Consider the following 57,671-nt stretch of genomic DNA (forward strand, 5'->3'; position numbering starts at 1 on the left):
ATGAGTCGTCCCTTCGAGCGCGTGCCGTGGTACCGGACGCGGACGACTCTGCACTCTCCCGTTAAGGCATGTACATGACTTTACTAACTCGTCATGCCCTACTTGTCGGTTGACTCCTGGCGCCCCTCGGACTCCTCGGACCCTTCGCCCCCGGTGACCTCGGTCGCCGCTGCCGGCTCGGCCTTCGTGAGCTTGCCGGGCTCGGCGACGGCGGCCGGCTCGGTCGGCTCGGGAGCCTCCTCGCCGACCTCGGCGGCCTTGGTGACCTCGACGGCCTTCGGAGCTTCCGCGGCCTTCGCAGCCTCGGCGGCCTTCGGAGCCTCCGCGGCCTTCGCAGCCTCGGCGGCCTTCGGAGCCTCCGCGGCCTCGGCCGCCAGCGCCGCCGACGTCTCCGCCGACTCCGCCAGCACCTCGTCGGCCACCAGCTCCGCCGCCTCCTTCGCGGCGGTCAGCAGAACGGTGTCCTGCGGAGCCTGGTCCTCGAAGTTCTCCGGGTGGTGGCAGGCGACCTGCTGACCGGTCCGCAGCTCGACGAGCTTCGGCTCGGTGGTCTTGCAGATCTCCGTCGCCTTCCAGCACCGGGTGTGGAACCGGCAGCCGCTCGGCGGGGAGATCGGCGAGGGCACGTCGCCCTTGAGCAGGATCCGCTCGCTCTTGGCGTTCTTGCGCCGCGGGTCCGGGATCGGCACCGCGGACATCAGCGCCTTGGTGTACGGGTGCATCGGCGACTTGTAGAGCAGGTCGCGGTCGGCCAGCTCCACGATCTTGCCGAGGTACATCACCGCGATGCGGTCCGAGACGTGCCGGACGACCGAGAGGTCGTGCGCGATGATCACGTACGTGAGGCCCAGCTCCTGCTGGAGGTCGTCGAGCAGGTTGACGACCTGGGCCTGGATCGACACGTCCAGGGCCGAGACCGGCTCGTCGGCCACGACCAGCTTCGGGTTCAGCGCGAGCGCGCGGGCGATGCCGATGCGCTGGCGCTGACCGCCGGAGAATTCGTGCGGGTAGCGGTTGTAGTGCTCGGGGTTGAGCCCCACGACCGACAGCAGCCGCTGCACTTCCTTCTTGATGCCGCCCTCGGGCTCGACGCCCTGGAGCTTGAAGGGAGCGCCGACGATCGTGCCGATGGTGTGCCGGGGGTTCAGCGACGAGTACGGGTCCTGGAAGATCATCTGCACGTCGCGGCGCAGCGGACGCATGCCGCTGACGCCGAGGTGCGTGATGTCCTTGCCCTCGAACTCGACCTTGCCGCCGGTCGGTTCGAGCAGCCGGGTGATCAGCCGGCCCATGGTGGACTTGCCGCAGCCGGACTCGCCCACGACGCCGAGCGTCTCACCGGAGCGGACCTCGAAGTCGATGCCGTCGACCGCGTGCACCGCCCCGACCTGCCGCTGGAGCAGGCCCTTCTTGATGGGGAAGTGCTTTTGCAGCCCGGTCACCTTGAGCAGGACCTCGCCGGGGGCGGCGTCCTTGGTGAGGGTGGCTCCCGGTTCGGTCCGGCCGTCGGCCTGCGCGGGAATCGTCACCGCTTTCTCTTCGTCGCTCACAGCTTCGGCGCAATCTCTTCGGTCCAGATACGCTCCCGCTGCTCCTCGCCCAGGTGGCAGGCGGCCCAGTGCCGGCTCCCGACCTCGGACAGCTCGGGCCGGACGGTGCGGGTGACGTTGTCCTTGGGCAGATCCGCGTACGGGCAGCGCGGGTTGAAGGCGCAGCCGGACGGGATGTTGATCAGCGAGGGCGGCGAGCCCTTGACCGGGATCAGCCGCTCCTGCTGGTCGCGGTCCAGACGCGGCATCGAGCCGAGCAGACCCCAGGTGTAGGGGTGCCGGGGCTCGTAGAACACCTTGTCGGCCGGGCCCCGCTCGACGCAGCGGCCGCCGTACATCACCAGGATGTCGTCGGCGAGTTCGGCGACGACGCCCAGATCGTGGGTGATGACGATGACCGCGGAGCCGAACTCCTTCTGCAGGTCGCGGATGAGGTCGAGGATCTGCGCCTGGACCGTCACGTCCAGGGCGGTCGTCGGCTCGTCCGCGATGAGCAGCTCGGGGTTGTTGACCAGCGACATCGCGATCATCGCGCGCTGGCGCATACCGCCGGAGAACTCGTGCGGGTAGCTCTCCACCCGCTTGTCCGGCTGCGGGATGCCCACCCGGTCGAGCATCTCGACCGCACGGCGCTTGGCGGTCTTCTTGTCGACGTCGTGGTGGATGCGGTACGCCTCCACGATCTGCTGGCCGATCGTGTAGTACGGGTGCAGCGCGGACAGCGGATCCTGGAAGATCATCGCCATCTCGCGGCCCCGCAGCTTGCGCACGTGGTCGGGGTCGGCGGACAGCAGCTCGGTGCCGTCCAGCCAGATCTCACCGGAGATCTGCGCCTTGCGCTTGCCGTACTGGCCGGCGGTGTGCAGGCCCATGATGCCCAGCGAGGTCACCGACTTGCCGGAGCCGGACTCGCCCACGATGCCGAGGGTCTTGCCCTTCTCCAGCTGGAAGCTGAGTCCGTCGACGGACTTGACCAGGCCGTCGTCGGTGGGGAAGTGCACCTTGAGGTCGCGCACTTCGAGGAAGGCGGTCGGCGCGGGCGAAGGGGGGGTGGGCTCGCCCACGGCCGCTCCGCTCTTGCTGAGTTCGGTCATGCCAGCCTCACTCGGGGGTCGATCACGGCGTACATAATGTCCACCACGAGGTTGGCGACGAGCACCGCCAGAGAAGTGATCAGGGTGACGCCCAGGATGATGGGCAGGTCCTGGTTCTTGATGGCGTTGAGCACCGCCTGGCCGAGGCCGGGCAGGTTGAACGCCGTCTCGGTCAGGATCGCACCGCCGATGAGGGCGCCGAGGTCCATGCCGAGCATGGTCAGCAGCGGGGTCATCGTGGAGCGCATGGCGTGCTTGCCGATGACGGTCCGCTCCTTGAGGCCCTTGGCGCGGGCCGTGCGGATGTAGTCCTCACCGAGGATCTCGAGCATGGTGGCCCGGGTGATGCGGGCGTACATCGCCGCGTACAGGAACGCGAGGGTGACCCACGGCAGGATCATGCCGCCGAACCAGCCGCTGAAACTCTCGTCCAGCGGGACGAACTGCCCGTCGAACAGGTCGAGTCCGTACACGAAGATCGACAGGGCGACCATGCCGGTGAAGTAGATCGGCAGGGAGACGCCCGAGAGCGCGATGACCATCGCGCCGCGGTCCCACATGCTGCCCCGCTTGAGCGCGGAGAGCACGCCCGCCGAGACGCCGAAGATCAGCCACAGCACGGCGGCGCCGAGCGCGAGCGCCAGCGTCACCGGGAAGCGGTCGGTCAGCACCGGCCAGACGGCCTGCTCGCTGCGGAAGGAGTAGCCGAAGCACGGGGCGGCGCAGTGGATGGAGTCGCCACCGCCCGTGTAGGTGCGACCGGCGAAGATGCCCTTGAAGAACTCCCAGACCTGGGCGTAGATCGGGTCGCCCAGGCCCAGCTTCTCGCGCACACCCTCGACGGCGGCAGGGTCGGCCTGCTTGCCCACGAAGCTCAAGGCGATGTCTACGCCAGCCCACTTGGGGATGAGGAAGAAGATGCCGAAGACCACCATGACGATGACCACGAGCATCACTACGGCGGCGAACAGCCGCCTGATGAGGTAAGCGAGCACAGCTCTCGGCCCGCCGCGGACCGCGGGCCACCGGATTGTGTCCAGTGACCCGCGGGTCCGCCGCGCCGGCCTTCACCTGCCTTTCGTGCCGTTCGGCGGGTGTGCCGGGACTACTTCTTCGGGTTCTTCAGACCGAGGTTCACGAAGTCGTACTGACCGCTGTAACCGTCGGTGGTGTAGACGTTCGCCAGGTTGTCCGAGCGCCAGTTGATGAACCGCTCGAAGACGAAGGGCAGGTAGTACGCGCCCTCCATCACCTTGTGGTTGATCTCCGTGGCGATCTTGGTCTTGCCGGCGTCGTCCAGCGTGGTGACGTACGACGAGAACAGGCCGTCGATCGTCTTGTCGTTGATCAGCGCGTAGTTGTTGTTACCGCTCTGCGCGATGTACTTGCTGTTCCACAGCGGGAGACCGAAGCCCTGGACGGACGGGAAGTCCGGACCCCAGCCCATGATGATGATGCCGTAGCCCTTCTTCTTCACGTTCGAAGGGCTGCCGATGATGCCGGCGGTCTGCGAGCCGTCGTACTGGTCGATCTCGGCGGTGATGCCGACCTTCTTCAGCGACGCCTGGAGCGACTGGGCGGTGGCCACCTCGACCGGCTTGTTGTTGCGCACCGCGATGGTGGTCTTGAAGCCGTTCGGCTGACCGCAGGCCTTCAGGGCCGCCTTGGCCTCGGCCACGTTGCCGTTCTTGTTGTCGCCCGCGAGCTTGTACGGGTCGTACTTCTGGCCCTCGGCGCCCGGGACGGACGGCGGGAGCATGTTGGTGCCGATGTCGCCGCCGGCGACCGGGCCGCCACGGGCGGTCTGGAGCGACACGTGGTCGGCGCCGAGGATGACGGCCTTGCGGCACTCGATGTTGTTGAACGGCGCGACGCTCTGCGGGAAGACCGCGTAGCGGACGTAGCCGGAGACCGGGTTGTCCAGGTTGGCCTTGTGCTGCTTCAGGGCGGTGGTGCGGCCCTGCGGCGACATGCCGGTCTGGTTCAGGTCGAGGTCCAGGTCACCGCTGAGCAGACGCTGGTCGAGCTGGTTGGCGTCCGAGAAGAACTTGATGGTGATCTCGTCCGGGTAGGCCTTGCGGACCGGGTCCGAGGCCTGCTTCCAGCTGGTGTTGCGGACCAGCTTGAGGTCCTTGCCGGGGGCGTACGAGGCGAACTTGTACGGGCCCGAGGAGAACGGCTTGAGGCCGTACTTGGACTTGGTGTCCATGTCCTGGCGGACCGGCGACGCCGACACCAGGGCCAGCATCTCCTCGAAGTCCGAGTTGGCCTCGGGCAGGTGGAAGACGATGGTCTTGTCGTCGGGCGTGTCGATCGCCTTCAGACCCAGCTTGTCGGCCGACGTGTCCTTGTAGGGGCCCTTGTACGCGCCCTTGGGGTCGAGGACGTCCTTCAGGTACGTCGGACCGCCGGACAGCACGTCCTGCGCCCACACGCGCTCGATGCCGTACTTCACGTCCTTGGACGTGATCGGCTTGCCGTCCTCCCAGGTGACGCCGTCACGCAGGGTGTACGTGTAGGTCTTGCCGTCGTCCGTGACCTTCGCGGTCGCGGTGGCGAGGTCCGGAGTGATCTCGGCGCCCGCGGCGCCCGGCTCGGTCTTGTTGGTGACGAGCTGGCGGCTGTAGTAGCGCGCGAAGTTCCACATCATGCCGTAGTAGCCACGCGTGGTGTCCCACGAGTCGGCGTCCTGCGCGGCACCGAACTTCAGCGTGCCGCCCTTCTTGGCGGCGGAGGCCTGGGCGACCTTGTTGTTCGCGGCGTCGAAGCCGGCGGCGCCGGTCTTCGAGCCCTTGTCGTCGTCTCCGCCACCGCCGCACGCTGCCGTGGTCAGCAGCGCGGCGACCGCGGCAGTAGCGGCGAGCGCCTGCTTCCGCCGCCCTGAGGTGCGTTGGGTAGTCACGATCTCGGATCCTCCGGATAGATGAGAGATATCCCGTGTAAAGACCACGGAACGGTTGGGGCGCCGTGTTCCCGGCGGTTCTGCGGCTCGCTGTGGTCGCGGATCCCCTGCGGGGCGGATCAGCGCGAGGCCTTGGGGTCGAGCGCGTCCCGGATGCCGTCACCGAAGAGGTTGAACGCCAGCACGGTGATGAAGATCGCCAGACCGGGGACCACCATGTACATGGGGTCCGACTCGTAGTAGTCGATCGCGCTCGAGAGCATCTGTCCCCACGAGGCGGTGGGCGGCTTGACGCCGACGCCCAGGAAGCTCAGCGCCGCCTCGGTGAGGATGTTGGTGGGGATCATCATCGTGGTGTAGACGACGATCGGGGCGACCAGGTTGGGCAGCAGCTCCTTGAACAGGATGTACATCCGTCCGGCGCCGAGCGAGCGGGCGGCCTCGACGTACTCGCGCTCACGCAGCGAGAGCGTCTGGCCGCGCACCACGCGTCCGATGTAGGGCCATCCGAAGAAGCCGATGACCAGGATCATCACGAAGACGCGCACGCTCGAACCGGTGAGGCCCAGCATGTGGTTCGGCATGACGGAGACCAGCGCGATGATGAACAGCAGCTGCGGGAAGGCGAGCAGACCGTCCATCACCCGGCTGATCAGGGAGTCGACCCAGCCGCCGAAGAAGCCGGCGAGGATGCCCAGCACCGTTCCGAGGATCACGGCCACCACGGCGGACAGGAAGCCGACCAGGAGGGAGATCCGGGCCCCGTAGAGGATGCGGGCGAAGATGTCGCGGCCGTTGACCGGCTCGACGCCGAGCAGGTGGTCGCCGCTCAGACCGCCCAACGACCCCGTGGGGGTGCCGAAGAGCGGGTCGATGAGGCTCTCGTGGTACTCGTTCGGGTCCTGCCCGAGGAGGCTCGTGATGACGGGCGCGAGCAGCGCGACCACCACGAGGAGGAGCACCACGATTCCGCCCGTGAGGGCGAGCTTGTCCCGCTTGAGGCGCTCCCAGGCGATCCGGCCCAGGGAACGGCCCTGAACGGCCTTGGCGTCGCTGCTGGCGACCGCCGCTTCCTCGGCCGCACTCGGGGCCGCTTCCGCGGTCGGCTCGTGCAATGGTGCCGTCATCTGGCAGGGACCCCTCTCAACCGGCGGTAGCCGGCCCGCACTTGCCGCTGTAGCGGCGTGATCAGTCCGTAATACGCAGGGGATAAGTCCCCTGGAGCGGGAGTCTTCAACGCTTTGGCGATCTGTTGCCAGACTTGGCAGTGAATGGATGCGTAAACGTGATGCGGGTAGAGGGGTTCCGTTATCCGGACGGCGGGTAACGCCCCCCGGACAGTGACAAATTCGGGCACATTGGGCGCGTCCACCTCATATCGCCGTTATCTACGCGCGAAGAAGTCCGACTCCTGCCACGGGGTCGGGAGCGGCGAAGGGGTCAGTAACGTCCGGCGGGCGGAAAGCCGTAGCCGCCCGCGGGAGCCTGGGCGGGAGCGGCGGCGTGCGCCTCGCGGTCGTAGAACGGCCGCGCGTTGGCGCGCATCCACATGACGACGGGGTCGTACTCGTCGGTCATGGAGACCGTCGAGACCGGCAGCCCGTCCGGCACCGCTGCGATGGACTGCTGCATCATCGCCCGGACGGCGTCCACGGCCGGCGGGGAGGACTCGTAGACGTCGAGACCGAGGGCCAGGTAGGGCGCGCCCAGCGCGGGCTGCACCCAGGCCCGGCGCAACGCGCGGACCACGGGGGTGCGGTGGGCGTTCTGCGCGAGCAGGGCGTAGAACTGCGGGATCTCGATGCCGGGCTCGGACAGCCGCAGCGGGCCGGCGGGCTGGCGCTCCAGACCGGTGGCGATGCGGCGCAGGTCCAGCCAGGGGATGCCGATGCCGCCGCCGGGGGCGTGCGGGTTCAGCCAGAGGCCGTAGTGGTCGGGGTAGAGCGTGCGGGCCGCGTCCAGCCCGTCGATCACCTCGTACGACCTGTTCCAGCCGCTGGCGCTCAGCTCCTGCGCGGAGGTCACGCAGGGCGCGTAGCCGTGGCCCTCGACCTCCATGTTCCCGTACTGCGCGTCCGGGGAGCCGGCCTGGCCGTGCCACAGCAGCATCCAGACCTGGCCGGAGGAAGGGGTCGCGAGCGCGCGCAGGAGCGCCTCGTAGGCGTCGTAGCGCCCGGGCGTGACCTGGCGCAGCATGTGCTCGACCTGACCGGTCGCGATGCCGCTGGCGCTCACCTGTACCGCCCCTTCTTCCGTGTCGTCCCGCGTCGGAGTCCAGCTTAAGCGCCCAAGGGGTCAGGAGGACCGGCACGTTGGCGGGTGCGGTCCGTTTGTGACCCGGCGCCTTCGCGCGGGAGCCGCCGCGGGCCGCGGCCTAGGGCCGCGTGTAGAAGGGGCGGACCCGTTCCCGCAGCCACTCCCCCACCGGGTCCTGGGCGACGTCCAGCAGCACCAGGTTGACGGCCCAGGGCGACGCCGTCGCGCCCAGCGCCCTGCCGAGGGCCTCCAGCGGCAGGGCGCGCAGGTCGCCCTCCCACTGGGAGAGTTCCACGCCGACGAACATCACCGGGTCCGCCGTCTCGATGGCGGCCAGGCAGCGGCGGGCGGTGCGGACCACGCCGATGGCCTCGAACTCCGCGGAGGCCGCGGCCAGGAAGTCGACGGGGTCGTCCTGCCAGTCGGGCTCGTAGAGGCGGACCCGGCCGCCGCTCGCCGGGCCGTCCAGCGGGGTGCGGCCCGCCCGGCACAGTTCGGCCACGGCCGGCGGCGGCAGCGGGACGCCGACCACGCCGTCGGGGTTGACCAGGATGCCGGCCTGCGGGGGCAGCCCGCGGGCGAACTCCACGGCCGGGGCGACCGTGAACGACATGTGCGCGCCGGCGACCCGGCGCAGCTGCTCCTCGGAGCTGAAGACCGGCACGTACACCTGGCCGTCCAGCTCCAGCGTGGGCAGGTCGAGGGGGCCGCTGTGCGGGCCGCCGCCGCTGGGCAGCGGCACCCATACGAAGCTGCGGCCGAGCACCTCCACGATCCGGGCGCCGGCCTCGGGCACGCCGAGGGAGGCGGAGAGCACCTCCTCCAGCTCGTTGCCGGGCCATCCGCCGTGCGAATGGGGGTGTGCCTGCGCCGGGAAATCCGTCGGGAAGTCCGCCGGTGGGAAGTCCATCTGCCTACCGCCTGCCGAGAACCGCTCTCACTGCTGTGACCGAAAGGCTAACGGGTGCCGGGATGCCCGGTTCAGCCCGTGAAGCCGATGCGCCGCAGGACGTCGGCCGCGGGCCGGTCGAGCAGGACCGCCGCCCCGCAGCCCGCGGGCAGCCGTCCCTTCTCCGCCGCGCGCAGCAGCCGGGCGGCCGCGCGGCGGTGCCGCAGGAAGGCGTAGCGCGAGACGCCCCGGCCGCGCTCGCGCTGGCCCGCCAGCGCCGTGTCCGCGCCGACGTCGAGGACGATCAGGTGGAGCGTGCCGCCGCGGCGGCGGGCCGCGCGGCCCAGCCAGCCGCGGACCCAGGCCTGTGCGCCGCAGTCGTGCACGACGACGCCCCCGCCGCCGCGCAGGGCCCGGCGCAGCCCGGCGTAGTGGGAGAGACGGACGAGGGGGCGGTAGAGGGCGTAGGGCAGGAAGCCGGGCATGCGCGCGTCCCAGCGGTCGCGGGTGTCCTGGGAGTCGACCCGGACGCCGCCCGCGGTCCGCCGCATCAGCGTGGACTTTCCGCTGCCGGGCAGGCCGGTCACCACGACCAGGTCCCGGGGTCCGAAGAGCAGGCCGTGCGGGCTGCGGCCGGCCCGGTCGCGCAGGTCGCGGACCACGGGCGCGGGCCGCGCGGCGCGCGCCTCCCGGGCCGCCGGGCCCGGCCGGGCGGGCAGCGCGATCCCCGCGCCGGTGGCGAACGCCGTGGTCCTCGCCGTGCGCGTCGTCCTGTTCACCGTGATCGTCCTCCCCTGGGGTCAGGTTGGCCTCATCCCCGTCAAGCGTAAAGAGAAGGTAATGGGCGGCGTCTCGCGTTTTCGTGCGCGTACCGACACAGGCCGGTTACAGATCCGGCCTGCCGTGATCGGGGCGGGCCGTGCGATGATGGCCGCGCCAACTGCATACCGGCCGTTTGAATCCGCGCGGGAGAGTCCTCAGCAGCAGCTTCGCTGGGGCGCCGAAGGAGCAAGTCCCTCCCTTGAATCTCTCAGGCACCGTTACCGCGCGGGCGAGGCACATCTGAAAAGCGGGTCGCCCACGGGCGGCTCCACCCAAGGTGCAAGTCACGATCTTCGCGATCATGGCGAACCTCTCAGGTTCCGATGACAGATGGGGAGGAACGACCTCGCCATCCCCCACGCCCGGATCCGCTCGCGCGGGGGACCCCATTGCCCCTGGGAGACGACCGATGAGCAGTACCGAATCCACGGCCGTGCGCCGCACCGCGCTCGACGCCCTGCATCGCTCGCTGGGCGCGACGATGACCGACTTCGCCGGCTGGGACATGCCCCTGCGCTACGGCTCCGAGCGCGACGAGCACACCGCCGTGCGCACCCGGGCCGGGCTCTTCGACCTCTCGCACATGGGCGAGATCACCGTGAGCGGCCCGCAGGCGGCCGCACTCCTGAACTTCGCCCTGGTGGGCGACCTCGCGGCCGTGGGCACGGGCCGCGCCCGCTACACCATGATCTGCCGGGCCGACGGCGGCATTCTGGACGACCTGATCGTGTACCGGCTCGCCGAGAGCGAGTACATGGTCGTCGCGAACGCCTCCAACGCCCAGGTCGTGCTGGACGCCCTCGTGGAGCGCTCGGCGGGCTTCGACGCCGAGGTCCGCGACGACCGGGACGCCTACGCGCTGATCGCCGTCCAGGGCCCGCGGTCCCCCGGCATCCTGAAGTCGCTGACCGACGCCGACCTCGACGGCCTGAAGTACTACGCCGGTCTGCCCGGCACGGTCGCCGGCGTCCCCGCGCTCATCGCGCGCACCGGCTACACCGGTGAGGACGGCTTCGAGCTGTTCGTGAAGCCGGAGCACGCCATCGAACTGTGGCAGGCGCTCACCGAGGCCGGCGAGGGCGCCGGCCTGGTCCCCTGCGGTCTGTCCTGCCGGGACACGCTGCGCCTGGAGGCGGGCATGCCGCTGTACGGGCACGAGCTGAGCACCTCCCTCACCCCGTTCGACGCCGGTCTCGGCCGGGTGGTGAAGTTCCAGAAGGAGGGCGACTTCGTGGGGCGCGAGGCGCTCGCCGCGGCCGCCGCCCGGGCCGAGGAGAAGCCGCCGCGCGTGCTGGTCGGCCTGGTCGCCGAGGGGCGCCGCGTCCCGCGCGCCGGGTACGCGGTCGTCGCCGGCGGCGAGGTGATCGGCGAGGTCACCTCCGGCGCCCCCTCCCCCACCCTCGGCAAGCCGATCGCGATGGCGTACGTCGACGCGGCCCACGCGGCGCCGGGCGCCCCGGGCGTCGGCGTCGACATCCGCGGCGCGCACGAGCCGTACGAGGTCGTGGCGCTGCCGTTCTACCGGCGCCAGAAGTAGACACTGGGCGCGTCCCCGCGCCCACGTGTGCGACCGGACCGCGTGAGACTGCGCACATTTTCGCTGCTCACGCGCGCCCGCAGCCGTCCCCCTTCATCAGCACTCCCCCGCGTACAGGAGAATTCAGGCCATGAGCAACCCCCAGCAGCTGCGCTACAGCAAGGAGCACGAGTGGCTGTCGGTCGTCGAGGACGGCGTCTCGACGGTCGGCATCACGGAGCACGCGGCCAACGCGCTCGGCGACGTGGTCTTCGTCCAGCTCCCGGAGGTCGGCGACGCGGTGACCGCGGGCGAGTCCTGCGGCGAACTGGAGTCGACGAAGTCGGTCAGCGAGCTGTACGCCCCCGTCTCCGGTGAGATCGCCGAGGTCAACCAGGACGTCGTCGACGACCCGTCGCTGGTGAACTCCGCCCCCTTCGAGGGCGGGTGGCTGTTCAAGGTACGCGTCACGGACGAGCCGGGCGACCTGCTCTCCGCCGACGAGTACACCGCCTACACCGCCGGCTGAGGAGTCGCAGACGCATGTCCGTCCTGAACACGCCCCTGCACGAGCTCGACCCGGAGATCGCCGCCGCGGTCGACGCCGAGCTGAACCGCCAGCAGTCCACGCTCGAGATGATCGCCTCGGAGAACTTCGCTCCGCTCGCGGTCATGGAGGCGCAGGGCTCGGTGCTGACCAACAAGTACGCCGAGGGCTACCCGGGCCGCCGCTACTACGGCGGCTGCGAGCACGTGGACGTCGCCGAGCAGATCGCGATCGACCGGATCAAGGAGCTGTTCGGCGCCGAGTACGCCAACGTGCAGCCCCACTCCGGCGCGTCCGCCAACCAGGCCGCCCTGTTCGCGCTGGCCCAGCCCGGCGACACCATCCTCGGGCTCGACCTGGCGCACGGCGGCCACCTGACCCACGGGATGCGGCTGAACTTCTCCGGCAAGCAGTTCGACGTGGTCGCCTACCACGTGGACGAGGCGACCGGCCTGGTCGACATGGCCGAGGTGGAGAAGCTCGCCAAGGAGCACCGCCCCAAGGTGATCATCGCGGGCTGGTCGGCGTACCCGAGGCAGCTGGACTTCGCCGAGTTCCGCCGGATCGCCGACGAGGTCGAGGCGTACCTGTGGGTGGACATGGCGCACTTCGCCGGTCTGGTCGCGGCGGGCCTGCACCCGAACCCGGTCCCGTACGCCGACGTCGTCACCTCCACCACCCACAAGACGCTGGGCGGGCCCCGGGGCGGTGTCATCCTCGCGAAGAAGGCGTTCGCGAAGAAGCTGAACTCGTCCGTCTTCCCGGGCTTCCAGGGCGGCCCCCTGGAGCACGTGATCGCCGCCAAGGCGGTCTCCTTCAAGGTCGCGGCCTCGGAGGACTTCAAGGAGCGCCAGCGCCGTACAGTGGACGGTGCGCGCATCCTCGCCGAGCGTCTGACGGCCGAGGACACGCGCAAGGCGGGTGTGAACGTCCTGTCCGGCGGTACGGACGTCCATCTGATCCTGGTCGACCTGCGCGAGTCGGAGCTCGACGGGCAGCAGGCCGAGGACCGTCTCCACGAGGTCGGCATCACGGTCAACCGCAACGCGGTCCCGAACGACCCCCGGCCGCCGATGGTCACCTCGGGCCTGCGGATCGGCACGCCGGCCCTCGCGACCCGCGGCTTCACCGCCGAGGACTTCGCGGAGGTCGCCGACGTGATCGCGCGGACGCTGACGGCGCCCTCGCCCTTCGCGGAGGCCGACCGGGCGGAGCTGAAGGCCCGGGTCACCGCCCTGGCCGACAAGCACCCGCTGTACCCCGGCCTGAACAAGTAGTTCCACGGCGGGGGCGCCCGACGACGTGCGCCCCCGCCCTTTTTGAAGGAGTACCCGTGGCCATCTCGGTCTTCGACCTGTTCTCGATCGGCATCGGCCCGTCCAGCTCCCACACTGTCGGCCCGATGCGCGCGGCGCGCATGTTCGCGCGGCGGCTGCGCAACGAGGGCCTGCTGGAGTCCACCGCGTCGGTCCGCTGCGAGCTGTACGGCTCGCTGGGCGCGACCGGCCACGGCCACGGCACCCCCAAGGCGGTGCTGCTCGGACTGGAGGGCGCCTCGCCGCGCACCGTCGACGTCGCGGGCGCGGACGACCGGGTGGCGCGGATCAAAGAGTCCTCACGGCTGCGGCTGCTCGGCAGCCACGAGATCGCGTTCTCCTTCGACGACGACCTGGTGCTGCACCGCCGCAAGGCCCTGCCCTACCACGCCAACGGCATGACGGTGTGGGCCCACGACGCCTCGGGCGCGGAACTGCTGTCCAAGACGTATTACTCGGTCGGCGGCGGCTTCGTCGTCGACGAGGACGCGGTCGGCGAGGACCGCATCAAGCTCGACGACACGGTGCTGAAGTACCCCTTCCGCACGGGTGACGAGCTGCTGCGCCTGACCCGTGAGACCGGCCTGTCGATCTCCTCCCTGATGCTGGAGAACGAGCGGGCCTGGCGCACGGAGGACGAGATCCGGGCCGGGCTGCTGGAGATCTGGCGCGTGATGCAGGCCTGTGTGTCCCGGGGCATGTCCCAGGAGGGCATCCTGCCGGGCGGTCTGCGGGTGCGCCGCCGCGCCGCCATGACGGCCCGTCAACTGCGGGCGGAGGGCGACGCGTTGGCCCACTCCATGGAGTGGATCACGCTGTACGCGATGGCGGTCAACGAGGAGAACGCGGCCGGCGGCCGGGTGGTGACGGCCCCGACCAACGGCGCGGCCGGCATCATCCCCGCGGTCCTGCACTACTACATGAACTTCGTTCCCGGCGCGGACGAGGACGGTGTGGTCCGCTTCCTCCTCGCGGCCGGCGCGATCGGCATGCTGTTCAAGGAGAACGCCTCCATCTCCGGCGCCGAGGTCGGCTGCCAGGGCGAGGTCGGCTCCGCCTGCTCGATGGCGGCGGGCGCCCTGGCCGAGGTGATGGGCGGCTCCCCCGAGCAGGTCGAGAACGCGGCCGAGATCGGCATGGAGCACAACCTCGGCCTCACCTGCGACCCCGTCGGCGGTCTGGTGCAGATCCCCTGCATCGAGCGCAACGGCATGGCCGCGGTGAAGGCGGTCACGGCGGCCCGCATGGCGATGCGCGGCGACGGCTCGCACAAGGTGTCCCTGGACAAGGTCATCAAGACCATGAAGGACACCGGCGCCGACATGAGCGTCAAGTACAAGGAGACGGCCCGCGGCGGGCTGGCCGTGAACATCATCGAGTGCTAGAGCAGCGCCTCGACGTTCTCAGGCGTGTCGGCCGACTCGCCGTCTGCCGAAGGCCACCCGGGCACCTCGCCGGGTGGCCTTCGGCATTTCTCCGTGCCGCACGGCGACCGAAACAACCGATCGCCCGCACGACGCCCGATTCCGCCGGGAATTGTTCTCCGATTTCCCTCGCGCCCCTCCCTCGCATTGACCGATGCCATATATTCGACGGGCCGTACGAACGCACGCCCGAACAACGGGCCGGCTCCACGGGGGATTGACGGTGCGTTGTCTGCCTCCGCACGAGGGAGGATTACTGTGACGGAACAGGGATCCGGAGCATCCGAGGACATTTCCGGGGAAAGTCCGGGGCTTTCCCGGCGTTCTCTGCTGCACCGTTCGGGCGCCGTCGGGCTGGGGGCGCTCTGGCTCGGCGCGGGCGGCGTCGCGTACGCCGACGACGCGGCCGGCGGGGCGGCCGGAAACGGCCTCGTCCGCGTCGACACCCATGAGAGCGCCAATCTGTGCGTCGCGCTGTCGCCGGACGGCACGACGCTCGCGATGGACGCGCTCAACGCGATCTGGCTGTTACCGCTCAAGGGCGGCACGGCCCGCCGGCTCACCGACGACGTGCTGGACGCGACGCAGCCGCACTGGGCGCCCGACGGACGCAGCCTGGTGTTCCAGTCGTTCCGCGACGGGACGTACGACCTGTGGCGCATCGGCGTCGACGGGTCCGGGGCGCGCCGGCTGACCAGCGGCGACGGGTACGACCAGGAGCCCAAGGTCTCGCCGGACGGCCGTTCGGTCGCGTTCGCCTCGGACCGGGACAACGCCGGGCGGATCGAGGTCCTCGACCTCTCGACGGGCGTGCGCCGCGCGATCACCCGGCAGGACCGCGACCTCGCCATGCCGACGTGGTCCCCGGACGGGCGGGAGGTGGCCTACGTCGCCGAGTACGGCTCGATCGAGGCCGTCGACCTCGCGACGGGAGCGGCGCGGACCCTGCTCACCGGCCCCGCGGACGCCGCGCTGTACGCGCCGTCGTTCGCCCCCGACGGCCGCCGGGTGGCGTACGTCCGGGTCACCGGCGCGCGCGCCGAACTCATGGTGGACGACCGGGTCGTCTCCGAGGACGAGGACGTCTTCCCGCTGGCGCCGGTCTGGCTGTCGGCCGACGAGCTGCTCTACACGGCCGACGGCCGGATATGCAGGCGCCGGCTCGACGGTGGCGGCGGGCGCGCCATGGTCCCGTTCACCGCCTCGGTCGAGGTGCGGCGGGTGGACCACGACAAGCGCAGGGGACCGGACCTGACCGGCGACGGTCCCCAGGACGTCCTGGGCATCGCCGACCCCGCGCTCTCCCCCGACGGCCGCAAGGTCGCCTTCCGGGCGCTGAACGCGCTGTGGCTGCGCACCGGCGCCGAGCGGCCCGTCAGGATCGTCTCGGACGGCTACTTCAACTCCTCCCCCGACTGGTCGCCCGACGGCCGCTCCCTCGTCTACGTCAGCGACCGGGCCGGCACCGCGAACCTGTGGCGCCACGACGTCGCCTCGGGCGTCGCCGAGCGGCTCACCGACCTGCCGAACGCCCAGCTCTCGCCCCGCTGGTCCCCGGACGGCTCCCGGATCGCCTATCAGGACGAGAGCGGCGCCACCTGGGTGCTGACCCTGGCCGACGGCTCGGTCACGAAGGTCGTCCCCGCCCTGTACCAGCCGGGTCCGCCCGCCTGGTCGCCGAACGGCAGGATCCTCGCCCTGGCCGCGGCCGCCCCCTACTCGCGGCGCAGCGTCAACGGCGTGAACCAGATCCTCACCGTCGACCTGACCACGCACGAACTGCGCTACCAGAGCGTGGCGCCCGGGCGTTCGGTCTCCACCCGCAGCGGCGACGGCCCGCTGTGGACGCCCGACGGCACGCATCTCGTCGTCGGCATCGAGAGCCAGGCGTGGAAGGTCCCGGTCGACGCGGCGGGGACGATCACCGGCGAGCCGGTGCGGATCGCCGACGACGTCGCCGACTCGCTCTCCGTGGGGGCGCGCTGCGGCGCGCTGCTCTATCTCTCGCTGGGGCGGCTGCGCACGGTCGGCCTCGACGGCGGCTCGCCGCGCACCCTGCCGACCCGGCTGACCTGGACCCGCCGCCCCGCCCCCGCCGGACGGACCGTGGTGCGCGCGGGAGCGGTGTGGGACGGCACGGCCGGCTCGCTGCGCCACGACGTGGACGTCGTGCTGCGCGGCGACCGTGTCGAGGAGGTCGTGCGCCGGGGAGGCGCGCGCGGCGAACGGGTCGTCGACGCCTCCGGCCTCACCGTCATGCCGGGGCTGATCGACACCCACAACCACTGGCACTGGCGCGGCCCGCAGTGGGGGGACCGGCAGGGCCGGGCCTGGCTCGCGTACGGCGTCACCACCAGCCGCAGCCCCGGCGATCCCGCCTACCAGATGGTCGAGACGCGCGAGGCGCTGGCGGCCGGGACCAAGGTCGGGCCGCGCTACTTCGGGTCCGGCGAGGGCCTGGAGGGGACCCGCGGGCGGCACCGCGTGATGCGGCCGGTCTTCTCCCGCGACCAGCTGGACCGGGACCTGCGGCGCGCCCTCGCCCTGCGCTACGACCTGCTGAAGTCGTACATCCGCCTGCCGGTGGAGTACCAGCGGGAGGTGGTGGCGCGCGGGCACGCGGCCGGCATCCCGGTGACCTCGCACTACCTCTACCCGGCGGCCCGCGAGGGCCTGGACGGCATGGAGCACACCGGCGGCGGCAACCGCCTCGGCTACTCGCGGACGCTGAGCTTCGCCGCCGGGCGGACCTTCCAGGACTCGGTGGACCTGCTGGCGGCGAGCGGCATGTGGATCTCCACGACGACGCTGTTCGCGAGCGAGCTGTTCGTGGAGGACCGCTCCCTGGTCGAGGACGAGCGGACCCGGGTGCTGTACCCCGACTGGGAGTACGCCCGGCTGGTGCAGAAGGCGGACGGCGCGGCGTCGGACAGCGCGGACACCCGGCTCAACCACGCCTGGACCGTCGGCGACTGCGACATGCTGCTGCGGGTGCACCGGGCCGGCGGGCTGGTCGTCGCCGGCACGGACTCGGCCCTGGACGACATCGGCATCAGCCTCCACCAGAACCTGCGGATCCTGGTGAAGTACGGGTTCACCCCGCGTGAGGCGCTCCAGACGGCCACCGGGAACGCCGCCCGGGCGCTCGGCCTGGGCGACCGGCTGGGCAGGGTGGCGCCGGGCCGGCTGGCCGACCTGGTGGGCGTCGAGGGCGACCCGCTCACCGACATCCGCGCGGCGGCGGCGGTGCGCACGGTCATGGTGGGCGGCCACCCGTACGAGGTGCCCGAGCTGCTCGCGCCGTTCCGGCCGGCCGCGGCCGCCGCCCGTGGCGCCGCACCGGGCGGCGCCGTGCGCAACCGGGTCCGGGCCGCGGCGCCCAGCGCCCGCGACGACGCCGCGTACTACTGGCACGAGGCGGAGTGGCGGCACCTCGGCTGCTGCCGCTCCCGCTGACGCCCGCGGACTCCCGCGCGCAGCAGGGTCCGGGACCGGCTTCGGCCGGTCCCGGACCCTTGTCCGCGGAGTTCCGCGGGAAGTGCCCGTGATTCCCGCGGATCGCCTCGGGGACGCCCACGGACGCGTCGCGAACGACCGAGGAACGCCCGGACGGCACCCTGGGAATGCCCGGAGGATACATGCGGGAACGCATGCGGAATTCCCTGCGGGGGTTTTCCGCAGCAATTCTTCGGCGTTCCTTCTCCGCTTCCCTTGCTTCTTGGGCTTCCGCCCCCGAGCCGTCAGTTCACCTGGCGCTCGCGGTCGGCCCAGAATTCCTTGCGGAGTTCCCTTCTGAGGATCTTTCCACTGGGATTGCGGGGCACGCGCTCGATGAACTCGTAGCCGCTCGGGGACTTGAAGTCGGCGAGCCGCCCCTGGAGGTGGAGCTTCAGCTCCCGCGGGCTCGCCGACATCCCCGGTCTCAGCACGACGAAGGCGCGCACGACCTCGCCCCAGCGGTCGTCGGGCACCCCGATGACGGCGGCCTCGGCCACCGCCGGGTGGGTGGCCAGCGCGTTCTCCACCTCGGCCGGGTAGACGTTCTCGCCGGCGACGATGACGGTGTCCTTGAGGCGGTCGCAGACGTAGACGTAGCCGTCCTCGTCGAGGTAGCCGGCGTCCCCGGTGTGCAGCCAGCCGTCGGCGAGGGTCTCCTGGGTCGCCTCCTTCATGCCCCAGTACTCCACCATCACCGCGGGCGTGCGCAGACAGATCTCCCCGATGGCGCCGGACGGGAGGGAGTCGCCCTCGTCGCTGACCACCTTCACCTCGACACCGGGGTACGGGCGGCCCGCGGCGCGCAGCCGGGGGCTGCCGGGGCGGTGCTCCGAGGGCGGCAGGCACAGCGCGGTGTTGCCGCTCTCGGTGAGCCCGTACAGCTGGCCGAGGTCGCAGCCCAGGATCTCCATGCACCGGAGCATCAGCGTCTCGGAGATCGGGGAGCCGCCGTAGGTGACCTTGCGCAGCGAGGCGAAGTGGGCGGGCCCGACGCCGGGTTCGGACACCATCATCTGAAGCATCGCCGGCACGGCGCAGGTGGTGGTGACGCCGTGTTCGCGGATCAGCCGCACGGCGTCGTGCGCGGCGAACATGCGCATGGCCACGTTGGTCACGCCGGCGTTGAAGGCCTGCATGGCCCACCAGATGCCGGCCACGTGGAAGCCGGGGATGCAGATGAGGCTGACGTCCTGCGGGTACCAGTCGATCCAGTCGAGGCCGTGGTCGGCGAGCAGGTCGCGGACCGCGAAGAAGCTGCGGTGGGCGAGGACGACGCCCTTGGGCAGGCCGGTGGTGCCGCTGGTGTAGATCTGGGTGACCGGGTCGTCGGGCTGGGCCCGCGCCGCGAGGTCGTCGTCGCTCCGGTCCGCCTTCCACTCCCGCAGGCCCTCGCCCCGGTCGTCGCCGCCGTCGATCACGACGAGCGCGGGGCGGGCCGGCAGCTCCTCGCGGATGCGGGCGGCGGTGCCGGCGTACTCGTCCTCCACGAAGAGGACTTCGGCGCCGGAGTCGCGGAGGATGTGCTCCACCTCGGCGGGGGTGAGCCGCCAGTTGATCGGGACGAGCACCGCTCCCGTCTTGGCGCAGGCGAAGAAGATCTCGTAGTAGTGCTCGGACTCCTTGCCCAGGAAGGCGACCCGGGTGCCCCGCCCGGCGCCGGCCGCCAGCAGGGCCCGGGCCGTGCGGTTGCTCTCCCGGTGCAGCTGCTCGTAGGTGACGCTGCGGCCCTCGCAGCTCAGGGCGGTGCGCCGCGGGTGGTGCATGGCGTGAAACGCCACCGTGTCGACGGCGGTCCTGAGGTTCGGGTAGTGCATGAAGGGGTGTCCTGTCCGTAGAGGGCTGGGGCTCAGATCCAGTTGTGGTGGTCGGGCCAGTGGCGCCGCCCGACCGGCGCGGGGCCGGGGAGGTGGAGCAGTTCGGGGCGCAGGCGGCCGGCCGGCCACCACTCGTCGGTGGCGGGGGCCTCCCCGGCGAGGTGGCGCCGGGCGTGCCGGGCCGCCTCGGCGTGCGCGGTCGCTCCGGGGGCGTCGGAGTCCGTGCCGCCGCCGGCCGTCGCGGCCCGTTCCAGGGCGGCGAGGAGGCCGTCGCGGTCGTGGACGACGGTCGCGTACCGGACGGCGGGGTGGTCGCGGCCTTCGGCGAGGGTCCGGCAGACGGCGGCGGGGGTCCAGCCCGCCCGGCGCCGCAGATGCCGGTGCAGCCGGGCGGCCGTGCCGGCCAGCGCCTCGGCGCTGTGCGCCGACAGCAGCAGCGGCCACGGGCCCCCGTCCCCGTCGGCCCCGTCGGCCCCGGCGGTCCCGGGGGGTGTGGCGTCGGTGGCGGGCGGGCGCTCGGGGACGCTCTCCAGGACGACGTGGGCCAGGGTGCCGCAGAACCCGAAGCCGCTGACGGCCGCCCGCCTCCTGCCCCGCGTGGGCCAGGGCTGCGGCTTCGCGGCGAGCCGCAGCGCGGTCCGGCCCCACGGGATGTCCGGGTCCGCCTCGTCCTCGCCGGGCTGCGGCGGGATCTCGGCGTGGGCGAGCGCCAGCACCGTCTTCATCAGCCCCGGTGCGCCGGAGGCGGTTTCGAGGTAGCCGAGGTTCGCCTTGCAGGAGCCGATGTACAGCGGCGGCGCGTCCGGCGAGCGCCGCGCGTACGCGTCGGCCAGGGTCTCGGCCTCGATCTGGCCGCCGATCCGCGAGCCGTTGGCCTGCGCCTCGACGTACTGCACGTCCTCGGGGGCGACGTCCGCGTCCTGGAGGGCGCGCTGGATCACGGTCTTCTGACCGCGGGCCGGGGCGACCGAGATGCCGGGCCGGTCGCCCTGGGCGTGGACGGCGCTGCCCCGCACGAGCGCGTACGGCCGGTCCCCGTCGGCGGCCGCGTCCGCGTACCGCTTCAGGACGACGACCCCGCAGCCCTCGCCGCGGACGTGTCCGTCGGCGTGCCGGGTGAAGGGCCTGCTGCGGCCGGTCGGCGACAGCATCCCGGCCCGGTCGAGGATGCCGGTGCTGAACGGGGAGAGCAGCAGGTTGCAGGTGCCGACGAGGGCGATGTCGCACTCGCGGGCGCGCAGCGCCCGCACCGCCAGGTGCACGGCCGTCAGCATGGACGAGGACGCGGTGTCGACGGTGACGGCCGGGCCGTCGAGTCCCAGCGACAGCGCGATGCGGCCGCTGAAGGCGCTGGGCGAGGAGCCCGTGCTCATGTGCCCGGTCAGCGCGTCGGCGGGGATCCCGCCGCGCAGCCAGGCGTACGGGTACTCGACCGGCCCGGCCACCGCGTACACGCCGACGGTCCGGCCCCGCAGCCGCCCCCGGGACAGGTTGGCGTCGGCGAGGGCCTGGGCGGCGACCTCCAGCAGCAGGCGCTGCTGCGGGTCCATGTGGCGGGCCTCCTCGTGTCCGATGCCGAACCGGTCGGCGTCGAAGAGGTCCACGTCCGTCAGGTAGGCGCCCTGGCGCAGCCGGGGGGCCAGCGGCGCGAGGTCGGGCGCGGCGAGGTTCCAGCGCGGGCGGCCGAGGCTGTCGACGGGCACGCCGGCCGTGTCGGTGGGCAGGACCCGCCCCTCGCGGAGCGCGGCCCAGAACTCCTCGGGGTCGTCGAGCCCGCCGGGGAGCCGGCAGCCCATGCCGATGACGGCGACCGGCTGGGTCCGCTCGTGGTGCTGCCTGGCCAGCATCACCATGAGCTGTTTCCTCGACAGGGTCTCCAGGTGGTCGATGTAGCTCGTCACGTTCGGGCCGCCCGTCACCGGAACATCTCGCGCAGCGCGTCGAGTTCGTCGTCGGCCTCGGCGTCGGTCAGTTCGCGCACGTCCTCGCCGGGGTTCTCCCGCGGCGGTGCGGCCGGTGCTTCCCCGGCCCCGTCGGGCACGAGCTGCTCGTCGAGGAAGACGGCCAGCGAGCGCACCTCGGGGTGGTCGAAGAGGGCGGAGGCGGGCAGTGGGACGCCGAGCACGGTCTCCAGGGCGTTCTTCAGTTCCACCGAGCCGAGCGAGTCGAGGCCTAGGTCGACGAAGCGGGCGTCGAGGTCGATCTCGTCGGGCGAGTCGTAGCGCAGCACGTCCGCGATGCGGGCGCGCAGCAGGGAGCGCAGCGCGGCCTCGCGGTCGGGCTTGGGCCGGGCGAGCAGTTCGTCGACGTCCAGTTCGGCCCGGTCCGGCGCGCCGTCGCGGCCCGAGCCCAGCTCGGCGAGGAGGGCGTCCGGGGCGGGCAGGGCGCTCGTGTAGGCGTCCCAGTCGAACTCGCCGACGACGGTCTGCGCGTACGGCCGGGCGAGCGCGGCGAACAGCGCGTTCAGCGCGGCGTCGGGTTTGACGAACTTCAGGCCGCGGGCCTCGATGCCGGCGATCTGGCGGTCGGTGAGGGAGGCGGCCATGCCGATCTGTGCCCACGGGCCCCAGTTGACGCTGAGTCCGGGCAGTCCGGCGGCGGCCCGGACCTGCATGAGGGCGTCCAGATAGGCGTTGCCTGCGGCGTAGTTGGCCTGGCCGGCGGAGCCGAGCACCGAGGCGATCGACGAGTAGCCGACGAAGAAGCGGACGGTGGGCACCTCCGCCAGCGCGCGGTGCAGCAGCCAGGAGCCGTACAGCTTGGCGCGCAGGACGGCGGTCATGCTTTCCGGGGTCTGGGCCGTGAGCGGGGCGTCGGCGAGGACGCCCGCGGCGTGCAGGACGCCGCCGAGCGGGGCCTCGCCGCCGGCGAGATCGTCGACGATCCGCCGGACGTCGGCCGCATCGGCGATGTCGCCCTGGAGGATGCGCACCTCGACGCCCTCGCCGAGTCCGGCGGCGATCTCGGCCCGCCGGTCCTCGTCGACGGCCCGGCGGCTGACGAGCGCGATGCGGCGGGCGCCCTGGCGCACCAGCTTGCGCGCGGAGGCCAGGCCGAGCGCGCCGAGGCCTCCGGTGACGAGGTAGGTCTCCCCCGCGTCGATCCGCACGGGCTGTGCGGGCAGGTCGCGTTCGTCGCGGAACTCCAGCACGACCTTGCCGACGTTGGCGCCCCGGCTGAGGACGCCGAACGCCTCTTCGACCTCGTCGAGGGAGTAACCGACGACGGGCAGGGCGGTGAGCCGGCCGGCCTCGACGTGGTCGGCGACCGTGCGCAGGATGTCGTGGTTGAGGCGGTCCAGCTCGTCGGCGGACAGCTCGCTGAGGTCGAAGTTGTGGTAGGCGACGTCGGGCCGGCGGGCGCTCATCTCCTCGGGCGTCCACACGCCGATCTTGCCGAGTTCGACGAACCGGCCGCCGTCGGCGAGGCAGCGCAGGCCTGCCGGGATGTAGTCCTTGTTGAGGCTGTTGAGGACGACGTCGACGCCCCGGCCGCCGGTGGCCGCGAGGACCTCGTCGGCGAAGTCGAGGGTGCGGGAGTTCATGACGTGCTGCACGCCCTGGGAGCGCAGCAGGGGCCACTTGCGGGGGCTGGCGGTGGCGTACACCTCGGCGCCGGCGAGCCGGGCGAGCCGCACGGCCGCCTGGCCGACGCCGCCGGCCGCCGCGTGGATCAGGACGCGGTCGCCCGCCTTGAGCCCGGCGAGGCCGTGCAGCGCGTGGTGGGCCGTGACGTAGGCGGCGGGCAGTCCGGCGGCCTCGGTGAAGCTGAGGCCGGCGGGCTTGCGCACGACGACGGTGGAGGGGACGGTGACCCGCCGTCGCATGCAGCCGATGCGGCTGAGCACGACGTCGTCGCCGGGCCGGAACGCGGCGTCGGGTCCCGCCTCGACGACGGTGCCGGACGCCTCGAAGCCGAGCGGGAGGGGCTCGTGCGGGAGGCCGTGGTCCAGCGCGTACTGGCGGAGCATGCCGAGCGCGTTGAGGACGTCCTTGAAGTTGAGGCCGGCCGCGTGGACCTGGACGGTGACCTCGTCGCCGGTGGGCGGGCGGTCCTCGACGGGCACCGGCCGGACGGCGGAGAACTGGCCGTACTCGGTGATCGTGAGTTCCGTGTTGACGTCGTCGCGGACGGCGGCGGGCGGCGGGGAGAGCCGCTTCACGTGGCGCACGCCGGACCGGTAGGCGATCCGGTGCTCGCCGCCGGAGGCGTCCGCGGCGAGCAGTTCGTCGGCGAGGGGCCGCAGGTCGGTCCCGTCGAGGTCGAGCAGCACGGGCCGCAGCGCCGGGTGCTCGTGGGCGAGGACCGCTCCGAAGCCCCACAGGGAGGCGGCGGCGAGGGCGTCGCCGTCGCGGGCCGCGCCGTCCGCGACGTCGCCGGGCAGCCACTGGGCGCGTTCGGTCACGAGCAGGACCCGCGGGCCCTGGCCGGCCGTCGGGCCGTCGGCCAGGGCCGCCACCAGGGCGAGCAGGTCGCGGTAGTTGCGCTCGGTCTCGGCGCGCAGCCGTTCCTCGCCCCGCAGGGCGGGCTCCGGCGTCCAGAACCAGCACAGGTCCGTGACGGCGGGGTCCGCGGCGAGCAGCGCGGCGGCGGCCGCCGCGTCGGGGGCGTGCACGGTGCCCACGCCCGTGCCGGCGAGGAGGTCGTCCAGGTCGCCGGGGAGGCCGTCGCCGGGGTGGACGACCAGGACGCGGCGGTCCTGTCCGCCGGTCCGGGCGGCGGGCAGGGAGCGCTTGAGCCAGCGGGGGCGCAGCAGCAGGCGCTCGGCCGGGTCGGCCGGGGCGTCGGCGACGCGCTTGAGGCGGACGCCCTTGACGGCGAACACCGTCCGGGCGCCCTCCAGGGCGACGATGTCGGCGGTGAGTTCGCCGGGGCCGAGGTCGACCTGGACGAGGACGCGCAGGCCGGCCTTGGGGCGCTTGAGGAGTTCGACGGCGTCGAAGCCGACGGGCAGATAGGTGCCGTCCAGGTCGACGGCGGCGCCGAGGGTCTGCATCGCGCAGTCGAGGACCGAGGCCCGCAGATGCTCCCCGACGGGGGTGTCGAGGGCGCGCAGCTCGCCGGTCGCGAAGCCGTCGGCGTGCCGGTCGACGTGCAGGACGCGCCGGAACTCGGGGCCGTAGGGCAGCCCCAGTTCGGCGTACCGCTCGTACAGGTCCTCACCGGACCGGTGGTCCCGCGGCTCGTCCAGGGCCGCGGCCGTCTTGCGCAGGCGGTCCACGACGTCGCCGAGGGCGGCCGGGCCGGTGGGCGCGCCGTCGAGGACGGCGGTGGCGTGGACGCGTTCGATCACGCCGTCCCGGCCGTCGACGCGGCTGACGATCTCGACGTCGGCGGGCCCGTCGGCGTCCGCGTGCGGGCGCAGCCGGGTGCGGATCTCGGTGGGTTCGCCGTCGCGGAGGAAGAGGGGTTCGTGGATGCGCAGGTCGCGCACCGGCCGGCCGGTCTCGCCGTGCACCGCGTCCTGGAGGGCCAGCACGATCTCGACGTATCCGGCGCCGGGGAAGACGGCCTGCCCCATGACGACGTGGTCGGCGAGGTAGCCCGGGGAGTCGGGGGACAGCGGTGCGCCGAACTCGCGCTCGCCCGCCGCGCGGCGGTCCTCGGCGGTGACGTCGACGCCGAGCAGCGGGTGGCGGGCCGGTCCGCCGTTGCGGCCGGCGGGGGCGGCGCCGGCGCGGGCGGAGGGCAGCGGGTGGCGTTTCTTCGCGAAGACGTAGCCGGGCAGCGGCACGTTCCGTCCGTCGCGCTCGGCGTGGTAACCCGTCCAGGAGACGGGGAGTCCGGCCCGGTAGCAGCGGGCGACGGCGGCGGCGACGGTGGCGGCGCCGTCGTCGGACCTGGCCATGCTGGACACCCACACGTGGGCGTCGGGGTCGCCGTTCTGCCGGCCCAGAGCGGTGAGCGCGCCGGACGGGCCGACCTCGACGAGGACGTGCGGGCCGCGGGCCTGGACCCGGCGCATGCCGGCGGCGAAGTCGACGGGCTCCAGGATGTGGCGGACCCAGTAGTCGGGCGTGCCGACGTCGGCGAGCGCGGCGACCTCTCCGGTGAGGTTGGAGACGAAGCTCAGCCGCGGTTCGTGGAAGGCGATGCCGGCGATCGCCTCCCGGAAGGCGTCGGCCACCTCGGCCATCAGCGGCGAGTGGAAGGCGTGCGACACCGGCAGGTCCCGGACGTCGACGCCCCGGTCGCGCAGGACGCCGACGAGTTCGGCGAGGGAGTCGCGTCCGCCGGAGACGACGCACTGACGCGGGGAGTTGACGGCGCCGAAGCCGAGGTCGGGGTAGCGCTCCAGGTGCGGGGCGATGTCCTCGGCGGGGGCGAGGACGGCGGCCATGCCTCCGGGCGCGGTGACGGACTGCATGAGGCGGGCGCGGACGGCGACCAGCCGGACGGCGTCCTCCAGCGAGAACAGGCCCGCGATCGCGGCCGCGGCGATCTCGCCGACGCTGTGGCCGAGCAGGACGCCCGGCCGGACGCCCCAGGACATCCACAGGCGGGCGGTCGCGTACTCCAGGCTGAACAGGGCGGGCTGGGTGTACAGGGTCCGGTCGAGGTCGCGGTCGCTGTCCGGGGCCTCGCCGAACATGACGTCCTTGACGGAGCGGCCGAGGTGGGCGGCGAAGAGCCGGTCGCAGGCGTCGAGGTGGCGGCGGAAGACGGGGTGGCGCTCGTACAGGCCGCGGCCCATGCCGACGTACTGGGCGCCCTGTCCGGAGAACAGGAACGCGGCCTCGGTGAACCGGGGTCCGTCGCCTTCGTGGCCGTCGGCGAGCTGCCCCTCGAGCAGGCGCACCAGGTCCGCGCGCGAGGAGACGGGTCCGGCGAGCCGTGCGGGCAGGTGGGCGCGGCCGAGGTTGGAGCTGCGGCAGAGGTCGGGGACGGCGAGGCCGGGGTGCGCGTCGAGGAAGCTCAGGTGGGCGGCGGCCTGGGCGCGCAGTCCGGCGTGGTCCTTCGCCGAGAGGGTGAACACGGCGGTGCCGTCGTCCGGCGCCGGTGCGGGCGCGGGGGCGGGCGGCGCCTCCTCCAGGACGACGGAGGCGATGGTGCCGGCGAAGCCGAAGGAGTTGACCAGGGCGCGCCGGGGTCCGTCGGCCCGCCACTCGCGCAGTGCGGTGGGGACGGTCACCCGGTAGCGGTCCCAGGGGATGTGCCGGGACGGCGTCTCCAGGTTGATGTGCGGGTAGATCACGCCTTCCTGGAGCTGGAGGAGGACCTTGGCGACGCCGCCGATGCCGGCGGCGGCCTCCATGTGGCCGATGTTGGTCTTCACCGAGGCGACGGGCAGCGGTTCGCCGTGCGCGCGCGACTCGGCGAAGACGGTGTTGACGGACCCCATCTCGATGGGGTCGCCGAGGGAGGTGCCGGTGCCGTGCGCCTCCACGTACTGGATGTCGGCGGGCTCCAGGTTGGCCGAGGCGAGCGCGTCGCGCATCAGGGCGACCTGGGCGGTGCCGTTGGGGACGGTGAGGCCGCCGCTCTCGCCGTCCTGGCGGACGGAGGAGCCGCGCAGCAGCGCGAGCACGGTGTCGCCGTCGCGCCGGGCGTCGGAGAGCCGCTTGAGGACGACCATGCCGGATCCCTCGCTGCGGCCGTAGCCGTCGGCGGAGTCGTCGAAGGTCTTGCAGCGGCCGTCGGGCGAGAGCATGCCGGCGCGGGAGTAGACGATGTGGTTGCGCGGGTGGTGGGTGGCGTTCACGCCGCCCGCGAGGGCGATGTCGCACTCGCGCCGGCGCAGTCCCTGGGCGGCGAGGTGCAGGGCGACGAGCGAGGCGGAGCAGGCGGTGTCGACGCTGATGCAGGGGCCGCGCCAGCCGAGGAAGTAGGACAGGCGTCCGGCGGCGGCGCTGTGCGCGGTGCCCGCGGCGACGTGCGCGTCGAGGTCGATCGGGTCCAGGGCCTCGACGTCGATGGCGAAGTCCATCTGTCCGACGCCGAGATAGACGCCGCCGTTCCTGCCGCGCAGTGCGGCCGGGTCGAGATGGGCGGATTCCATCGCGCGCCACGCCGATTCCAGGGCCCAGCGGTGCTGGGGGTCCATGAAGTCGGCTTCCTTGGGCGATATGTTGAAGAACTTCGAGTCGAATTCGTCCGCGCCGGAGACGAATCCGCCGCCGGCCGCGAGAGGGCTTCGGCCCGCCTCTTTCTCGGCGGCCTGCAGGGCGTCCATGTCCCAGCGGTCCGCGGGTACCGGTCCGGTTCCCGCCCGGCCTTCCCTGAGGAATGCGGAGAATTCCTCGGGAGTGTCGTTGTCCCCCGGGAAGCGGATGCCCAGCCCGATGACGGCGATCGGCTCGTACTTCTCCAGAAGCAGGTCCTTCAGCAGGGCGTCGGTGCGGGACGAGGCCGTGTCGGTCACTGGTAGAGCTCCTTGAGGATGTCGTTGACCAGGTGCTTCGTGGACGTGGACACTCCTGCGTCCTGGGACGGCTCGGGGGCGGGCGGGCCGGCGGGGAAGAGTTCGGGCAGCACGTCGGCGGTCAGGAAGTCGACGAGGTCCCCGACCGTGGGGTGGTTGAACAGGAAGGCCGCGTCGAGCGTGCGGCCGAGTTCCCTTTCCAGCCGCCGCCGGGTGTCGACGGCGCCGAGGGAGGTGAGCCCGAGTTCGAAGTAACTCACCCCGAGCGGCATCACGTCCGATTCGTCCATCATCAGTTCGCGTTTGAACTCCGCGACGACCAGCGATTCGAGGAGCGCCCGGCGTTCGGACGGCGGAGTGTCTGACAATTCCTGAATCCAGGGTGTACGCGAAGTCATGCCGCTCCTTGGCTGGATGGTTTTCGGGTCTGTTGACCGGGGTCGCTCACGGATGGAAGGATCGGCGCGCCAAGTCCGGAGAAAACAAAAGGAATTGAGGGCGTTCGATGACGGGGACCGGCGAGGAGAGCGACCTGGAGTTCGCGGCCCGGCGGCGCGCCGAGGAGCTGTACGCGAAGGACCGCACCTGCGAACTGCTCGGCATCGCCCTGCTGGACGCCGGTCCGGGGCGGGCGACCGTCGGCATGCGGGTCACGGAGGCCATGGTGAACGGCCACGGCATCGGGCACGGCGGCTTCCTCTTCCTGCTGGCGGACGCCGCGTTCGCGTTCGCCTGCAACACGTACGGGCCGACGACCCTGGCGCAGGGCGCCCAGATCACCTTCCTGCGCCCGGCCGAGGTGGACGACGAGCTGGTCGCGGAGGCGGTGGAGCGGACCCGGTTCGGGCGCGGCGGCCTGTACGACGTCACCGTGCGCCGGGCGGACGGCGCCGCGGTCGCCGAGTTCCGGGGGCAGAGCCACACGCTCGGGAGCCGCCCGGCTCCCGAGGCGCGGCAGCAGGACCCGTCACGCCGGTGACCACCGCGGGTCCCGGCCCAGCGAGGCGAGCAGCCGGTCCTCGGCGCTCGCCGCGCCGGCCGGGTCGACGGGCGGCCCGAACGCCGCGCCGGGACGCTCCCGTGACGGCCCGGTCGGCACCTCCTTGACGGCCACCTCGGCGGCGGCCGCGACGAGGTCGTCGTCGTAGGCCGCCGGGACGCCCACGGAGACCGCGACGTCCCAGCCGTGCACCACGTAGTCCACGAGGTGGAAGCCGATCGCGCGGGCCGCGGCGAACCGCATCGTCGGATGGATCCACGGCAGGACGAACTCCCGCTCGAGCACGCCGTCGGCGGCGAACGCGTCGAGGACGCGGTCGACGGAGTCGGCGTACGCGCGCCGGGGATCCGCGAGCGGCGTCTCCCGCCAGACCGACTCGTCGACCGGTCCGCCGCCCGCGGCCGCGGCGAAGCCGAGGTGCTGGGCGGTCATATGGGCGAGGAGGCGGCGCAGGGACCAGCTCCCGCAAGGGGTGGGGACGTCCCACTGGTCGTCGCGAATGCCCGCGACGATCTCCGCGCTGCGCAGCACGGCCCTGCGGTCGAGTTCCTGGACCGCGCTCCCGGACGGGTCGGCGGCGGGGTGCCGGTCGGTCATGATCAGCCCTTCTCCTGTGCGTTCTCCCGCCACCAGCGCCGGCCCGCCTCGGGCAGCGTGGTGATGGGGTCGTAGAACGGGTGACGGCGTGCGAGCGCCTCGGGGTCGTCCAGCTCGATGCCGGTGCGGTAGTTCTTCGTCCACTGCGAGACGCCGCGTTCGCGGTCGTAGTCGACGAGTTGGTGGACCCAGCGCTTGCCGACGTACGGGACGTCGCACACGATCCGCGGTGTCGCGTAGCCGGGCAGGTAGCCCATGACGGCGTGCTGGAGCTCCTGCGCCTCCCACACCGCGATGCGCCAGTGCTCGGCGTTCGGGATCATGTCGCACATGTAGAAGTAGTAGGGCAGGATGTTCGCCTCGCCCTGGAGGACCATGCACAGGTCGAGCAGCGCCTTGGGGGTGTCGTTGACGCCGCGCATCACGACGCCCTGGTTGCGGATGTCGCGCACGCCGGCGTCCAGGGCGGCCCGGGCGGCCTCCGCCACCAGCGGGGTGACGGACTGGGCGTGGTTGACGTGGGTGTGCACCGCCAGGTTCACCGAGCGGCGGGCGGCGGTGCGCGCCACGCGTTCCAGTCCTTCGAGGACCGCCGGCTGGAGCCAGTGCTGGGGCAGTCCGGCGAGGGCCTTGGTGGCCAGCCGGATGTCGCGGACGCTCTCCAGGTCGAGCAGCCGCATCAGGAACGACTCCAGCCGCGGCCACGGCACGTTGGCCACGTCGCCGCCGGAGACGACGACGTCGCGCACGCCGGGGTTGCGCTTGAGGTAGTCGATCATCTGGTCCTGGCGGTCGGCCGGTTTGAGCGTCAGCTTCAGCTTCTCCACCTGCGGGGTGGAGCCCCCCACCAGGTCCATCCGGGTGCAGTGGCCGCAGTACTGGGGGCAGGTGGAGACCAGTTCGGCCAGGACCTTGGTCGGGTAGCGGTGGGTGAGTCCCTCGACGACCCACATCTCCGCCTCGTGGAGCGAGTCCCGCTCGGCGTAGGGGTGGCTCGGCCACTCCGGGTCCCGGTCGGAGGCGACCGGCAGCATGTAACGGCGGACCGGGTCGGCCAGGAAGGCGTCCGTGAAGTCCGCCGGCCGTAACGGCGCGCCGGGCGCCATGGTGTTGAGCATCTGCGGGGTCAGCAGCATCGACATGGTGGCGAAGCGCTTGTGGTCGGCCTCCAGGTCGTCGTAGAAGCGGTCCTGGAGCAGCGGGCCCGTCACCGCCTTCAGCTGCCGGGCGGTCTTCACGCAGTGCGCGCGCTGCCACTGGGCGTCCCGCCACTGTTCGGCGGTGACGTCGCTCCAGCCCGGCAGGCGACGCCAGTCGGGTTCCACCGGGACGACGCGCTCGTACTCGTAGGGCTGCGGTGCGGGCAGGGCGTGCGGTCCCTGTGTCGTCATGATTCCCATCGGATTCCTAACTGACCGGCAGCGCGGGCGCGGCGCCGGTGAAGAGGGTGGCCCAGCGGGTGCGCAGCTCCCGCTTGAGGACCTTGCCGGTGACGCCGGTCGGGAAGTCGGCCGCGTCGCGGGCGACGATCACGGCCGCGAGCGGCGCGAGCCCGGCGGTGGCCAGTTCCTTGTTGGCCCGCGCGCACAGTTCCGTCGCGGACGGTTCGACCACGCCGGGCTGGAGCCGTACGACGGCGATCGGGACCTGAGCCCCGCCGTGCTCGGCCGGCACGCCGACGACGGCGCAGTCCTGCACCACGTCCCCGCAGTCGGCGAGCAGCACCTCCTCCGCGGGCAGGCTGTAGACCGGGCCGTCCTCGGTGTCGATGACGTCCACGGTGCGGTCGAGGTGGTAGAAGTTCCCCTCGTCGTCACGGCGGGCCACGTCGCCCGTCAGCCAGTAGCCGTCGACCTCGAAGCTGCGGGTCAGCTCGGGGGCGTTCCAGTAGCCGGGGGTGCGCGAGGGGGTCTTCACGGCCAGCAGGCCGACCGTGCCGTCGGGTACCTCGCGGCCGTCGGGGTCGAGGACGACGGCGGCCGTGACGACCTCGGTGGGCTTGCCGACGCAGCGGTCGTCGCGCTCCGACTCGGGGGTGGTGACCTGCCCGAACAGGGCCATGCCCATCTCGGAGGAGCCCAGTCCGTCGATGAACTGGGAGCCGGGGACGGCCTCGTCGCCCGCGTGGCCGCGCGGCAGCAGCCACGGCTTGATGAGCCCGGCGGGCCGTTCGCCGAGCCGCACCAGACGGCGGACGTGTCCGTAGTGGGCGCTGTCGCCGGTGTTGAACCAGCTGTGCACCCGGGCGGCCGCCCGGGTGGGCGGCTCCCCCGTGGCGAGTTCGACGAAGGTGCGCGGGAAGGAGGCGACCATGGTCGGCCGGAACGCCTCCATGACGGGCTCCACGACGGCGCGCCGCCAGTCGCCCATGACGACGGTGGGCAGTCCGAGCAGGGTGGCGGTGAGGAAGTAGCTGAGCCCACCGGCGTGGGTGTGCGGCATCAGGGACATCAGCCGGTCGTCGGGCGAGGCGGGGAACCGCTCCATGCGGGGTTCCTTGCCGGCCCAGAACTGGCGGTGCGCGAGCATCGTCGACTTGGGGGTGCCGGTGGTGCCGGAGGAGTGGATGAGCGCCACGACCTCGTCGTCGGCGTGGCTGTACGGGTAGCCCTCGGGCAGCGGGCCGTTCGGTTCGTACGCCTTGATCTCGGCGGCCGGGACGACGAAGCGGGGCCGGCGGCGGTTGGCGTCGGCGCGGTAGGCCGCGACCAGCCGGGTCGGGTCGTCGGCGACCAGGCCCACCGCGCCGACGTGGTCGATGTAGCGCAGGGCCGTGGTCTGCGCCATGGCGTCGTTGATGAGGGCGGGCACCGCGCCGAGGGCGGTGAGCGCCAGGAAGTGCAGCAGGGGTTCGAGGCCCTCGGCGACGACGACGGCGACCGGCTCGCCCCGGCGGACCCCGTTGGCCAGGTACCAGTGGGCGTACCGGTCGCGCAGCGCGGCCAGGTCGCGCAGGCTGTGGCCGCGCAGCACGACCTCGCCCCGGTGGTCGGTGCTGTGGGTGAAGGCGTACGGGACGGTGTTGTTCGGGTTCGCCTCCAGCGCCTTCTGAAGGAAGTTGCCGGCTCCCAGGGCGGGGTCGGTCATGAACTGACGCCGGACGGCGAGCGGGGCGATCGGGCTGGTGGTCACGGTGCTCTCCAGAGAATGTCGGGGTGGTCTCGTGACGTGACTCGGGCCGGGGCGGAAGCGGCCCGTCGGCGGCCCGCTAGCGGGGGGCGGTCAGTTCCGCGGCGGCCCGGTGGCCGGATCGGACGGCGCCCTCCATCAGCCCGAAGAACTCGGTGCTGGTCTCGGTGCCGGCCCAGTGGACGCGGCCGTGCGGGCGGGTCAGGTGGGGGCCGAGCGCCGACCAGTCGCCGGGGCCGAACAGGGCGGCGTAACAGCCGCGGCTGTAGGGGTCGTTGACCCAGTCGGTCACATGGAAGCCGATCGGTTCGGGCAGGTCGGGGAAGAGCCGGCGGGCCTGCGCGACGGCGGCGGCCCGCTGTTCGGCGAGGGGCAGCGCGGCGAAGCGGCGGGCCTCGTCGCCGGTGACGAAGCCGGTCAGGATGCCCGCGCCGCCGTCGGGCGAGTCGTCGACCGTGGACAGCAGCGGACCCTCTGCGCTCACCGACCAGCCGGACAGGCCCTGTTCGCGCCACAGCGGGGACGGGTGGATCAGATGGACCTTGACCGCGCAGCCGGGGCCGGTGCGCTCCCCCGAGCGCGGTGCGGGCAGTGCGGGCGAGTAGTCGATCCGGTCGGCGAGGACCGGGGGCAGCGCGACGATCACCGCGTCGGCGCGGGTGACGCCGCTCGCGGAGCGCACCGTCACGCCGTCGTCGTCCTGCTCCACCGCGGTGACCGGCTCGGACAGGCGCACCCGGTCGCCCAGCCCGGCCGCGAGGGCCTCGCCGAGCCGGTGCGCGCCGCCGTCGATCCGCCACTCCTGGGCGCCCCCGGCGAAGGCGTTGAGGTAGCGCAGCCCGCCGCCGGAGCGCAGGTAGAAGGCCATGTGCAGGACGGACACGTCGGCGGGGGCGGCGGCCATCATCTCGCCGAGGAACAGCGGGAAGAACAGCCTGCTGTCCGGGTGCCGCAGCCGGCTGTCCGCCCACTCCGCGGCCGTCATGGCGTCGAGGCGTGCGGCGTTGGGGGTGAGCCAGGGGGCGTCCACGCGCACGGACCGGGTGACCTCGTCCAGCAGGTCGAACAGCTCACCCAGCGCCACGCCGCTCAGCGGCGGGAAGCGTCCGGGGACGCTGTCGGCGCGGTCCGCGCCGGAGACGTCGAAGCGGCTGTCCCCCTCCATGACGGTGGGCGCGGTCTTGAGGCCGCAGACGCCCATCAGGGCGAGCAGTTCGGTGTGCCGCTCGCCCAGGTAGGCGGCGCCTGCGTCGGCCCAGTCGCCGGGGGCGACCTCGATGCCGTGGGTGCGGCCGCCGACCCGGTCGCGGGCTTCGAGGACCTGGACGTCGACGCCGCGCCGGGCGAGGTCGGCGGCGGCGGTGAGGCCCGCGAGCCCCGCCCCCACGACGACGACCCGCGCCGGGGCGCCGGCCGGGGCGTTCGTGGCCGGGCTCATCGGGCCACGCTCGCGACGCGGTCGGCGAGCAGCGCGGGCGTCGGGGCCCCGAGGAGGTCGTCGAAGGTCAGCTCCACTCCCTGGGCGCGGGCGACGGCGCTCAGCACGCGGGTGCCCATGAGGGAGTCGCCGCCGGACTCGAAGAAGTCGGTGTCCGCCGTGACGCCGTCGGTCTCCAGAACCCTGCGGAAGATGGCGACCATGTCGTCGGGACTCATCGGTTGTCCTGTTCTGTGAGGCCGCCGGGGCGTTCCGCCGGGGCGGACGGTGCGGCGGCGGGTGAGTGACGTCGGTGGGTGCCGAGCCGGTCGATCTTTCCGCCGGCGGTGTGGACGAGTCCGGGGACGACGGTGACCCGGTGGGGCACGAGATGGCCGGGCACGCTCGCGCGCAGGTCGCGCAGGACCTGGCGGGCGAGGGCGGCGTCGTCGGCGCCGGCCCGCTGGGGCACCACGTACGCGGTCACGGTCGTGCGGTCCTCGACCCGGGTGCCGACGACGACGGCGACGCCGACCTCCGGATGGGCGGTCAGGTGGGCCTCGATCTCGCCGGGGTCGACCCGGATGCCCCGTACCTTGAACTCGGCGTCCAGGCGGCCCTCGTGGACCAGGTGTCCGTCCGGCCGGCGGGTGACCCGGTCGCCGGTGCGGAACCAGCGCACGGGTCCCTCGGGGCCTTCGCGGGTGACGAAGCGCTCGGCGGTGATCTCGGGCAGATCCCGGTAGCCGAGCGCCAGCGCCGGTCCGCCGACCAGGAGTTCGCCGTCCGGGCCGATGGCGTCGGCGACGTGCGGCAGCGCCTTGCCGACCGGGACGCCGCCGTGCTCGCCCCACCAGGAGCCCGGTCCGGGCGCCTCGGGGCCGTGCAGGTCGGCGGCGTGCGTGATCAGCGTCGTCTCGGTGCACCCGTAGGTGTTGACGAGCCGGACGCGCGCGGTGTCGCGGGCCCGCCACTCGGCGAGCCGGGCGGGGCTCACGGCCTCGCCGCCGATGACCACCGTGCGTACGCAGCCCGGCAGTTGCTCGTCGCTGTCGGTGAGGTGGCGGACGAGTTCGTGCCAGAACGCGGTCGGCAGGTCGAGCAGGGTGACGCCGCTCGCGGCGACCGCCCTGAGCAGCCGGGGGATCGAGCCGGTGTACGCCTCCCGGTGGAAGACGAGGGTCGCGCCCGTCGTCAGCGCGGGGAGGATCTCCTCCAGACAGGTGTCCCAGTTGAGCGAGGCGAACTGAAGGACCCGGTCCGCGGGGGTGAGGGCGAAGAGGTCGCGCAGCGAGGCCACCGAGGCGGCGATGGCGCGCCGCGGGGTGAGGACGGGCTTGGGCTTCCCGGTCGATCCGGAGGTGAAGAGCGTGTACGCGGGCGCTTCCGGGTCCTCCGCCTCCGGGTCCTCCGCCTCCGGGCCCGCCCCGGACGGGTCGGACGGGTCGAGGACGCGGGTGCAGCCGGCCGCCTCCAGGAGCGCCTGCCGGCGGGCGGCGGGGAAGGCCGGGTCGACGGGGACGTAGACGCCGCCCGCGGCCATGATGCCCAGGAGGGCGACGACGGTGGCTTCGGAGCGGTCCGTCAGGACCCCGACCGGTCCGGGGCCGGGCCCCAGCTCGCGGGCGGTCGCACGGACCCGGCGGGCCAGTTCCGCATAGGTCACTTCACGTCCGTCACATTCGACGGCGCACTTTTCAGGAAAGGTGCGAGCCATTTCCAGAAAGGCGGGCACTATACCCACCATCAACATATCCCTTCATTTTCCAGCATGGCCATGACGCTACCACTCCAAAATCTCGACGAGTCAAGCGAGTTTCGCACGTGATCCACATCACATGGATTTCCGTGCACCGAGGCGGCCTTGCCCGCCCCAACTGCATGCGGTAGGAATTCATCCATCCACAGGAGGAGGTCGACTGCACATGACGAAACCGTTCCAGTTGCGGCTCACCGTACGGGGCTACGAACTCGACACACAGGGACATCTGAATCAGGCCGTCTATCTGCAGTACTGCGAGCATCTGCGCTGGGAGAGCCTGCGCGCGGCCGGGATCTCGCAGGACAAGCTGATCGCGACGCAGATCGGCCCGGCCGTGCTGGAGAACACGATGCGTTTCCGCCACGAGCTGCGCGGCGGCGACGAGGTCGACGTGACCTGTCAATGGATCTGGGGCGAGGGAAAGACCTTCCGCGTCGAACAGGAAATCCGGCGCACCGACGGCGTCCTCGCCTGCGAATTGTCCAGCGTCGCCGGACTCATCGACCTGACGCAGCGCAAATTGATTTCCCGGCCGGCCGAGCATTTCGCGAAACTGGCCGACCATCCGGAGATCATGGGTCTCTGAGCCGCTTCGGCCCTCACCGAACGAGGGCGCACGGAAGCACCCGAGGACGATTCTCCCGGCACTCGACGGCAGAATCCTCCGAGGGTGCTTCCGGCATTACGCACCCCGTCCGCCGCTTCGGGACCTCACTCCTTCTGCGGCGCCCCCCGTCCTGCCGACGCATGGGCCGGCGGGAGCCGCGACAGCATGAGCAGCGCCCGCCCGATGTCGGCCCCCTGGCGGCCGAGCGCGTCGGCGTACCGTCCCAGCACGGCGTTCTCCCAGGCCAGCTCCGAGGCCGGCAGACCCGACAGGCGCCGCGCCGACTGGTCGTAGCGGGCCAGCTCCGCCCGGCGCAGCACCAGCGTGATGATCTGGCCGTCGAGGTCGGCGAGCAGCGCGCGCACCTCCGCCTCCCCGGCGTCCGCGGGGACCGCCCGCGGCGTCCGGGTCAGCGAGGCCGGCAGGTCCAGGGCGGCGCTCACGCGTCCACCGCCTCGCCCGGCGACGGCACGGCGCGGGCCGTGCCTGCCGCGATGGCCGCGGTCATGGTCCGCGACTTCACCAGCGTCTCCTCGTATTCCTCGGCCGGCTCGGACAGCGCGATCACCGCGCCGCCGACGCCGAAGGAGGCGCCCTCGTCGGTGGCGACGATCGTGCGGATCACGATGCTGAGGTCGGCGGCGCCGGCCAGCGAGAACCAGCCGAGCGCGCCGGAGTAGACCCCGCGGGCCCCGCCCTCCAGCCGGTCGATGATCTCCATGGTCCGCAGCTTGGGCGCGCCGGTCATCGACCCGCCCGGGAACGACGCCCGCACGCAGTCCACCGCCGACACCCCCTCGCGCAGCGTGCCCCGCACGGTGCTCACGAGCTGGTGGACGGGCGCGTACGTCTCCACGTCGAACAGCTTGGGGACGTGCACCGATCCGACCTCGCACACCGTGTTGAGGTCGTTGCGGAGCAGGTCCACGATCATCAGGTTCTCGGCGCGGTCCTTCTCGCTGGCCAGCAGACCGTCCCGCAGCTCGCGGTCCTGCTCGGGGGTGGTCCCCCGCGGACGGGTGCCCTTGATGGGCTTCGACTCCGCGATCCGGTCCGTGCCGATGCTCAGGAACCGTTCCGGGGACGCGCTGAGCACGGCCGCCTCGGGGAAGTCCAGGAGCGCGCCGTAGGGGACGGGGCTGATGTCCCGCATCAGCCGGTAGGTGGCCAGCGGGTCGATGACGGTGGGCGTGGAGACCATGTTCGTCAGGCAGATCTCGTACGACTCGCCGTCGCGGATCTTGTCCAGGCACTGTCCGACGCGGTCCAGGTACTCCTGCTCGTCGTGGCGCTGCGCGAGCGCGGCGACGGCGAGCGGGGGCGCCTCGGTGAGCGGGGTGCGCTCGCGGTCGGTCTGGTCGGGCAGCACGGCGAGTCGTCCCGCCGTGGCGTCGAGCCACTTGACGGCGTCCGTGTCGTCCGGGCCGGTGCCGAGGCAGAGCAGGTAGGTGCAGCGCGCGCTGTGGTCGACGACGACGGCGCGGTCGGCGAAGAGCAGCGCCGCGTCCGGGGTGGGCGCGGTGTGCGCGGCGCTCGCTCCGGCCTCGGCCTTGAGTTCGTAGCCGAGGTAGCCGACGTAGCCGAGGTTGAAGGAGAACGGCAGCCGTGGGTCGGCCGGCAGCGCGCGCCGCTGTAACTCGGCGTCCAGGTGGTCGAAGAAGCCGCTGGTCACGTACTCGTCGGGGCGGCCGGTCCGCTCGATGCGCACGGTGCCGGTGGCGACCCGGTAGGTGAGGTACTCGGCGAGCGGACCGCTGCCGTCGCCGAGGACGGAGAAGCGTGAGTCGCCGTCGGCGTGGGAGCCGCTGTCGAGCCAGAAGCTGTGCGGCCGGCCGGCGAACAGCTCGGCGTACACCGCGTCCGTGTCGGGCGCGTGGTCCAGCCGCCGGGTGTGCAATCGGTACGGCGACTCGGCCGGCGTCCCGTCCGACGCGCGCCGGAGGGACAGGTCGCGGAAGTTGGCGAGCAGTTCGCGGCCGAACTCGCTGGATATGGACTCGGGATGGAACTGGACGCCCCACACCGGGCGGGTGCGGTGCCTGAGCCCCATGAGGACGCCGTCCTCGGTCCAGGCGACGCCCTCCAGTTCGTCGGAGAGCGCGGAGACCGCGAGGGAGTGGTAGCGGACCGCGGAGAACGGCGAGGGCAGCCCGGCGAAGAGGTCCTCGCCGTTGTGCAGGATCCGCGACAGCCGGCCGTGCATCGGCTCGGGGGCGTGCTGGACCGTGCCGCCGAACAGGGCGGCGATGCCCTGGTGTCCGAGGCAGACGCCGAGCACGGGCAGTCCGGAGTCGCGGATCGCGCGGCTCCCGACGCCGAAGTCACGGTCCCGGTCGGGGCGCCCGGGGCCCGGCGAGACGACGATGTTGTCGTAGTCGCCGAGGTGCAGGGCGGACCAGTCGACGTCGTTGCGGACGACGACGGGCGGCTGGCCGTTCACCTCGCCGAGGAGTTGGTAGAGGTTGTAGGTGAACGAGTCGTAGTTGTCGACGAGGAGGGTGCGGACGGGGCGGCTCATGAGGCGACGTCCCGGGCGTGCACCCTGCCGCCGGTGTCCGGCGCGTCGGTCACGAACTCCTCCACTGGACGTGCCTCTTGGACGGTCAGGTCGTGCGTCCGCCTCGTGGACGGGCCGTCGGCGCCGTGCTTGCGTGCGTGCCGCGCACCCCGGACGCGGATGTCGGTCCGGGTCCTCGGGGTGTGGAGCGACGTCGCGTCTTCGCAGTGGGGTTCGGCGTGCGGACCCGCCAGCCCGGCTTCAGGGCTCGAGGTCGTCGTCATGCCTGTGCCTTTCTGAACGTCGTGGTGCAACGGGCTGGTTCCGTCGGGTGTGGGGTCCTCCCGGTGTCGGGGAGGCACGGCCCAGTACGGCCGCGCGTCTGTTCAGGACTTCGGTCGGCGGGACCGCTCGGCGCCGTTGCCCAGCGTCCCGCCAAGGTGGCCCTGTGAGCCAAACACACGGCGCGAAGGCCTCCCAAAGCTTTTAGCTGAGGCTAAAAGCTCCGCACGAAGCCGCTCACGCACGCGGCCGCCGGCCGGTCCGGGAGCGCGAGGCGGCCGGTGCGCAGGGGCCGCCGCCGACGCTCCGGAACGCCGGAACGCCCAGCTCACAGGGGGTGCGAGGACCGGATCGCAGCGGGAGCCGACGACCGGATCGCGGGAGTGCGGCGACCGGTTCACAGCGGGCGAGCCGGCCGGGTCACAGGAGGAGCGCCGGCCGGATCACAGGGGGCGCGACGGCCGGTTCACAGAGGGCGAGCCGGCCGGATCGCAGGCGCCCACGTCCGCCCGCGCGCAGGCGCCGACGACCGTCCTCGGGCAGGCGCCGACGACCGCCCGCGGGCAGGCCGCGGTGGGCGGACCGGCCGGGCGGCCGCCGGGCGGCCGGACTTCGCTGTCCGGCGTCGCGACAGCGGCCCGGCTTCGCGGTGTCCCGCCTCGCGGAGTCCGGCCGCCCGGCGGCCCGGAGCCCGGCGTCACGGAGTCCGGCCGTCCGGCATCGCAGAGCCCGGCATCGCCGGGTCCGGCCGTGCGGCGGCCCGGTGTCCCGCATCCCGGCGTCCGGCCGCCCCGCGTCGCGGGGGCCGGCCGGTCGTCAGACGGTGCGGCCGGCGGAGTGTTCGGCCCCGCGGACGAGCGCTTCACCCGTTTCCGTGAGGGCGTGCACCACCCGTTGCCCCGACCGCTGGCTGGTGACCAGGTCGCAGCCTCTGAGCACGGAGACGTGCTGGCTGATGGCGCCCGGGGTGACGTCGACCATGGCGGCCAGCTCACCCGTCGAGGAGGGCGTGACCAGGGCTTCGAGGACGGCGGCGCGGACACCGCCGAGCAGCGCCCTGAGCGGGCTGGGGCGGTCCTCGCCGTGGTGACGCCAGATGTCGGCGACCCCCGGCCGCGGGTACACGATCATCGCCTGGAGCGGCGGCAGCATGGTCAGCACCTCCGGGCCGCAGAAGACGCTCGGCACCAGGACGATGCCCTGGCCGTTGAGCGACTCCTCGAACACGTAGCTGCTGCGCACGACGAGGCGGTCGTCCTGCCAGCCGATGCGCTCGTTGAGCGTGGAGAAGACGGAGGCCGCCCCCGAGTTCTCCATCACCCGCATCCGTGAGCGGACGTCGGACACGAGCCCGGCGTGCAGTTTGTGCCAGGACGGTTCGAGGGCCACCCGCCAGTAGGCGCGCAGCCGTTGGGTGATCTGCTGGAGGGCCTTCCCGGGCTCGTCCAGCATCTGCCGGTGCAGCGGCGCCGTCTCCCGGCGCCAGGCGAGCGGAGTCCCGGTGTCGCCCACCATCCAGGCCAGCTCGTCCACGAAGTGGGACAGGCGGGTGGCGCGCACCGCCTCCAGTTCGTTCTCGAAGCTGGAGGGCGTGCCGGTGGGCGGTGGGGTGAGGAAGTCCGGCACGTATCCGGTGGGCGGGATCACGGCCCGCAGGGGCCGCAGGTCGAGGCCCTTCAGCCGGTGCAGGACGTCGTCCACCCACGGCTGGTGCTGCCTTCTGCGCTCGGGGGACGCCAGCATGCGAAAGCTGTAAACGGTTTCCCCGAGCGGAGACATTGAAAATCGAACTTTCGCGACGTCATCGGCGGTCGCACTGTAGCTGATCAACGTTCCCCCGTTTCTCTGCTGCACCTGCTCCCTTCACGGTAGGCCGGTGAAGGAGCCGTTGCGCAACGCAATCCGGCCGCGGAACACCGCGGAGAGGTGAACGCCACCGCGCCGGAAGAAGGACCACCGGGAACGAAAACGGCCGCGCACCCCGCCGATCACGGCGGAGATGCACGGCCTTGACGAGGTTCGACACGACTTCGCCCCGGGGGAATCCGAACAAGTCAAGCAACATTCCGGTCAGGTGGCGGCCGAAGCCGCACGCCGGGAATTCGGCCATGAATATGTCCGGAAACAGCGCCTGTCGTCCGGGCCCGGCCCGTGGGCCGGCGACGCGGGTCCTAGTCGGTGCCGGCGGGGGCGACCTCCCGGGCGAGGACCGCGTACACGTACTCGCTGCCCCAGCCCCGGTCGTCGCGGTCGTTCTCGATCAGATGGGCCTCCCGGCGCATCGACAGCCGCTCGCAGATCCGCTCGGAGGCCGAGTTGTCGGCGTCGATGCGGGCGAACAACCGGTGCACGTCCAGCTGTTGAAAGGCCAGGTCACGCAGGGCGAGCGCGGCTTCCGTGGCATAGCCGCGGCCCCCGTGGTCCGGATGGAAGACCCACCCGATCTCGGCCTGCCGGGCGTACGCGCTCGACAGCGTCACCTGCACCTCGCCGATCACCCCCGGGGTGTCGCGGCGGCACACCGCCAGGGTGAGGTTGTCGCCGTCCTCCTTCCAGTGCGTGCCCTGCCCGATGCGCTCGATGACCTCGGCGCAGCGCGCCCGGTCACGCGGCGGCCGGTAGAGGAACCGGGCGACTTCGGGCAGCCCTTGATAGGCGTGCATGTCGTCGACGTCGTCCGCCGTGAACAGACGCAGGACCAGCCGGTCCGTCGTCACCGGCTGGGAAATCGCGAAATTCATGGGAACCGCTTCCCTATTCATAGGATTGACACCCCATCATGCGCAACTTAGACTCCACGGCGCTACCTGGCCAGTGGCAACTGCAACGGGGGAACATGAGGCAATGCGGCGAAGTGCACAGTCCCGGGCCCTTGTCGGGGGATCTTCGGACTGGACCTCCACCCCATTTCCCATCCCGTTTCGGAAGCGGCCCCCTCAGGCTGCCGAAAGCGGACGTCTAGGCGGCGTGGCAGTACCCACGCCCCGGCGGGACCGCGAGGCCGCCCGCCCTTCACACCGCGCACCACGCCCCTGTGGCAGGCGTGCGCGCGGTGGCGGACACGTGGCTCAGGACAACGCGGTCCGAGCGACCGTCTGACGCCCGTCCGGGCACGACGACATCCCCACCCTTTCTCACGGCCGGAGCACGCGCCGAGCGGCGCCTCCGTGCCCGTAGACACGAGGAGAACCATGTACGCAGGGCCACAGCAGACTGCCGTCGTCGTCGGCAACGGAGCGGTGGGCGCCTCCATCGCCTACGAGTTGAGCAGCCGCGGATTCCAGGTCACGCGCGTCGGCCGGGAGAACCGGCCCTACGCCGCCTCGCTCGCCGCCGGCGCGATGCTCGGCTGCTTCGGCGAGGTCACCACGTCGCTGCTGGCCAGCGACCACGGCCGGGCCAAGCTCGACATGGACCACCGGGCCCGCCGCTACTGGACCGAGTGGGACGAGCGCCTCAGCCAGGACTCCGGCGACTCGCGCACGCTCTTCAGCGCCGACGGCACCTTCGTCCTCCTCAACACGATGGGCTCGGCCGCCGTCGACTCCGGCAACTTCCGCGCCATCGAGGCGACGCTGCGGGAGTACCAGGAGCCCTACGAGACCGCCGACCCCGAGGACCTGGACTGGCTGGCCCCGAACGACCTCTCGCGCTCCCTGCGCGGCATGTACATCCCGGGCGAACACGCCGTGGACTCCCACCGGTTGCTGGTCAAGCTGGACCAGGCGCTGGTGAAGTCGGGCGGCCGGGTGGTCGACGCCGAGGCGCTGCGGGTCCGGGTCAGCGGCGGCCGCGCGACCGGCGTCGAGCTGGCGAACGGGGAGGTCCTGCCCGCCGACCACGTCGTGGTGGCCGCAGGCGCCAGGTCCCTGACGCTGCTGGACGAGGTGGCCGAGGCCCGCGCCCAGATGCCGCCCATGGTCAGCGGGTACGGCGTCTCGGTGCTGGTGGAGACCGAGGACCGCGCGCTGCCCTCGTCCGTGGTGCGCACCCCCAACCGGGCCTTCGCCTGCGGCCTGCACGCCGTGCCCCGCGCCGACGGGGTGCTCTACCTCGGCGCCACCAACATCATCTCCGAGCAGCCGCGCCGCTTCGCCGCCGTCGGCGACCTGCAGTTCCTGCTCGGCTGCGCGGTGGACCAGCTGCACACCGACCTGTCCGAGGCCTCGCTGCTGTCCGTGCAGGTCGGCAACCGGCCCGTGCCCGCCGACGGCTTCCCGCTGATCGGCAACGCCGGCGCGGAGGGGCTGTGGCTGGCCACCGGCACCTACCGCGACGGACTGCACCAGTCCCCGCTGCTGGCCCGGCACATCGCCACCCTCGTCGAGGGCGGCACGAGCGAGTACGACTTCCTGTCGTCGTTCTCGCCGGTGCGCGCCCCGCTGGCCGGCGGGACCCGCGAGCAGGTCGTCACCACGGCGGTCGAGCACATGATGGCCACCGGCTACGAGTACAAGTGGAACGTCACGCCGGAGTGGCCGCCGCGCATCGAGCGTCATCTGCGCCGGTTCTACGGCTCGCTGGTGGAGGAGCTGCACCCGTCGTTCACGCCCCCGGCCGAGCTGGTCGCCGCGATGACCGACGGCATCCGCGCCTCCCTCACCCGGTACTACGCGGCGTGGTCGTGATGACGACGGCGCAGGACATCCGGTCCGTGCGGGACGCGGCCCGCGCCCGGCTGGCCGAGGCGGGCGTGTGGGACGTCGACGGCGACCTCGCCGCCCTCGAGGAGCGCTTCCTCACCGGCGGCGGCGCGGCGTCCGTGGCCCGCTTCGAGACCGCCGTCGCCGAACGCTGCCGGCGCATCCCGCTCGGGCACATCACCGGCTCGGTCGAGTTCGACGGCCTCGAACTCGTCGTCGGCAGCGGGGTGTTCGTGCCCCGGCACGAGAGCACCGCGCTGGTGGCGTGGGCGGCCGACGGCAGGGCGCTGCCGCACGAGGGCGTCGCCCTCGACCTGTGCTCGGGCGTCGGAGCGCTCGGCCTCGCCCTGTCGCGGCGGCGCCCCGACGCGCGGGTGACGTGCGTGGAGCGGGACGACACCTGCCTCCAGTACCTGCGGCGCAACGTGGCACGCCACGAGGACGTCCTGGGCACGGTCGGCGTGCTCGCCGCCGACCTCACGGAGCCGGGCTGCCTCGACGCCTTCACCGGCCGCACCGACCTGGTGGTCGCGAACCCGCCCTACGTCTCCCCCGACGTGCGGCTGCTGCCCGAGTGGTCCGAGCACCAGCCGCGGGCCGCCGTGTACAGCGGCGCCGACGGGCTCGACCTGATCCGCCGTATCGCCCGCCTCGCAGCCGCCGCGCTGCGTCCCGGCGGGCGGCTGGCGCTCGAACACGACCGGGCGCAGCCCGAGCAGGTGCGCGCGCTCCTGCTCGGCGGCGCCTTCGACGACGTCACCACGTTCGCCGACACCGCAGGAGAACCGAGGATCACGGTCGCCCGCCGTGCCGACCAGGAGGGAACCCCGTGAGCGCGTCCCCGACCACGCAGAACTGGCTGACCACCCGCAGGGACCGCACGTCCTCGGCCCTGGACCTGTGCTTCGCCGAGGGGCTGACCGGGCACACCGTGGTCTCCCGCGACGGCAAGCGGGTCACCCTCCAGGACGGCTCCACGGCCACGGAGTTCGTCTCCTGCTCCTACCTGGGGCTGGAGTCGCACCCCGCGCTGGCGCAGGCCGTGGTGGAGGCCGTCGGCCGCTTCGGCGTGCACCTGTCGTCCTCGCGCAACCGGATGCGGCCGTCCTACCTGCCCGAGCTGGAGGAGCTGCTCGGCCGGGTCTATCCGGGCGCCACCCCCTGCGTGTTCACCTCCACCAGCAACGTCCACCTCGGCGTGCTGCCGCTCCTGGCGTCGGGGTCGCTGCCCAGCTACCCCGTGCAGGGCGGCCCGCACCTGTTCGTCGACCGGACCGCGCACGCCTCCATGCAGGTGCTGCGGGGGATCTTCGAGCAGTTCGGCCCGGTCGACCGGTTCCGCTCCGACGACCCCGCCTCGGTGGACGAGGCGCTGCGGCGGGCGACCGGGGAGGGACGCACCCCGGTCCTGCTGGTGGACGGGGTCGGTTCGATGAACGGCCTGGTCCCCGTCCACGACCTGGCGCAGCGCACCGCGTCGGCCGGCGGGTACCTGTACGTCGACGACGCCCACGGCATCTCCATCGACGGCGCCGGCGGCTGCGGTTACGCCTTCGACGCGCTCGGGGGCAAGCTCCCCCACAACGTCGTCCTGGCCGGCTCGCTGTCGAAAGGCTTCGGCGGTTCGGGCGGCTTCCTGCTGGTGGCGTCGGGCGACGACGTCGCCGTCGTCAGGAAACTCGCCAACCCGCTGGTCTTCGGCCACTCGGTGATGGTGCCGATGATGGCCGCCAACGTGGCGGCGGCCCGCATCCACCTCTCCCCCGAGATCACCGCGCTCCAGGGGCGGCTGTGGGCGAACGCGGCCCGGCTCGACGAACTGACCGGCGGCAGGCTGTCCAACGCCGGTCTGCGCACGCCCGTGCGCGGCGCGGAGTTCGGCACCGAGGAAGAGGGGCTGCGCGCCGTGCGGCGGCTCAAGGAGCGCGGGGTGATCATGCTTCCCGCGTTCTACCCCACGGTGGCGCAGGGCCGGTCCCTGCTGCGGTTCGCGCTGTCCGCCCTGCACAGCGAGGAGGATCTGACCCTTCTCGCGCAGACGCTGGAGGAGAGCGGGCCGTACGGAGACGGTCAGGAGCCCGGCGCCCGTGACTGAGCAATCCACCTCGCCGGCCGCGGCGCAGGACCCGGCGCCGCCCGGCCCGGCGCTGGGGCCGGTGGTGCGTCCGCTCGCCGTGTCGCACTTCGTCACCTACTTCGGCGACGGCCTGTTCTACGTCTGCGCGGCGCTGTACTTCACCCGGGTGGTCGGACTGGCGCCGGTCACCTACGGGGCCGCGCTCACCGCGTCCTGGCTGCTGGCCATGGTGCTCAGCGTGCCGGTCGGCCATCTCTCGGACCGGTTCGAGGCCCGCACCGTCGCCGTCACCCTGCTCTCGGTGGCCGGCCTGTCGCTGTGCCTGTACCTGGCGACCTCCAACGTGCCGCTGTTCTTCGTGGGGGCCTGTCTGCTGGCGGTCTCCACGCAGGGCACCATGTCCGCCCGCTCCGCGCTGATCGCCCGCTCGTTCCCCGCCGCACAGGTCACCCGGGTACGGGCGGTGCTGATCGCGACCGCCAACGCCGGTCTGGCGGTGGGGGCGGCGCTGGGCGCGCTGGTCATCGCCGTGGACACCGACACCTCCTACCGGCTGGCGTTCGCCGCGGACGGGCTGTCGTTCTTCCTCGCCGCGGCGCTGCTGCTCAAGGTGCCGCGGACCTCGCGCGGCGCCGCCGCCGCGCCGGACGGCGACGCGGCCCCCGGCGTCGGCGGCTCGCCGCTGGGGGTGTTCCGAGACCGCGGCTACGCCGCCGTCAGCCTCGTCAACCTCGTCCTGATGCTGCACGTCCCGTTGATCGACGTGGCGCTGCCGCTGTGGATCGCCCGCGAGACGCACGCGCCGGAGTGGAGCATCGCCGCCGTCTTCGTCGTCAACACCGGCCTGGTGGTGGCGTTGCAGTACCGCACCTCGAAGGCGGTGACCAGCGTCGACGCGGGGGTGCGCAGCCTGCGCGTCGGCGGGCTGCTGCTGTTCACCGGCATGGCGCTGTACTCGCTGTCCGGGCTGCCCTCCTCGCCCTGGGCGGCGGGCGGGGTGCTGCTGCTGGCGGTGACGGTCCTCACCTTCGGCGAGATCCGGCAGATCTCCAGCATGAACGAGATCAGCTTCCGACTGGTGGCGGACGGCCGGTACGGCGAGTACCAGGGGTTCTTCGGCATGGGCTCCACCATCGCCGAGGCGGTCGGCCCGCTCGCCCTCACCTGGCTCCTGCTGTCGCACGGCTCCTGGGGCTGGCTGGTCCTCGGCGCCCTGTTCCTCGTCGCGTCCTTCGCCATGAAGTACTGCGTCGCCCTGGCCCGCCGCTCTCCGCTCGTGAGGGAGAACGCCCTGTGACATCCCCCGCCCCCCGCCGTCCCGTGCTCCTGCTGCTCAGCGGCAGCCGCCGGGTCGTCGACAAGGCCCTGGCCCTCGGCCTGGACGTGGTGCACCTCCAGGCGCCCACCATGACCGACCCCTCGCTGGACCCGCTGTGCCTGCGCTCGGTGCGCGCCGACCTGCTCGACGTGCCCGGCGTCGTGGCCACGGCCCGCGCCCTGCACGAGGAGTTCGGCTTCGCCGGGGTGTGCAGCAACCACGAGCCCGCGTGCGCCGCCGCCGAGGCGGCCGCCCTGGACCTGGGACTGACCGCGCCCGGCACCGGCGTCGCCGCGCTGCTGCGCGACAAGGCCAGGACCCACGAGGTGCTCGACAAGAGCCCCGTGCTGCGCTCTCCCTGGGCCCGGCTGACCGGTCCCGAGGACGCGCTCCGGGTCGCCGGGGAGGCCGGCTGGCCGCTCATCCTCAAGCCCGTCGACGGCTCCGCGAGCCTGGGCGTGCTCAAGGTCGACGGCCCCGAAGGCCTCGACGACGCCTGGCGGCGGGTGCGTGAGACGCTGCGCAACGGCCACCGGTACCACGAGGTGCTGCCCGTGACCGGCTATCTCGTCGAACCCTTCGCCCACGGCGAGGAGTTCAGCGTCGAGACGTTCAGCCGCGGCGGCGTCCACGAGGTGCGGGCGGTGGTGCGCAAGCTCGTCGGCGGCGCGTTCGTCGAGACGGGCCATCTCGTGCCGGCCGATCTCGACGCCGGGCGGCGGCGGGCGGTCGTCGACCGGGTCGTCGCCTTCCTCGACCATGTCGGGCTGGCCGAGGGCCCCGCGCACACCGAGGTCATCGTCGGCGCCACGGACGTCCACCTCGTCGAGTCGCACGCCCGTACCGGCGGCGACGAGATCCCGGCCCTGCTCACGCTGGTCACCGGGCGCGACATGGAGGCCGACATGCTCGCCCACGCCTGCGGCCTGCCGCTGCCGCCCGCGGCGACGCCGCTCGGCGCAGCCGCCGTGAAGCGGTACCTGCTGGCGGACCGCGCCGGCCGGGTCGCCGCCGTCGACGGCACGGCCGAGGCCGCCGCGCTGCCGGGCGTGCACAGCGTGCGCCTCTGGACGGGCCCCGGCGACACCGTGCGCCCGGCCACCGCGAGCTGGGACCGGCTCGGCGAGGTCGTCGCCGTCGGCCCCGACACCGCGACTGCCGCGGCCGCCGCCGAGCGGGCCTGCCGGGCCATCACCCTACGGATGGAGGAACGGTGAGACTCCTCGCCGATCTCACGCTGCCGCGCCCGGAGTTGCTGGCGGTCCAGGCCGGCAACCTGGCGCTCATGCGCGACGCCGTGCGCCGGTCGCCGACCTGCACGGCGCTGCGCCCCCACGCTGACTCGCTGACCCCCGAAGGGCTGGAGCGGGTCCCGCTCACGTCCCGCGACCGGCTCGCCGAGTGGAGCGCGGCGCCCGGCGCGCCGAACCGCATCACCGAGGGCGACATCCGCCTGGTGCTGCGCTCGAGCGGCTCCTCGGGCCGGGTGCGGACCCTGCTGCACGACCGCCCCTTCAACGAGCGGGTCGAGGCCCTCGGCGCGCGCGGGCTGTGCGTCGACGGGCTGGGCGACAACCCGTTCGTGCTCAACTCGCTCGCCCCGGGCGACCTGTTCGGCGGGTTCGGCTTCGCGGACGCGGTGCTCTCCCGCCGGGGCGCGGCCGTGCTCCCGGCCGGCACCTCCATGCCCGCGCCGCACCTCGCGGAACTGATCGACGACCTCCCGGTCACCGCGATGGTCGGCCTGCCGGGCTACGTCGAGCGCCTGATCGCCGAGATCCCCGCGCAGATGCGGCGGCTGCGCACGCTGTTCTACCTCGGCGAGCGCATGGCCGGACCGGCCGCGGACCTGCTGGCCGAGGCCGGCTGCGCCGTGCGGTCCTTCGCGTACAGCACCACCGAGACCGGACCCATCGGGTTCCAGTGCGCCCATCTGACCGGCACCGACCACCATGTGCACGAGGACCTGGTGATCGCCGAGGTCGTCGACGACGACGGCCGGCGGCTGCCGGACGGCGTCGCGGGCGCGCTCGCGGTCACCGTGCTGGCCGACACCGGGACCGCGCTGGTGCGCTATCTCGTCGGCGACCGCGCGAGCCTGCGGACCGCCGGCTGCCCCTGCGGCTCGACCGCCCGGGTACTGCGGATCGGGGCCCGCGACGACGTGTCGGCCAACCTGGACGGCACCCTCGTCACCCGCTCCATGTTCGACACCGCGCTCGGCCTGCCGCCGGACGCCCGCTACCAGGTCGGCTTCGGCTCACGCCGGGGCCTGCTGCGGCTGACCCTGCGCGGCGCCGCCCTGGGCGCGCTGACGGGCGAGGCGGCGCGCACGGCCCTCGGCCGGCACCAGACCCTGCGCAAGGTCGTCGGATCGGCGCGCTTCGCCGGGCTCACGGTCGACGCCGGGAGCGCCCCGCGCATCACCACCCGGGCCAAGGCCCCGTTCTTCTGGGATGAAAGTGAAGAGGACTGAGATGATCACGTCTGGTGCGGCGGCCGGCGAGGCCGAGGCCGCCACGGTGCTGGGCCCGCTGCGCGAGCGGCTCGACGAGCTGGACCGCCGGCTGCTCGCCCTCGTCGTCGAGCGGATGGACCTCTGCCTGGACATCGCCAGACTCAAGGCCGAGCACGGGATCCCCATGATGCAGCCCTCGCGCGTCGGGCTCGTCGTCGGCCGGGCCCGCGCCCACGCGGCCGCCCACGGGCTGCCCGAGGAGTACCTCGGCGACCTGTACGAGCGGATCGTGGCCGAGACGTGCGCCCAGGAGGACGTGCTGATCGCCGAGCTGGACGGGGCCGGGGAGCGATGAAGGTCCTCGTCGTCGACAACTTCGACTCCTTCACCCTCAACATCGCGCAGTACCTGTACGAAGTGACCGGCGTGCAGCCGGTCGTGGTGCCCAACACGACCCGCTACGACGCCCTGCCCCTCGACGAGTGCGGCGCCGTCGTCCTGTCACCGGGCCCCGGACGGCCGTCGCGGGAGGCCGACTTCGGCGTCTGCCGCGAGATCCTCGCGCGCTGCGCGCTGCCGCTGCTCGGCGTCTGCCTGGGGCACCAGGGGATAGCCGAGTTCTTCGGCGCGCGCACGGTGCACGCGCCGGTCCCCGCGCACGGCGTCGTCGACACGGTCGCCCACGTGGGCACCGGACTGTTCGCGGGGCTGCCGCAGGACCTGCCGGTGGTGCGCTACCACTCGCTGGTCAGCACCGATCTGCCGGACACCCTGGAGCGCACCGCGTGGACACGCGACGGGCTGGTCATGGCCCTCGCACACCGCTCCCGGCCGGTATGGGGCGTGCAGTTCCACCCGGAGTCCGTCGAGTCGGCGGGCGGCCACGGCCTGCTCGCCAACTTCGTCGCGCTGGCCGCCCGGCACCACGCCGGGGAGGACGCGCAGCCGCCCGCCTCCCCCGCCGCCGGGCGGGCGGCCGCCGAGCCGCCGTCGGTGACGGCGTTCCGCGGGGCGGGCGGTTCGCTGCGGATGCGGCTGGAGGCCGAGGCCTTCACCACGACAGACACGCCCGAGGAGTTCTTCCGGCGGCACTGCGCCGGCCGCCCCTACGCGTTCTGGCTCGACTCCGAGGGCAGTGAGCATCCCGGCTCCCGCTACTCGCTGATGGGCGCCTGGGGCGAGCCGGGCGACGTCGCCCTCGGCTACGACCTGGCCGGACGCCGTCTCACGCTGCGCGGCCCCGGCCGCACCGAGGAGGTGACCGGCGACGTCTTCGCGCTGCTGGAGGAGATCGTCGACGCCGTGGAGGTCACGGCGCCCGCGGACTGGCCCCTGCCGTTCCGCGGCGGTCTGGTGGGCTGGTTCGGGTACGAGCTGAAGGCGCTCACCACGGGCGTCGAGCGGCACTCCTCGCCGGAGCCCGAGGCGTGGTTCCTGCACACGCGCGCGTTCACCGTCTTCGACCACCGGCGCGGCGTCGCCCTCGCCTGCCGGCTCGTCCCCGAGGACGAGGACGGGACGCCGGACCGCGCGCCCGGCGCCGGCGCGGACCGGTCCGCCCCCGCCCCGCTCGGCACCCCGCTCGCCCCACCGGCCGCTCCCGTGACGACGGCCGCGACGCCCGCGGCAAGGACGGCGAGCACGGCGGACGCGGGCGGTGCGGCCGCCTACGCGCCCGGTCCGGTGTCCGAGATGCTGCTGGACCTGCGCGACGACCGGGCCGCGTACCTGGCGAAGATCAAGGAGAGCCAGCGCCTCATCACCGACGGCGAGAGCTACGAGATCTGCCTCACCAACAGCGCCGAACTGACCGGCGTGGGCGCGGGGCTGCCCGCCTACTCGCGGATGCGCACGGTCAGCGCGGTGCCCCGCGGCGCCTATCTGCGGGCCGGGGACGTCGAGGTGCTGTGCTCCTCTCCGGAGACCTTCCTCCGGGTCGACGAGAGCCGCATCGTGGAGTCGCGGCCGATCAAGGGCACCCGCCCGCGTGGGGCGACGCCGCAGGAGGACGCGGCGCTGCGGGAGGACCTGCGCTCCTCGCGCAAGGACCGCGCCGAGAACCTGATGATCGTCGACCTGGTGCGGCACGACCTCAACTCGGTGTGCGTCCCGGGCAGCGTCCACGTCCCGCACGCGTTCACGATCGAGAGCTACTCCTCCGTCCACCAGCTGGTGTCGACGGTGCGCGGACGGCTGCGGCGCACCGAGTCGGCGCTCTCGGCGGTGCGGGCCTGCTTCCCGGGCGGTTCGATGACGGGCGCGCCGAAGAAGCGGACCATGGAGATCATCGACGAGCTGGAGGGCGCCGCGCGCGGTGTCTACTCCGGCGCCCTGGGCTGGGTGTCCTTCTCGGGCGCGCTCGATCTGAACATCGTCATCCGTACCGCGGTGGTGCGCGACGGCACGGCCCGCTTCGGCGTCGGCGGTGCGATCACCGCGCAGTCCGACCCGGACGAGGAGTACGAGGAGACCCTGGTGAAGGCGAGCGTGCCCTACTTCGGGCTGCGCGGCTGGCAGCGGCGGGGGCAGGCGTGAGCGGCCCGGACGAGGGCGGCGCGGCGGCGGGGCGGCGGGTCGTGCTGCTGGGCGCGGACGGCACGGTCGGCCGCTGGTACCGCGCGCATCTCACGGCCACCGGGGACACGGTGACCACCGCCGGCCTCGGTGCCGGCGTCGACCACAGCGGTGACGCGCGCACGCCCGGCGCGGGGTTGCGCGAGGCCGTCGCCGCCGCCGACGAGGTGGTCCTCGCGCTGCCGGAGGACGTCGCCGCCGCGTGCCTGACGTGGCTGGCCGGATGCACCGGTCCCGGGACGGTGGTGGTGTCCACCTGCTCGGTCCAGCTGCCGTTGTTCGAGGCCGCGTCGGAGCGGGGGCTCCGCGCCCCGCTGCGCGGCGTCAACCCGATGTTCTCGCCCACCCTGCCCTCCGCCGGGCAGTCCGTCGTGGTCGTCGCCCCGGACGGCGAGGCGGACGCCCATGTCCACCGGACGCGGACGCGGCTGGAGGCGGGGTCGATGACGGTCTGCGTCATGGACCCGGCCGGCCACGACGCGGCGATGTCCGTGCTCCAGGCCCTGCCGCACGCGGCGGTGCTGTCGTTCGTGGACGCGCTGCTGGCCGCGCCGGTGGACGTGCCCACGCTGATGCGGATCGCCCCGCCCCCGGCCCGCACCCTGGTGGCGCTGGCCTGCCGGATCCTGGCGGCTCCGCCCGAGATCTACTGGGACATCCAGCGGGCCAACGCGCTGGGCGGCGACCGCCGCAAGGAGTTGTCGTCCTCCCTGCTGCGGCTGGACGCGCTCGTCGAGGCAGACCGGGCCGACGACTTCCGCGCCGCGCTCGCCTCGGCGGCGCAGGGGCTGGGACCGTACGCCGCCGAGGGCGCCGAGGAGTGCCGTGAGCTGTTCGAGCTGATCCAGCGGCGGCGGACGGTCCGGCGGACCACCGGGGGCGGGGCGCCGGGCTGAGCGGGCGCGGTCAGCCGCGGAACGCCTCCGGGCGCTGCGGGCTCGCCTCCGCCAGGGCCTGGGCGACCGCCTCGACGCCGGCCCGCAGCCCGTAGACGGGGGTGTCGGGCTGCTGGCGCCAGGAGTCGTCGATGCCGCCCGCGTCGACGGTGTCGAAGCCGAGCGCGTCGATGAGGGCGCGCACCTTCGTCTTCGCCGCGGCGTCGTCGCCCGCGACGGGCAGCGCGATCCGGCCGGGGTCGCCGGCCGGCCGCGGGCGGTCCAGGATGTCCTGGGCGTACGTGCCGTTGAAGGCCTTGACCACGGGGTGGCCGAGCCGGTGTTCGACCCAGCGGCTCTCGGTGAGGCCCTCGTCCTCGATGGCCGCGATCCGGCCGTCGCGCTGCCGCGGGTAGTAGTTGTTGGTGTCGATGACGACCACGCCGTCGGCCGCGCCGTCCAGCAGGTCCGACGGCAGGTCGGGGACCGCCTTCAGCGGGACCGTGACCACCACGATCTCGGCGTCGCGCGCCGCCTCGCCGACGGTCACGGGCGTCGCCCCGGTCTCCTCGGCGAGGTCGGTGAGCGTCTGCGGGCCGCGTGAGTTCGCGACCGAGACGTCGTGGCCGAGGGCGGTGAGACGCCGGGTGAGGTTGCCGCCGATGTTGCCCGCGCCGATGATGCCGATCTTCATGACAGGCCCTGCCTTCCGATGCGATCCGGGGACGGTGAGCGATCCAGAGGACGGTGAGCGCTCCACTTGAATGCACACGCATACGTCTGGACGGCGTCAACCACGTCCCGCGGGCGCCTATTCCGCCCCCGCCCCGAGCCCTTCGAACGGGTCCGCGAGTTCCCGTTCCAGCACCCGCGCCGCGCCCTCCGCGTCCCCGTCCCGGATCGCGCGCAGCAGTGCCTCGTGGGCCTCGTCGCCGGTGTCGGGTTCGTGCTCGCGCAGACCGGTCAGGGCGAGCAGGTCGACCAGGCCGCGCCGCAGCACCGGGGTGAACTCGGCGAACAGGTCGGCCAGGACGGGGTTGCGGGCGGCGGCGACCACGGCCGCGTGGAAGGCGATGTCGGCGTCGACGAACGCCGTGTCGTCCGCGCGGGCGGCCGCCCGCCGGCCGGCCAGCGCCGCCTCGATCGCGGCGAGGTCCTCGGGCCCGCGCCGACGCGCCGCGAGCCGCGCGGCGTGCACCTCCACCGCCGTGCGGACCTCGTACACGTCGCGGACCGCGGCCCGGCGCAGCCGGGCCGGCCAGTCCTCGACGGGCTCGGTCGCGACGACGAAGACGCCGGCGCCCTGCCGGGGCCGGACCAGACCCGCGCCGGCGAGGGCGCGCAGCGCCTCGCGGACGGTGGAGCGGCCGACCCCCAGGTCCTTGGCGAGCGTGGTCTCGCCGGGCAGCTTCGCGCCCACGGGCCAGTGTCCGCCGGCGATCCTCGCGCGCAGGGCGTCGGCGGCCTGTTCGACGAGGGGGCTGGGACGGACCGGGCCGAGCGGGGGCGGCGTGGCGGACACGTGCGGCACCAACTTGTCTTCGACGTGGGCGGACAGGGAGCGAAGGGGGAGGGCAACGGTAACGGAAGGGCATGGGGGAGGCGCGCGGCGGAGGCGTTCGGGGGAAGTACGGAGAAGAAGCGGAGAAGAAGCGGGCGAATTCACTTGTCTGAGGACCTGAGGAGTGGATAGCGTACCCGGCATGACGCTCTGCGGTCTCCTTCTCCTCGGCTGCCGCGGCGGGGCCTGACGCGACCGGCACCCCGCCGCGGGTCGCCGTGCTGCCGGTCCTGCGCCCGACCGAGCCGAAGGCAGCGTCACTTGATCACCGAGACCCGCTGGAACCCGCAGCGTCCCAGCCCCATGCCGTACCACCGCTACCGCCCCTTCCACGAGCGGGTGCGGGTGCCCGTGACCGACCGGAGCTGGCCCTCGGCCCGGCTCGAACGCGCCCCGCTGTGGGCCCCCGTCGACCTGCGCGACGGCAACCAGGCGCTCGCCGAGCCGATGGACACGCCCCGCAAGCGCCGCTTCTTCGACCTGCTGACGGCGACCGGCTTCAAGGAGATCGAGGTCGGCTACCCGTCCGCCAGCCGCACGGACTTCGACTTCGTCCGCCATCTGACGGCCTCGGGGGCCGTCCCCGACGACGTCACACCGGTGGTGTTCACCCCGGCCCGGCCGGAACTGATCGACCGGACCTTCGAGGCGATCGAGGGGATGCCGCGGGCCGTCGTCCACCTGTACATCGCCACCTCGCCGGTGTGGCGTGAGACGGTGCTCGGCCGGGACCGGGCCGGCATCCGGCGGACCGTGCGCCACGCGGCCGAGCGCATGGCGCGCCGGGCGCGCGGCGACGCCGTCCGCTTCCAGTTCTCGCCGGAGACCTTCAACCTCACCGAACCCGACTTCGTCCTCGAACTGTGCGACGACCTCACGCGCCTGTGGGACGCGAGCCCCGACCGCCCGGTGACCCTCAACCTGCCCGCCACCGTCGAGATCGCCACGCCCAACGTCTACGCCGACCAGATCGAGTACGTGCACCGCAACCTCGCCCGCCGGGACGCCGTGATCCTCTCCGTGCACCCGCACAACGACCGCGGCACGGGCGTGGCCTGCGCCGAACTCGCCGTGCTGGCCGGCGCCCAGCGCGTCGAGGGCTGCCTGTTCGGCAACGGCGAGCGCACCGGCAACGTCGACCTGGTGACCCTCGCCCTCAACCTCTACGCCCAGGGCGTCGACCCCATGATCGACCTCAGCGACCTGGACGCCGTGCGGGACGCCGTCGTGGAGTGCAACCGGCTGCCGGTCCACCCCCGGCACCCCTACGCCGGGGAGCTGGTCCACACGGCGTTCTCCGGCACCCACCAGGACGCCATCGGCAAGGGGCTCGCCCGGCACGCCCGGAACGCGGCCGAGCTGGGAGTACCGGAGGCCGAGGCCCCCTGGTCGGTGCCGTACCTGCCGATCGACCCGGCGGACGTGGGCCGCTCCTACGAGGCGGTGATCCGGGTCAACTCGCAGTCCGGCAAGGGCGGGGTGGCGTATCTGCTGCGCACCCGGCACGGCCTGGACCTGCCCGCGCGCATGCGGCCGGACTTCTCCCGGGTCGTGCAGGAGGCGGCGGACGACGACGGCCGGGAGCTGACCGCGAGCGCGCTGTACGCCCTGTTCCGGGACACGTACCTGGCCGAGGAGCCCCTGAAGCCGTCGGAGTTCGAGGACGCGGGCACGGTGCCCGAGCTGCTCGCCGCACTCGCCGGGCGCGGTGTCGACGCGGAGGTGGTGGAACTGGCCGAGGACGGCACGGACGCCTTCGCCGAGTGCCGGGTGGGCGCGGCCGTCGCCTGGGGCGCGGCGGAGGGCGCCGGCGCGGCGGTCCGCGCGGTGCTGGCCGCCGTCAACCGGGCCTGCCGGTAACCGGGCCTGCCGTCCGTCGGCGGCTGACCCGCCGGACGTCGCCCGCCGGAGCGTGCGCGGCGGGCGGACGGCACGGCGAAGGGGGCGCCGCACGCGCGGCGCCCCCTCACCGGTTCGGCTCGGCGAGCCGGCTCACTTGTCGAGGTGGGCCCAGAACTCGTCGAACGACAGAACCTTGTCGCCGTCGAGGTCACGGCTCTTGATGATGACCTCGGCCACCGACTCCGTGACGTTCCAGTCGCCGCCCTGGGCCAGGGCGGTCTTGAACTCGGCCGCGGTGATGTATCCGTCACCGTCCGTGTCGATCCGCTGGAACTGCTTGCGCGCCTCTTCGATGTCGGCCACCGATCCGCCCCTCTTGACGATGCCTTGCGGTCATACGTGCTGTCTTGCCTGTCCTGCTGACGCAGGTCAGATTAACGGCCCCCGCGGGCGTGTGGCGCGCCGCCCACCCGAGAGCCGCCTCACCCGGAGGTTCCCGGGTGGACGCGAGCGGCCGGATCCGGCGGGGCGGCTACCGGAAGACGCCCGTGTGGCCGAGCGAGTAGCGGCCGGGCTGGGGGTAGACGGCCAGGCCGTGGGGTCCGCTGCCGACCTTGACGCGGGCGAGCTGGCGCCCGGTGCGGGTGTCGATCGCGTACACCTCGGAGTTGTAGCGGCCCGACAGCCACAGGACCTTGCCGTCGGCCGAGACGCCGCCCATGTCGGGGCTTCCGCCCTGCGGGAGGCGCCACTTTTCGGTGACCTCGTTCGCGGCGAAGTCGAAGACCGAGACGGTGCCCTCGCCGCGGTTCGACACGTACATCGTGCGGGAGTCGCGGCTGACGTAGAGCCCGTGGCAGCCCTTGCCGGTGGGCAGGAACGCCGGCTTGCCGAACGTGTCGCCGTCGACGATCCACATCCCGTCGGCCTTCATGTCGGCGACGTAGAAGCGCTTCCCGTCCGGGGAGACCTTGACGTCCTGCGGCATCGCGCCCTGGAAGGGCAGCTTCTGCTGGGCGACGACCTTCATCTTCTCGGTGTC

45 protein-coding genes and 1 riboswitch (2 of these 46 only partly in view) are annotated in these 57,671 nt (G+C 72.9%); of the genes, 17 read left to right on the forward strand and 28 right to left on the reverse strand.

Annotated elements, in window-relative coordinates; all coding sequences use genetic code 11:
• The 9 genes from ACGFSH_RS25905 to ACGFSH_RS25945 form a co-directional block, all read right to left on the reverse strand.
• A protein-coding gene (locus tag ACGFSH_RS25905; protein WP_393352687.1) for a M1 family metallopeptidase crosses the window boundary here: on the reverse strand, positions 1-2 show a 2-nt sliver of it. The gene continues 1,390 nt to the left of window position 1, outside the view; only 2 of the gene's 1,392 nt are visible here; only part of the start codon is in view: it crosses the left edge, with 2 bases visible at positions 1-2; its stop codon lies off the left edge, out of view.
• Between the two features lie 96 nt (positions 3-98).
• Positions 99-1,529: an ABC transporter ATP-binding protein gene (locus ACGFSH_RS25910; RefSeq protein WP_393352690.1), complete on the reverse strand. Its 1,431-nt coding sequence runs from the start codon at positions 1,527-1,529 to the stop codon at positions 99-101.
• A 17-nt stretch (positions 1,530-1,546) separates the two neighbouring features.
• Positions 1,547-2,644, reverse strand: coding sequence for an ABC transporter ATP-binding protein (locus tag ACGFSH_RS25915; RefSeq protein ID WP_393352693.1), 1,098 nt, complete (start codon positions 2,642-2,644; stop codon positions 1,547-1,549).
• Positions 2,641-3,639 carry an ABC transporter permease gene (locus ACGFSH_RS25920; protein WP_393352696.1) on the reverse strand — a complete coding sequence of 333 codons (999 nt, stop codon included), beginning with the start codon at positions 3,637-3,639 and terminating at the stop codon, positions 2,641-2,643. Before ACGFSH_RS25920 ends, ACGFSH_RS25915 begins: the two co-directional genes overlap by 4 nt.
• Before the next feature lie 110 nt (positions 3,640-3,749).
• Complete coding sequence (locus tag ACGFSH_RS25925; RefSeq protein WP_393352699.1) at positions 3,750-5,546, reverse strand: ABC transporter substrate-binding protein; 1,797 nt, start codon at positions 5,544-5,546, stop codon at positions 3,750-3,752.
• A 119-nt stretch (positions 5,547-5,665) separates the two neighbouring features.
• Positions 5,666-6,673, reverse strand: coding sequence for an ABC transporter permease (locus ACGFSH_RS25930; RefSeq protein ID WP_393352703.1), 1,008 nt, complete (start codon positions 6,671-6,673; stop codon positions 5,666-5,668).
• Between the two features lie 313 nt (positions 6,674-6,986).
• Complete coding sequence (locus ACGFSH_RS25935; RefSeq protein WP_393352706.1) at positions 6,987-7,781, reverse strand: enhanced serine sensitivity protein SseB C-terminal domain-containing protein; 795 nt, start codon at positions 7,779-7,781, stop codon at positions 6,987-6,989.
• A gap of 139 nt (positions 7,782-7,920) precedes the next feature.
• The gene (locus tag ACGFSH_RS25940) at positions 7,921-8,712 is read right to left on the reverse strand and encodes an enhanced serine sensitivity protein SseB (protein WP_393352709.1); all 792 of its coding nucleotides are present in this window, start codon (positions 8,710-8,712) and stop codon (positions 7,921-7,923) included.
• A gap of 71 nt (positions 8,713-8,783) precedes the next feature.
• Positions 8,784-9,470, reverse strand: a complete 687-nt coding sequence (locus ACGFSH_RS25945) for an AAA family ATPase (RefSeq protein ID WP_393352711.1) — start codon at positions 9,468-9,470, stop codon at positions 8,784-8,786.
• Between the two features lie 177 nt (positions 9,471-9,647).
• Positions 9,648-9,747: riboswitch (glycine riboswitch) on the forward strand.
• Between the two features lie 175 nt (positions 9,748-9,922).
• On the opposite strand from ACGFSH_RS25945, the gene gcvT reads away from it, so the two are divergent.
• The 5 genes from gcvT to ACGFSH_RS25970 all read left to right on the forward strand — a co-directional run bounded on the left by gcvT (position 9,923) and on the right by ACGFSH_RS25970 (position 17,772).
• The gene (gene gcvT, locus ACGFSH_RS25950; protein WP_393352713.1) at positions 9,923-11,050 is read left to right on the forward strand and encodes a glycine cleavage system aminomethyltransferase GcvT; all 1,128 of its coding nucleotides are present in this window, start codon (positions 9,923-9,925) and stop codon (positions 11,048-11,050) included.
• A gap of 130 nt (positions 11,051-11,180) precedes the next feature.
• On the forward strand, positions 11,181-11,558 hold the full coding sequence (gcvH, locus tag ACGFSH_RS25955) for a glycine cleavage system protein GcvH (RefSeq protein WP_329413832.1): 378 nt from the start codon (positions 11,181-11,183) through the stop codon (positions 11,556-11,558).
• A 14-nt stretch (positions 11,559-11,572) separates the two neighbouring features.
• On the forward strand, positions 11,573-12,853 hold the full coding sequence (glyA, locus tag ACGFSH_RS25960; protein WP_393352715.1) for a serine hydroxymethyltransferase: 1,281 nt from the start codon (positions 11,573-11,575) through the stop codon (positions 12,851-12,853).
• A gap of 56 nt (positions 12,854-12,909) precedes the next feature.
• On the forward strand, positions 12,910-14,277 hold the full coding sequence (locus ACGFSH_RS25965) for an L-serine ammonia-lyase (protein WP_393352717.1): 1,368 nt from the start codon (positions 12,910-12,912) through the stop codon (positions 14,275-14,277).
• A gap of 297 nt (positions 14,278-14,574) precedes the next feature.
• Positions 14,575-17,772, forward strand: a complete 3,198-nt coding sequence (locus ACGFSH_RS25970; RefSeq protein ID WP_393352719.1) for an amidohydrolase family protein — start codon at positions 14,575-14,577, stop codon at positions 17,770-17,772.
• 284 nt (positions 17,773-18,056) lie between these two features.
• Here ACGFSH_RS25970 and ACGFSH_RS25975 read toward each other — a convergent pair whose 3' ends face one another.
• Genes ACGFSH_RS25975 through ACGFSH_RS25990 form a run of 4 tightly spaced genes read right to left on the reverse strand, consistent with a single transcriptional unit; the run spans position 18,057 to position 28,358 of the window.
• Positions 18,057-19,628 carry a long-chain-fatty-acid--CoA ligase gene (locus ACGFSH_RS25975; RefSeq protein ID WP_393352721.1) on the reverse strand — a complete coding sequence of 524 codons (1,572 nt, stop codon included), beginning with the start codon at positions 19,626-19,628 and terminating at the stop codon, positions 18,057-18,059.
• Between the two features lie 32 nt (positions 19,629-19,660).
• Positions 19,661-21,529, reverse strand: a complete 1,869-nt coding sequence (locus ACGFSH_RS25980; protein ID WP_393352723.1) for a polyketide synthase — start codon at positions 21,527-21,529, stop codon at positions 19,661-19,663.
• A gap of 14 nt (positions 21,530-21,543) precedes the next feature.
• Positions 21,544-27,990 (reverse strand): type I polyketide synthase, encoded by a 6,447-nt coding sequence (locus ACGFSH_RS25985; RefSeq protein ID WP_393352725.1) that lies wholly within the window; start codon positions 27,988-27,990, stop codon positions 21,544-21,546.
• The gene (locus ACGFSH_RS25990) at positions 27,987-28,358 is read right to left on the reverse strand and encodes an acyl carrier protein (RefSeq protein ID WP_393352728.1); all 372 of its coding nucleotides are present in this window, start codon (positions 28,356-28,358) and stop codon (positions 27,987-27,989) included. Before ACGFSH_RS25990 ends, ACGFSH_RS25985 begins: the two co-directional genes overlap by 4 nt.
• Positions 28,359-28,495: 137 nt before the next feature.
• On the opposite strand from ACGFSH_RS25990, the gene paaI reads away from it, so the two are divergent.
• A complete protein-coding gene (gene paaI, locus ACGFSH_RS25995) occupies positions 28,496-28,969 on the forward strand; it encodes a hydroxyphenylacetyl-CoA thioesterase PaaI (RefSeq protein ID WP_393352731.1) in 474 nt (157 codons plus the stop codon).
• On the opposite strand, the gene ACGFSH_RS26000 is transcribed toward paaI, so the two are convergent.
• The 6 genes from ACGFSH_RS26000 to ACGFSH_RS26025 form a co-directional block, all read right to left on the reverse strand.
• Complete coding sequence (locus ACGFSH_RS26000) at positions 28,958-29,587, reverse strand: TIGR03086 family metal-binding protein (protein ID WP_393352734.1); 630 nt, start codon at positions 29,585-29,587, stop codon at positions 28,958-28,960. The two genes, paaI and ACGFSH_RS26000, sit on opposite strands and share 12 nt — an antisense overlap.
• Before the next feature lie 2 nt (positions 29,588-29,589).
• Positions 29,590-30,978 (reverse strand): KamA family radical SAM protein, encoded by a 1,389-nt coding sequence (locus tag ACGFSH_RS26005; protein ID WP_393352737.1) that lies wholly within the window; start codon positions 30,976-30,978, stop codon positions 29,590-29,592.
• 16 nt (positions 30,979-30,994) lie between these two features.
• A complete protein-coding gene (locus ACGFSH_RS26010; protein ID WP_393352739.1) occupies positions 30,995-32,719 on the reverse strand; it encodes a class I adenylate-forming enzyme family protein in 1,725 nt (574 codons plus the stop codon).
• Between the two features lie 76 nt (positions 32,720-32,795).
• Complete coding sequence (locus ACGFSH_RS26015; protein WP_393352742.1) at positions 32,796-34,154, reverse strand: flavin monoamine oxidase family protein; 1,359 nt, start codon at positions 34,152-34,154, stop codon at positions 32,796-32,798.
• Entirely contained in the window at positions 34,151-34,372 is a 222-nt protein-coding gene (locus tag ACGFSH_RS26020) for an acyl carrier protein (protein ID WP_256916024.1), read from the reverse strand. The genes ACGFSH_RS26015 and ACGFSH_RS26020 overlap by 4 nt, the downstream gene beginning before the upstream one ends.
• On the reverse strand, positions 34,369-35,886 hold the full coding sequence (locus ACGFSH_RS26025) for an amino acid adenylation domain-containing protein (protein WP_393352744.1): 1,518 nt from the start codon (positions 35,884-35,886) through the stop codon (positions 34,369-34,371). The genes ACGFSH_RS26020 and ACGFSH_RS26025 overlap by 4 nt, the downstream gene beginning before the upstream one ends.
• Positions 35,887-36,058: 172 nt before the next feature.
• Here ACGFSH_RS26025 and ACGFSH_RS26030 point away from each other — a divergent pair, with 172 nt between their 5' ends.
• The gene (locus ACGFSH_RS26030) at positions 36,059-36,481 is read left to right on the forward strand and encodes an acyl-CoA thioesterase (RefSeq protein ID WP_393352746.1); all 423 of its coding nucleotides are present in this window, start codon (positions 36,059-36,061) and stop codon (positions 36,479-36,481) included.
• A 125-nt stretch (positions 36,482-36,606) separates the two neighbouring features.
• Here ACGFSH_RS26030 and ACGFSH_RS26035 read toward each other — a convergent pair whose 3' ends face one another.
• From ACGFSH_RS26035 to ACGFSH_RS26055, 5 genes are all read right to left on the reverse strand, one after another.
• Entirely contained in the window at positions 36,607-36,945 is a 339-nt protein-coding gene (locus tag ACGFSH_RS26035; protein ID WP_393352748.1) for a chorismate mutase, read from the reverse strand.
• Positions 36,942-39,020 (reverse strand): aminodeoxychorismate synthase component I, encoded by a 2,079-nt coding sequence (pabB, locus tag ACGFSH_RS26040; RefSeq protein ID WP_393352750.1) that lies wholly within the window; start codon positions 39,018-39,020, stop codon positions 36,942-36,944. Before pabB (ACGFSH_RS26040) ends, ACGFSH_RS26035 begins: the two co-directional genes overlap by 4 nt.
• Positions 39,017-39,283, reverse strand: a complete 267-nt coding sequence (locus tag ACGFSH_RS26045) for a hypothetical protein (RefSeq protein WP_393352752.1) — start codon at positions 39,281-39,283, stop codon at positions 39,017-39,019. Before ACGFSH_RS26045 ends, pabB (ACGFSH_RS26040) begins: the two co-directional genes overlap by 4 nt.
• 814 nt (positions 39,284-40,097) lie before the next feature.
• Entirely contained in the window at positions 40,098-41,024 is a 927-nt protein-coding gene (locus ACGFSH_RS26050) for an ArsR/SmtB family transcription factor (RefSeq protein WP_393352754.1), read from the reverse strand.
• A gap of 428 nt (positions 41,025-41,452) precedes the next feature.
• Entirely contained in the window at positions 41,453-42,022 is a 570-nt protein-coding gene (locus tag ACGFSH_RS26055) for a GNAT family N-acetyltransferase (protein WP_393352757.1), read from the reverse strand.
• Between the two features lie 450 nt (positions 42,023-42,472).
• On the opposite strand from ACGFSH_RS26055, the gene ACGFSH_RS26060 reads away from it, so the two are divergent.
• The 9 genes from ACGFSH_RS26060 to ACGFSH_RS26100 are packed head-to-tail and all read left to right on the forward strand — an operon-like array spanning position 42,473 to position 53,247.
• Complete coding sequence (locus tag ACGFSH_RS26060) at positions 42,473-43,909, forward strand: FAD-dependent oxidoreductase (RefSeq protein WP_329413768.1); 1,437 nt, start codon at positions 42,473-42,475, stop codon at positions 43,907-43,909.
• Entirely contained in the window at positions 43,909-44,757 is an 849-nt protein-coding gene (locus ACGFSH_RS26065) for a N5-glutamine methyltransferase family protein (protein WP_393352759.1), read from the forward strand. Before ACGFSH_RS26060 ends, ACGFSH_RS26065 begins: the two co-directional genes overlap by 1 nt.
• Positions 44,754-46,019 carry an aminotransferase class I/II-fold pyridoxal phosphate-dependent enzyme gene (locus tag ACGFSH_RS26070; RefSeq protein WP_393352761.1) on the forward strand — a complete coding sequence of 422 codons (1,266 nt, stop codon included), beginning with the start codon at positions 44,754-44,756 and terminating at the stop codon, positions 46,017-46,019. Before ACGFSH_RS26065 ends, ACGFSH_RS26070 begins: the two co-directional genes overlap by 4 nt.
• A complete protein-coding gene (locus tag ACGFSH_RS26075) occupies positions 46,012-47,298 on the forward strand; it encodes an MFS transporter (protein ID WP_393352764.1) in 1,287 nt (428 codons plus the stop codon). The genes ACGFSH_RS26070 and ACGFSH_RS26075 overlap by 8 nt, the downstream gene beginning before the upstream one ends.
• Positions 47,295-48,536 (forward strand): ATP-grasp domain-containing protein, encoded by a 1,242-nt coding sequence (locus ACGFSH_RS26080; RefSeq protein ID WP_393352767.1) that lies wholly within the window; start codon positions 47,295-47,297, stop codon positions 48,534-48,536. Before ACGFSH_RS26075 ends, ACGFSH_RS26080 begins: the two co-directional genes overlap by 4 nt.
• On the forward strand, positions 48,533-49,795 hold the full coding sequence (locus ACGFSH_RS26085) for a phenylacetate--CoA ligase family protein (RefSeq protein WP_393352770.1): 1,263 nt from the start codon (positions 48,533-48,535) through the stop codon (positions 49,793-49,795). Before ACGFSH_RS26080 ends, ACGFSH_RS26085 begins: the two co-directional genes overlap by 4 nt.
• Position 49,796: 1 nt before the next feature.
• Positions 49,797-50,132 carry a chorismate mutase gene (locus tag ACGFSH_RS26090; protein WP_393352773.1) on the forward strand — a complete coding sequence of 112 codons (336 nt, stop codon included), beginning with the start codon at positions 49,797-49,799 and terminating at the stop codon, positions 50,130-50,132.
• On the forward strand, positions 50,129-52,312 hold the full coding sequence (pabB, locus tag ACGFSH_RS26095) for an aminodeoxychorismate synthase component I (protein ID WP_393352776.1): 2,184 nt from the start codon (positions 50,129-50,131) through the stop codon (positions 52,310-52,312). The genes ACGFSH_RS26090 and pabB (ACGFSH_RS26095) overlap by 4 nt, the downstream gene beginning before the upstream one ends.
• Positions 52,309-53,247, forward strand: coding sequence for a prephenate dehydrogenase dimerization domain-containing protein (locus ACGFSH_RS26100; protein ID WP_393352778.1), 939 nt, complete (start codon positions 52,309-52,311; stop codon positions 53,245-53,247). The genes pabB (ACGFSH_RS26095) and ACGFSH_RS26100 overlap by 4 nt, the downstream gene beginning before the upstream one ends.
• Before the next feature lie 10 nt (positions 53,248-53,257).
• On the opposite strand, the gene ACGFSH_RS26105 is transcribed toward ACGFSH_RS26100, so the two are convergent.
• Together ACGFSH_RS26105 and ACGFSH_RS26110 are read right to left on the reverse strand one after the other, a co-directional pair.
• On the reverse strand, positions 53,258-53,920 hold the full coding sequence (locus tag ACGFSH_RS26105) for an NADPH-dependent F420 reductase (RefSeq protein WP_393352781.1): 663 nt from the start codon (positions 53,918-53,920) through the stop codon (positions 53,258-53,260).
• Positions 53,921-54,037: 117 nt separating this feature from the next.
• Positions 54,038-54,748, reverse strand: coding sequence for a FadR/GntR family transcriptional regulator (locus ACGFSH_RS26110; RefSeq protein WP_393352784.1), 711 nt, complete (start codon positions 54,746-54,748; stop codon positions 54,038-54,040).
• Between the two features lie 342 nt (positions 54,749-55,090).
• Here ACGFSH_RS26110 and ACGFSH_RS26115 point away from each other — a divergent pair, with 342 nt between their 5' ends.
• Complete coding sequence (locus ACGFSH_RS26115; RefSeq protein ID WP_393352848.1) at positions 55,091-56,647, forward strand: 2-isopropylmalate synthase; 1,557 nt, start codon at positions 55,091-55,093, stop codon at positions 56,645-56,647.
• A 132-nt stretch (positions 56,648-56,779) separates the two neighbouring features.
• Here ACGFSH_RS26115 and ACGFSH_RS26120 read toward each other — a convergent pair whose 3' ends face one another.
• Both ACGFSH_RS26120 and ACGFSH_RS26125 read right to left on the reverse strand, forming a co-directional pair.
• Entirely contained in the window at positions 56,780-56,992 is a 213-nt protein-coding gene (locus ACGFSH_RS26120; RefSeq protein ID WP_256916045.1) for an EF-hand domain-containing protein, read from the reverse strand.
• Between the two features lie 169 nt (positions 56,993-57,161).
• On the reverse strand, positions 57,162-57,671 hold the 3' end of the coding sequence (locus tag ACGFSH_RS26125) for a hypothetical protein (protein WP_393352787.1). The gene runs 675 nt beyond the window's last position; only the last 510 of its 1,185 coding nucleotides appear in the window; the start codon falls outside the window, past its right edge; it ends in the stop codon at positions 57,162-57,164.

Origin of the sequence: Streptomyces sp. NPDC048481 (assembly GCF_043200075.1) — a bacterium.
Classification (GTDB): domain Bacteria; phylum Actinomycetota; class Actinomycetes; order Streptomycetales; family Streptomycetaceae; genus Streptomyces.

Coding starts and splice junctions, on each gene's coding strand:
- ACGFSH_RS25915 (WP_393352693.1), bottom strand. CDS start 2,644: ATGACCGAACTCAGCAAGAGCGGAGCGGCCGTGGGCGAGCCCACCCCC.
- ACGFSH_RS25930 (WP_393352703.1), bottom strand. CDS start 6,673: ATGACGGCACCATTGCACGAGCCGACCGCGGAAGCGGCCCCGAGTGCG.
- ACGFSH_RS25940 (WP_393352709.1), bottom strand. CDS start 8,712: ATGGACTTCCCACCGGCGGACTTCCCGACGGATTTCCCGGCGCAGGCA.
- gcvT (WP_393352713.1), top strand. CDS start 9,923: ATGAGCAGTACCGAATCCACGGCCGTGCGCCGCACCGCGCTCGACGCC.
- gcvH (WP_329413832.1), top strand. CDS start 11,181: ATGAGCAACCCCCAGCAGCTGCGCTACAGCAAGGAGCACGAGTGGCTG.
- glyA (WP_393352715.1), top strand. CDS start 11,573: ATGTCCGTCCTGAACACGCCCCTGCACGAGCTCGACCCGGAGATCGCC.
- ACGFSH_RS25975 (WP_393352721.1), bottom strand. CDS start 19,628: ATGCACTACCCGAACCTCAGGACCGCCGTCGACACGGTGGCGTTTCAC.
- paaI (WP_393352731.1), top strand. CDS start 28,496: ATGACGGGGACCGGCGAGGAGAGCGACCTGGAGTTCGCGGCCCGGCGG.
- ACGFSH_RS26000 (WP_393352734.1), bottom strand. CDS start 29,587: ATGACCGACCGGCACCCCGCCGCCGACCCGTCCGGGAGCGCGGTCCAG.
- ACGFSH_RS26005 (WP_393352737.1), bottom strand. CDS start 30,978: ATGACGACACAGGGACCGCACGCCCTGCCCGCACCGCAGCCCTACGAG.
- ACGFSH_RS26015 (WP_393352742.1), bottom strand. CDS start 34,154: ATGAGCCCGGCCACGAACGCCCCGGCCGGCGCCCCGGCGCGGGTCGTC.
- ACGFSH_RS26020 (WP_256916024.1), bottom strand. CDS start 34,372: ATGAGTCCCGACGACATGGTCGCCATCTTCCGCAGGGTTCTGGAGACC.
- ACGFSH_RS26025 (WP_393352744.1), bottom strand. CDS start 35,886: ATGTTGATGGTGGGTATAGTGCCCGCCTTTCTGGAAATGGCTCGCACC.
- ACGFSH_RS26030 (WP_393352746.1), top strand. CDS start 36,059: ATGACGAAACCGTTCCAGTTGCGGCTCACCGTACGGGGCTACGAACTC.
- pabB (WP_393352750.1), bottom strand. CDS start 39,020: ATGAGCCGCCCCGTCCGCACCCTCCTCGTCGACAACTACGACTCGTTC.
- ACGFSH_RS26045 (WP_393352752.1), bottom strand. CDS start 39,283: ATGACGACGACCTCGAGCCCTGAAGCCGGGCTGGCGGGTCCGCACGCC.
- ACGFSH_RS26050 (WP_393352754.1), bottom strand. CDS start 41,024: ATGCTGGCGTCCCCCGAGCGCAGAAGGCAGCACCAGCCGTGGGTGGAC.
- ACGFSH_RS26055 (WP_393352757.1), bottom strand. CDS start 42,022: ATGAATTTCGCGATTTCCCAGCCGGTGACGACGGACCGGCTGGTCCTG.
- ACGFSH_RS26060 (WP_329413768.1), top strand. CDS start 42,473: ATGTACGCAGGGCCACAGCAGACTGCCGTCGTCGTCGGCAACGGAGCG.
- ACGFSH_RS26065 (WP_393352759.1), top strand. CDS start 43,909: ATGACGACGGCGCAGGACATCCGGTCCGTGCGGGACGCGGCCCGCGCC.
- ACGFSH_RS26090 (WP_393352773.1), top strand. CDS start 49,797: ATGATCACGTCTGGTGCGGCGGCCGGCGAGGCCGAGGCCGCCACGGTG.
- pabB (WP_393352776.1), top strand. CDS start 50,129: ATGAAGGTCCTCGTCGTCGACAACTTCGACTCCTTCACCCTCAACATC.
- ACGFSH_RS26105 (WP_393352781.1), bottom strand. CDS start 53,920: ATGAAGATCGGCATCATCGGCGCGGGCAACATCGGCGGCAACCTCACC.
- ACGFSH_RS26115 (WP_393352848.1), top strand. CDS start 55,091: ATGCCGTACCACCGCTACCGCCCCTTCCACGAGCGGGTGCGGGTGCCC.